At 59.1% G+C, this 56,062-nt stretch carries 55 protein-coding genes, 1 tRNA gene and 1 riboswitch (2 of these 57 running past the window's edge); of the genes, 31 read left to right on the forward strand and 25 right to left on the reverse strand.

Features of this window, described 5'->3' with window-relative positions:
* The 9 genes from ACA063_RS06380 to ACA063_RS06420 form a co-directional block, all read left to right on the forward strand.
* Positions 1-120, forward strand: partial view of an acyl-CoA dehydrogenase middle domain-containing protein gene (locus ACA063_RS06380; RefSeq protein WP_497665189.1) — the end only. Its footprint begins 762 nt before the window's first position; 120 of the gene's 882 nt are visible here — the last part of the coding sequence; the start codon falls outside the window, past its left edge; it ends in the stop codon at positions 118-120.
* 146 nt (positions 121-266) lie between these two features.
* The gene (locus tag ACA063_RS06385; protein ID WP_497665190.1) at positions 267-1,361 is read left to right on the forward strand and encodes a serine hydrolase domain-containing protein; all 1,095 of its coding nucleotides are present in this window, start codon (positions 267-269) and stop codon (positions 1,359-1,361) included.
* Positions 1,358-1,681 carry an amidase gene (locus ACA063_RS06390; RefSeq protein WP_497665191.1) on the forward strand — a complete coding sequence of 108 codons (324 nt, stop codon included), beginning with the start codon at positions 1,358-1,360 and terminating at the stop codon, positions 1,679-1,681. Before ACA063_RS06385 ends, ACA063_RS06390 begins: the two co-directional genes overlap by 4 nt.
* A gap of 329 nt (positions 1,682-2,010) precedes the next feature.
* Positions 2,011-3,186: a M20 aminoacylase family protein gene (locus ACA063_RS06395; protein WP_497665192.1), complete on the forward strand. Its 1,176-nt coding sequence runs from the start codon at positions 2,011-2,013 to the stop codon at positions 3,184-3,186.
* An 81-nt stretch (positions 3,187-3,267) separates the two neighbouring features.
* On the forward strand, positions 3,268-4,578 hold the full coding sequence (locus ACA063_RS06400; protein WP_497665193.1) for a citrate-proton symporter: 1,311 nt from the start codon (positions 3,268-3,270) through the stop codon (positions 4,576-4,578).
* On the forward strand, positions 4,575-6,023 hold the full coding sequence (locus ACA063_RS06405) for an amidase (protein ID WP_497665194.1): 1,449 nt from the start codon (positions 4,575-4,577) through the stop codon (positions 6,021-6,023). The genes ACA063_RS06400 and ACA063_RS06405 overlap by 4 nt, the downstream gene beginning before the upstream one ends.
* Before the next feature lie 72 nt (positions 6,024-6,095).
* Positions 6,096-6,866, forward strand: coding sequence for an IclR family transcriptional regulator (locus tag ACA063_RS06410; protein ID WP_497665195.1), 771 nt, complete (start codon positions 6,096-6,098; stop codon positions 6,864-6,866).
* A 109-nt stretch (positions 6,867-6,975) separates the two neighbouring features.
* Positions 6,976-7,566 (forward strand): YceI family protein, encoded by a 591-nt coding sequence (locus ACA063_RS06415; RefSeq protein ID WP_497665196.1) that lies wholly within the window; start codon positions 6,976-6,978, stop codon positions 7,564-7,566.
* A 1-nt stretch (position 7,567) separates the two neighbouring features.
* A complete protein-coding gene (locus ACA063_RS06420; RefSeq protein ID WP_162438619.1) occupies positions 7,568-8,725 on the forward strand; it encodes a phospholipase D-like domain-containing protein in 1,158 nt (385 codons plus the stop codon).
* 112 nt (positions 8,726-8,837) lie between these two features.
* Here the strand turns inward: ACA063_RS06420 and bglX are convergent, their stop codons facing one another.
* Positions 8,838-11,129 carry a beta-glucosidase BglX gene (gene bglX, locus ACA063_RS06425; RefSeq protein WP_497665197.1) on the reverse strand — a complete coding sequence of 764 codons (2,292 nt, stop codon included), beginning with the start codon at positions 11,127-11,129 and terminating at the stop codon, positions 8,838-8,840.
* A 237-nt stretch (positions 11,130-11,366) separates the two neighbouring features.
* Between bglX and ACA063_RS06430 the strand changes: the two genes are divergently transcribed.
* The 5 genes from ACA063_RS06430 (at position 11,367) to ACA063_RS06450 (ending at position 14,306) form a co-directional block, all read left to right on the forward strand.
* Positions 11,367-11,975, forward strand: a complete 609-nt coding sequence (locus ACA063_RS06430; protein ID WP_497665198.1) for a LemA family protein — start codon at positions 11,367-11,369, stop codon at positions 11,973-11,975.
* Positions 11,976-12,136: 161 nt separating this feature from the next.
* Positions 12,137-12,886, forward strand: coding sequence for a TPM domain-containing protein (locus ACA063_RS06435; RefSeq protein ID WP_497665199.1), 750 nt, complete (start codon positions 12,137-12,139; stop codon positions 12,884-12,886).
* Positions 12,887-12,913: 27 nt separating this feature from the next.
* Positions 12,914-13,531, forward strand: coding sequence for a TPM domain-containing protein (locus ACA063_RS06440; protein WP_497665200.1), 618 nt, complete (start codon positions 12,914-12,916; stop codon positions 13,529-13,531).
* A gap of 132 nt (positions 13,532-13,663) precedes the next feature.
* Positions 13,664-13,963, forward strand: a complete 300-nt coding sequence (locus tag ACA063_RS06445) for a helix-turn-helix transcriptional regulator (protein WP_497665201.1) — start codon at positions 13,664-13,666, stop codon at positions 13,961-13,963.
* Positions 13,950-14,306 carry a putative holin gene (locus ACA063_RS06450; protein WP_162438625.1) on the forward strand — a complete coding sequence of 119 codons (357 nt, stop codon included), beginning with the start codon at positions 13,950-13,952 and terminating at the stop codon, positions 14,304-14,306. Before ACA063_RS06445 ends, ACA063_RS06450 begins: the two co-directional genes overlap by 14 nt.
* Before the next feature lie 300 nt (positions 14,307-14,606).
* On the opposite strand, the gene ACA063_RS06455 is transcribed toward ACA063_RS06450, so the two are convergent.
* Positions 14,607-15,032: a helix-turn-helix domain-containing protein gene (locus ACA063_RS06455; protein WP_497665202.1), complete on the reverse strand. Its 426-nt coding sequence runs from the start codon at positions 15,030-15,032 to the stop codon at positions 14,607-14,609.
* A gap of 300 nt (positions 15,033-15,332) precedes the next feature.
* Between ACA063_RS06455 and ACA063_RS06460 the strand changes: the two genes are divergently transcribed.
* From ACA063_RS06460 to ACA063_RS06470, 3 genes are all read left to right on the forward strand, one after another.
* A complete protein-coding gene (locus ACA063_RS06460; protein ID WP_497665203.1) occupies positions 15,333-15,611 on the forward strand; it encodes an Ogr/Delta-like zinc finger protein in 279 nt (92 codons plus the stop codon).
* Between the two features lie 2 nt (positions 15,612-15,613).
* The gene (locus ACA063_RS06465; RefSeq protein ID WP_497665204.1) at positions 15,614-15,976 is read left to right on the forward strand and encodes a hypothetical protein; all 363 of its coding nucleotides are present in this window, start codon (positions 15,614-15,616) and stop codon (positions 15,974-15,976) included.
* A gap of 132 nt (positions 15,977-16,108) precedes the next feature.
* Entirely contained in the window at positions 16,109-17,323 is a 1,215-nt protein-coding gene (locus tag ACA063_RS06470; protein ID WP_497665205.1) for a class I SAM-dependent methyltransferase, read from the forward strand.
* 47 nt (positions 17,324-17,370) lie between these two features.
* On the opposite strand, the gene ACA063_RS06475 is transcribed toward ACA063_RS06470, so the two are convergent.
* Positions 17,371-18,288 carry a DMT family transporter gene (locus tag ACA063_RS06475; RefSeq protein WP_497665206.1) on the reverse strand — a complete coding sequence of 306 codons (918 nt, stop codon included), beginning with the start codon at positions 18,286-18,288 and terminating at the stop codon, positions 17,371-17,373.
* Between the two features lie 325 nt (positions 18,289-18,613).
* Here ACA063_RS06475 and ACA063_RS06480 point away from each other — a divergent pair, with 325 nt between their 5' ends.
* The 3 genes from ACA063_RS06480 (at position 18,614) to ACA063_RS06490 (ending at position 20,019) form a co-directional block, all read left to right on the forward strand.
* Positions 18,614-19,195 (forward strand): DJ-1/PfpI family protein, encoded by a 582-nt coding sequence (locus ACA063_RS06480; protein ID WP_497665207.1) that lies wholly within the window; start codon positions 18,614-18,616, stop codon positions 19,193-19,195.
* Positions 19,196-19,209: 14 nt separating this feature from the next.
* Positions 19,210-19,515 carry a ribbon-helix-helix domain-containing protein gene (locus ACA063_RS06485; protein WP_497665208.1) on the forward strand — a complete coding sequence of 102 codons (306 nt, stop codon included), beginning with the start codon at positions 19,210-19,212 and terminating at the stop codon, positions 19,513-19,515.
* A 159-nt stretch (positions 19,516-19,674) separates the two neighbouring features.
* Positions 19,675-20,019 carry a YegP family protein gene (locus ACA063_RS06490; RefSeq protein WP_497665209.1) on the forward strand — a complete coding sequence of 115 codons (345 nt, stop codon included), beginning with the start codon at positions 19,675-19,677 and terminating at the stop codon, positions 20,017-20,019.
* A gap of 131 nt (positions 20,020-20,150) precedes the next feature.
* Here the strand turns inward: ACA063_RS06490 and ACA063_RS06495 are convergent, their stop codons facing one another.
* Positions 20,151-21,038 carry a dihydrodipicolinate synthase family protein gene (locus ACA063_RS06495; RefSeq protein WP_497665210.1) on the reverse strand — a complete coding sequence of 296 codons (888 nt, stop codon included), beginning with the start codon at positions 21,036-21,038 and terminating at the stop codon, positions 20,151-20,153.
* A 29-nt stretch (positions 21,039-21,067) separates the two neighbouring features.
* Positions 21,068-21,850 carry an aldolase gene (locus tag ACA063_RS06500; protein ID WP_497665211.1) on the reverse strand — a complete coding sequence of 261 codons (783 nt, stop codon included), beginning with the start codon at positions 21,848-21,850 and terminating at the stop codon, positions 21,068-21,070.
* 109 nt (positions 21,851-21,959) lie between these two features.
* Here ACA063_RS06500 and ACA063_RS06505 point away from each other — a divergent pair, with 109 nt between their 5' ends.
* Entirely contained in the window at positions 21,960-22,502 is a 543-nt protein-coding gene (locus ACA063_RS06505) for a helix-turn-helix domain-containing protein (RefSeq protein WP_497665212.1), read from the forward strand.
* Positions 22,503-22,676: 174 nt separating this feature from the next.
* On the opposite strand, the gene ACA063_RS06510 is transcribed toward ACA063_RS06505, so the two are convergent.
* A complete protein-coding gene (locus ACA063_RS06510) occupies positions 22,677-23,696 on the reverse strand; it encodes a DUF4917 family protein (RefSeq protein WP_497665213.1) in 1,020 nt (339 codons plus the stop codon).
* Between the two features lie 157 nt (positions 23,697-23,853).
* On the opposite strand from ACA063_RS06510, the gene yiaY reads away from it, so the two are divergent.
* A complete protein-coding gene (gene yiaY / locus ACA063_RS06515; RefSeq protein WP_497665214.1) occupies positions 23,854-25,002 on the forward strand; it encodes an L-threonine dehydrogenase in 1,149 nt (382 codons plus the stop codon).
* Here yiaY and ACA063_RS06520 read toward each other — a convergent pair.
* Positions 24,999-26,165: a multidrug effflux MFS transporter gene (locus tag ACA063_RS06520; RefSeq protein WP_497665215.1), complete on the reverse strand. Its 1,167-nt coding sequence runs from the start codon at positions 26,163-26,165 to the stop codon at positions 24,999-25,001. The two genes, yiaY and ACA063_RS06520, sit on opposite strands and share 4 nt — an antisense overlap.
* Before the next feature lie 164 nt (positions 26,166-26,329).
* Positions 26,330-26,818 (reverse strand): DMT family transporter, encoded by a 489-nt coding sequence (locus ACA063_RS06525; RefSeq protein ID WP_497665216.1) that lies wholly within the window; start codon positions 26,816-26,818, stop codon positions 26,330-26,332.
* Positions 26,819-26,895: 77 nt separating this feature from the next.
* On the opposite strand from ACA063_RS06525, the gene ACA063_RS06530 reads away from it, so the two are divergent.
* From ACA063_RS06530 to ACA063_RS06550, 5 genes are all read left to right on the forward strand, one after another.
* A complete protein-coding gene (locus ACA063_RS06530) occupies positions 26,896-27,825 on the forward strand; it encodes a LysR family transcriptional regulator (protein WP_497665217.1) in 930 nt (309 codons plus the stop codon).
* A 55-nt stretch (positions 27,826-27,880) separates the two neighbouring features.
* On the forward strand, positions 27,881-28,519 hold the full coding sequence (locus ACA063_RS06535) for a LysE family translocator (RefSeq protein ID WP_497665218.1): 639 nt from the start codon (positions 27,881-27,883) through the stop codon (positions 28,517-28,519).
* Between the two features lie 18 nt (positions 28,520-28,537).
* Complete coding sequence (locus tag ACA063_RS06540; RefSeq protein WP_497665219.1) at positions 28,538-29,887, forward strand: sensor domain-containing protein; 1,350 nt, start codon at positions 28,538-28,540, stop codon at positions 29,885-29,887.
* A gap of 116 nt (positions 29,888-30,003) precedes the next feature.
* Positions 30,004-30,162 (forward strand): KGG domain-containing protein, encoded by a 159-nt coding sequence (locus ACA063_RS06545; protein ID WP_010462447.1) that lies wholly within the window; start codon positions 30,004-30,006, stop codon positions 30,160-30,162.
* A 76-nt stretch (positions 30,163-30,238) separates the two neighbouring features.
* The gene (locus ACA063_RS06550; RefSeq protein ID WP_497665220.1) at positions 30,239-30,742 is read left to right on the forward strand and encodes a DUF4142 domain-containing protein; all 504 of its coding nucleotides are present in this window, start codon (positions 30,239-30,241) and stop codon (positions 30,740-30,742) included.
* A gap of 48 nt (positions 30,743-30,790) precedes the next feature.
* Here the strand turns inward: ACA063_RS06550 and ACA063_RS06555 are convergent, their stop codons facing one another.
* Positions 30,791-31,201, reverse strand: a complete 411-nt coding sequence (locus ACA063_RS06555) for a low affinity iron permease family protein (protein WP_162440506.1) — start codon at positions 31,199-31,201, stop codon at positions 30,791-30,793.
* A 148-nt stretch (positions 31,202-31,349) separates the two neighbouring features.
* On the opposite strand from ACA063_RS06555, the gene ACA063_RS06560 reads away from it, so the two are divergent.
* From ACA063_RS06560 to tam, 3 genes are all read left to right on the forward strand, one after another.
* A complete protein-coding gene (locus ACA063_RS06560) occupies positions 31,350-31,490 on the forward strand; it encodes a hypothetical protein (protein WP_497665221.1) in 141 nt (46 codons plus the stop codon).
* A 173-nt stretch (positions 31,491-31,663) separates the two neighbouring features.
* Positions 31,664-32,749: a type I restriction endonuclease gene (locus ACA063_RS06565; protein ID WP_497665222.1), complete on the forward strand. Its 1,086-nt coding sequence runs from the start codon at positions 31,664-31,666 to the stop codon at positions 32,747-32,749.
* A gap of 159 nt (positions 32,750-32,908) precedes the next feature.
* Positions 32,909-33,679 (forward strand): trans-aconitate 2-methyltransferase, encoded by a 771-nt coding sequence (tam, locus tag ACA063_RS06570; protein ID WP_497665223.1) that lies wholly within the window; start codon positions 32,909-32,911, stop codon positions 33,677-33,679.
* A gap of 746 nt (positions 33,680-34,425) precedes the next feature.
* On the opposite strand, the gene ACA063_RS06575 is transcribed toward tam, so the two are convergent.
* The 15 genes from ACA063_RS06575 to ACA063_RS06645 all read right to left on the reverse strand — a co-directional run bounded on the left by ACA063_RS06575 (position 34,426) and on the right by ACA063_RS06645 (position 54,530).
* Positions 34,426-34,499 (reverse strand) — tRNA-Gly (locus ACA063_RS06575).
* Positions 34,500-34,678: 179 nt separating this feature from the next.
* Positions 34,679-35,563, reverse strand: coding sequence for an alpha/beta fold hydrolase (locus ACA063_RS06580; protein ID WP_497665224.1), 885 nt, complete (start codon positions 35,561-35,563; stop codon positions 34,679-34,681).
* Between the two features lie 313 nt (positions 35,564-35,876).
* Entirely contained in the window at positions 35,877-36,569 is a 693-nt protein-coding gene (locus ACA063_RS06585; protein ID WP_497665225.1) for a 16S rRNA pseudouridine(516) synthase, read from the reverse strand.
* A 33-nt stretch (positions 36,570-36,602) separates the two neighbouring features.
* Positions 36,603-36,821 carry a cysteine-rich CWC family protein gene (locus tag ACA063_RS06590; RefSeq protein WP_497665226.1) on the reverse strand — a complete coding sequence of 73 codons (219 nt, stop codon included), beginning with the start codon at positions 36,819-36,821 and terminating at the stop codon, positions 36,603-36,605.
* The gene (locus ACA063_RS06595; RefSeq protein ID WP_497665227.1) at positions 36,814-38,301 is read right to left on the reverse strand and encodes a sensor domain-containing diguanylate cyclase; all 1,488 of its coding nucleotides are present in this window, start codon (positions 38,299-38,301) and stop codon (positions 36,814-36,816) included. Before ACA063_RS06595 ends, ACA063_RS06590 begins: the two co-directional genes overlap by 8 nt.
* Before the next feature lie 144 nt (positions 38,302-38,445).
* Positions 38,446-38,775 carry a hypothetical protein gene (locus ACA063_RS06600; RefSeq protein ID WP_497665228.1) on the reverse strand — a complete coding sequence of 110 codons (330 nt, stop codon included), beginning with the start codon at positions 38,773-38,775 and terminating at the stop codon, positions 38,446-38,448.
* Between the two features lie 363 nt (positions 38,776-39,138).
* Positions 39,139-39,549 carry a hypothetical protein gene (locus ACA063_RS06605; protein WP_497665229.1) on the reverse strand — a complete coding sequence of 137 codons (411 nt, stop codon included), beginning with the start codon at positions 39,547-39,549 and terminating at the stop codon, positions 39,139-39,141.
* A 7-nt stretch (positions 39,550-39,556) separates the two neighbouring features.
* Positions 39,557-44,308: an RHS repeat-associated core domain-containing protein gene (locus ACA063_RS06610; RefSeq protein WP_497666480.1), complete on the reverse strand. Its 4,752-nt coding sequence runs from the start codon at positions 44,306-44,308 to the stop codon at positions 39,557-39,559.
* Between the two features lie 256 nt (positions 44,309-44,564).
* On the reverse strand, positions 44,565-46,343 hold the full coding sequence (atzF, locus tag ACA063_RS06615) for an allophanate hydrolase (RefSeq protein ID WP_497665230.1): 1,779 nt from the start codon (positions 46,341-46,343) through the stop codon (positions 44,565-44,567).
* Between the two features lie 25 nt (positions 46,344-46,368).
* On the reverse strand, positions 46,369-50,058 hold the full coding sequence (gene uca, locus ACA063_RS06620; RefSeq protein ID WP_497665231.1) for an urea carboxylase: 3,690 nt from the start codon (positions 50,056-50,058) through the stop codon (positions 46,369-46,371).
* A 361-nt stretch (positions 50,059-50,419) separates the two neighbouring features.
* Positions 50,420-51,073 carry an urea amidolyase associated protein UAAP2 gene (locus ACA063_RS06625; protein ID WP_497665232.1) on the reverse strand — a complete coding sequence of 218 codons (654 nt, stop codon included), beginning with the start codon at positions 51,071-51,073 and terminating at the stop codon, positions 50,420-50,422.
* Between the two features lie 11 nt (positions 51,074-51,084).
* Positions 51,085-51,810, reverse strand: coding sequence for an urea amidolyase associated protein UAAP1 (locus ACA063_RS06630; RefSeq protein ID WP_497665233.1), 726 nt, complete (start codon positions 51,808-51,810; stop codon positions 51,085-51,087).
* Positions 51,811-51,822: 12 nt separating this feature from the next.
* Complete coding sequence (locus tag ACA063_RS06635; RefSeq protein ID WP_497665234.1) at positions 51,823-52,611, reverse strand: ABC transporter ATP-binding protein; 789 nt, start codon at positions 52,609-52,611, stop codon at positions 51,823-51,825.
* Positions 52,612-52,630: 19 nt separating this feature from the next.
* Positions 52,631-53,446 carry an ABC transporter permease gene (locus ACA063_RS06640; protein WP_497665235.1) on the reverse strand — a complete coding sequence of 272 codons (816 nt, stop codon included), beginning with the start codon at positions 53,444-53,446 and terminating at the stop codon, positions 52,631-52,633.
* A 16-nt stretch (positions 53,447-53,462) separates the two neighbouring features.
* Positions 53,463-54,530, reverse strand: a complete 1,068-nt coding sequence (locus ACA063_RS06645; RefSeq protein ID WP_497665236.1) for a putative urea ABC transporter substrate-binding protein — start codon at positions 54,528-54,530, stop codon at positions 53,463-53,465.
* Between the two features lie 61 nt (positions 54,531-54,591).
* Positions 54,592-54,692, reverse strand: a riboswitch (guanidine-I (ykkC/yxkD leader).
* Positions 54,693-55,112: 420 nt separating this feature from the next.
* On the opposite strand from ACA063_RS06645, the gene ACA063_RS06650 reads away from it, so the two are divergent.
* On the forward strand, positions 55,113-55,565 hold the full coding sequence (locus ACA063_RS06650; RefSeq protein ID WP_497665237.1) for a hypothetical protein: 453 nt from the start codon (positions 55,113-55,115) through the stop codon (positions 55,563-55,565).
* A 114-nt stretch (positions 55,566-55,679) separates the two neighbouring features.
* On the opposite strand, the gene dspII is transcribed toward ACA063_RS06650, so the two are convergent.
* A protein-coding gene (gene dspII, locus ACA063_RS06655) for an enoyl-CoA hydratase/isomerase DspII (protein ID WP_497665238.1) crosses the window boundary here: on the reverse strand, positions 55,680-56,062 show its 3' portion. It continues 730 nt past the right edge of the window; the window shows 383 of its 1,113 coding nt (coding positions 731-1,113); its start codon lies off the right edge, out of view; the stop codon is at positions 55,680-55,682.

A 56,062-nucleotide genomic window follows, 5' to 3' on the forward strand; every position in this document is an offset into this window, starting at 1 on the left:
GCCCTGAAAGGTGGTCCGCAGCACTGGGCGGCGATGTGGCAGAGGGATCAGGCGGTGATGGACTTGGCGGCGGGGGCTCGGGAGAGGCGGTTGGCCAAAGCCCTGAACACCGCCCTGTAGGAGCTGCCGCAGGCTGCGATCTTTTGATCTTGATTGTTTGAAGTTCAAGATCAAAAGATCGCAGCCTGCGGCAGCTCCTACAAGGACCGAGTGAATGTCATGAAGCTCGACTAGGCTCTCCAGGCCTTCCTGTCGAGCCCCTAATTATGTTCAAAGGCTTGTTCCTGTTTTTCATATTCTTGTTTAGCTTCTCGGCCCACGCAGAAAACTGGCCCGCCGAGCAATGGTCGACCGGCCCGACCATCACCGGCCCGGCACTTCAAGCCTTGGAGGCCTACGCCTTCCCATCGCGCGATGACGTCACTCGAAAAGGTATCCGCACCGACGCCTTGCTGGTGATCCGCGACGGTCAATTGATCTACGAGCGCTACGCTGCGCCGACTACCGCCGAGACCCCGCACCTGACCTGGTCCATCAGCAAAAGCCTGATGGCCACGGTCTTTGGTGTGGCCTATGGCGAGGGCCTGTTCCGGCTCCAGGACCCGGCGCTGAAATTCTATCCCGCGCTGAACAAGCACCCGGACCTGACCCTGGCCGACCTGCTGCACTGGGCTTCAGGCCTGGACTGGCAGGAAGACTATGAATATGCGCCGCTGAAGTCTTCGGTGGTGGCGATGCTCTATACACGTGGTCACGCTGACATGGCCGCGTTCACCGCCAACCATGACCCGTATGCCAGACCCGGTCAGGCGTTTCGTTACTCCAGCGGCGACAGCAACCTGTTGTCTGCCGCACTGAAAAACATCGTCAGTCCGGCACGCTACCCGGACTATCCATGGACAGCCTTGTTCGAGCCGCTTGGCATTCGTCACGCCGTGTGGGAAACCGATGCTGCCGGCACCTTCGTCGCCTCCTCCTATGCCTATCTCACGGCTCGGGACCTGGCGCGAGTGGGCCTGTTGATGGCCCGCAACGGTCGTTGGGGCGAGCGGCAACTGCTGCCCAAGGACTGGGTCGCCTTCAACCGCGAACCATTCGCCCGCTATCACGCCCATCAGGACGAGGCTGTGCCCGGTGGTCATTGGTGGCTCAATCGCGGGGTGGAGGGCGCCGCACAACCCTGGCCCGATGCACCCGCCGATACCTTCGCCGCACTGGGCCATTGGGGCCAGGCGATGTACGTGATTCCCAGTGAAAACCTAGTGATCGTGCGTTACGGCGATGATCGTGATGGCAGTTATCAACACAACGAATTGCTCAAGCTCGCGCTCAAGGCCTTTGCCGAGAAGGTGCAGCCATGAACAACTTCATTCGCCGCCGACCATTCAGCGCGTTCTTTCTGGTCCTGCTGCTCGCCTTGCTCGGCTGGATCTGGCAGGAGCGTGTAGCGCTGTGGGCGTTCCCGGACATCATCAGCGCTTACACCGCCAAGGAATATTGCTCGTGCCGCTACGTTATCAACAACGACGCCGAGTATTGCCACAGTTATGTGAAGCAGTGGCTGCCCACCAGTGGCTTTATCGATGACACCGCCAGGAAGCGCGTGACCATCAGCGGCATGGGGCGCAGCAACAGTGCGGCGTGGATCAGCGACCGCCAAGGTTGCCAACTCAACCCCTGAACACCGCCATCTCTGTAGCAGCTGGCGAAGCCTGCGTTCGGCGGCGAAGCCGTCGCCAATCCGGCCACATAGGTCTACCTGAAACTCCGCAGCGCCTGGTTTTACGACGGCTTCGCCGCCGAACGCAGGCTTCGCCAGCTGCTACAGGGTTGCTGCGCCAGGTGTGACACAGGGGTTTTGCTAATCAGGTTCCACGCAGTGGAACCACATTCGATTGTCCTCACGCGCGACTCGCGGTTATCTGGCGGTGAGCGCGACCTGCCTTGATGTGTCGCGAAATTGCAGCGAACAAAAAGAACGGGAATACACCCGGCCCGAGGAAGATTTTCATGACCCGACATCAGCACATCTTTGCCTGGCTTAGCGACGTCGCCAGCGACCTGCACGCCACCCGCCAAGACATCCACGCGCACCCCGAACTCGGTTTCGAAGAAAATCGTACCTCGGCGCTGGTGGCAAAATCCCTCACCGAATGGGGTTACGAGGTGCATACCGGCGTCGGCAAGACCGGTGTAGTCGGCGTCCTGCGCAACGGCAGCAGTTCACGCAAACTGGGGTTGCGGGCCGACATGGACGCCTTGCCGATCGTCGAGAATACCGGCGCGGCTTACAGCAGCCGCCATCAGGGTTGCATGCACGCTTGTGGTCATGACGGCCACACCACGATGCTGTTGGGTGCGGCGCGTTACCTGGCGGCGACCCGTCAGTTCGACGGCACTTTGACCTTGATTTTCCAGCCCGCCGAAGAAGGCCAGGGCGGCGCCGAAGCGATGCTCGCCGATGGCCTTTTGGAACGCTTTCCTTGCGATGCGCTGTTTGGCATGCACAACATGCCGGGGCTGTCGGCCGGTCACTTGGGTTTTCGCGAAGGACCGATGATGGCCTCGCAGGATTTGCTGACCGTCATCATCGAAGGTGTCGGCGGGCACGGTTCCATGCCGCATCTGTCGGTCGACCCGCTGGTGGCAGCGGCCAGTGTGGTCATGGCCCTGCAAACCGTGGTTGCGCGCAATATCGATGCGCAGCAAGCGGCGGTGGTGACGGTCGGTGCATTGCAGGCCGGTGAGGCGGCCAACGTCATACCGCAGCAGGCAATCCTGCGCTTGAGCCTGCGCGCGCTGAACGCAGAGGTGCGTGAGCTGACGCTTGAAAGAGTGTGCGCGATCATCGAATCCCAGGCCCGCAGTTTCGGCTGCAGCTCGCACATCGAACATCGCCCGGCCTACCCGGTGTTGGTCAACCACGCCGCCGAAACCGAGTTCGCCCGGCAGGTCGGTGTCGAGCTGCTCGGTGCGGACGCCGTGGACGGCAACACGCCAAAACTCATGGGCAGCGAAGACTTCGCCTGGATGTTGCAACGCTGCCCCGGCGCTTACCTGTTCATCGGTAACGGCGTTTCGCGGCCAATGGTCCACAACCCCCGCTACGACTTCAACGACGACATCCTGCTGACCGGCGCGGCGTATTGGGGCGCGCTGACCGAGAGCTGGCTCAAGTCCGCCTGACGATCTGACTTTCTACTGCCGCTGGATCAGGTGCGCCTGGTTGCGCCCGCTATCACCCAAAAGGTTTTTGGAGAGTTCCCCATGCAGACTTCGAGCACAGGCGTTTCGCGCACCCGTCAGGTGGTCGCGGCCGTTATCGGCAATGCCCTGGAATGGTATGACTTCATTGTTTACGGCTTTCTGGCGAGCATTATTGCGCGGCAGTTTTTTCCGTCGGAGGACGAATACGCGTCCCTGCTGATGGCACTGGCGACGTTTGGCGTCGGGTTTTTCATGCGCCCCGTGGGCGGGATTTTGTTGGGCATGTATTCCGACCGCAAAGGACGCAAAGCGGCGATGCAAATGATCATCCGCCTGATGACGGTGTCCATCGCGCTGATCGCCTTCGCGCCGAATTACGCCGCCATCGGTATGGGCGCGCCGCTGTTGATCGTGGTTGCCCGGATGCTGCAAGGCTTCGCCACGGGCGGTGAATACGCCAGTGCCACGGCGTTCCTGGTGGAGAGTGCGCCGGCACACAGGAAGGGCTTGTACGGTTCATGGCAATTGGTCGGGCAATGTCTGGCGGTGTTTTCCGGGGCGGGGATGGTGGCATTGTTCACGCACCTTTTGTCCCCCGAGGCGCTGGACAGTTGGGGCTGGCGGATACCGTTCATGATCGGTTTGCTGATCGGCCCGGTGGGCTTGTGGATTCGCAAGCACATGGAGGAACCGGAAGAGTTTCTTGAAGCGCGTAAACAGGCCAAAGGCGCGAGCCCGAGTTTGCTGCAAGTGCTCCGCGAGCATCGGCGCAGCATTCTGGTGTCGATGGGTCTGGCCTGCGGCGCAACGGTGTCGTTTTACGTGGTGCTGGTCAACATGCCGACCTTCGCCCACAAGAGCCTCGGCCTGCCGTTGGATCAGGTGCTGTTGGTGCAGATGCTTGCCGTCGCGGTGATGACTGTGGTCATTCCTTTGTCCGGTGCGCTGTCGGACCGGCTCGGTCGACGCCCGGTGTTGATGGCGTTTACGTTGGCGTTTTTTCTGATGGTTTATCCACTGTATGTCTGGGTGGCGGCGGCGCCGTCGGTGGAGCGTCTGCTGGTGATGCAACTCTTGTTATGCAGCGCGATCGGCGGCTTCTATGGTCCGGCGCCGACGGCGCTGGCCGAGCAGTTTCCCATCGAAGTGCGCTCCACCGGGGTGTCGGTGGCCTACAACGTCGCGGTCATGGTTTTCGGCGGGTTCGCCCCACTGATCGTCACCTGGCTCAGCAAGGTTCTGGCGACACCCGTGGCGCCAGCCTTCTACGTACTGTTCGCTTGTGTGCTGACGCTGTTGGGCACTTACTGCATGCATGAAGCACCACGCACCCTTAGATCCGCTGCGCTTAACCTTGAGGTGAAACCTTGAGCATCAACCCGATTGCTGAAATGGACGCCGATGCGTTGTCCCAAGCGATTCACGCCCGGCAGGTGTCCTGTCGGGAAGTGATGCAGGCATACCTGGCGCAGATCGAGCGTTTCAATCCACAGGTCAATGCGCTGGTCTCGCTGCGCCCGGCCGAGGCATTGCTGGCCGAAGCCGACGGCTGCGACCACGAGCTGGACCGGGGCCAGTCCCGTGGCTGGATGCACGGCATGCCGCAAGCGGTCAAGGACCTGGCGGCCACCGCGGGTGTGCGCACGACCATGGGCTCGCCGCTGTTTGCCGAGCACGTCCCGCAGAACGACGCCATCAGCGTGGCGCGGGTTCGCGACTGTGGGGCGATCATCATAGGCAAGACCAACGTCCCGGAATTCGGTCTCGGCTCGCAGACTTACAACAGCGTGTTCGGCACCACTACAAACGCCTACGACCCGACGCTGATTGCTGGCGGTAGCAGCGGTGGGGCGGCGGTGGCGCTGGCATTGCGCATGCTGCCGGTAGCCGACGGCAGCGACATGATGGGTTCGCTGCGCAACCCGGCGGCGTTCAATAACGTTTTTGGTTTCCGACCATCCCAGGGCCGCGTGCCCCATGGTCCGGCGCCGGACGTGTTCGTCCAGCAACTGGCCACCGAAGGGCCGATGGGCCGCAGCGTCACCGATGTTGCCCGTTTGTTGAGTACGCAGGCCGGTTACGACACGCGCGTGCCGTTGTCGCTCACGCAGAACCCGCAGATTTTTGCCGAACCCTTGGCGAAAGATTTCGGCGACGTGAGGATTGGCTGGTTGGGTGACTACAACGGTTATCTGCCGATGGAAAATGGCGTATTGACCCTGTGCGAATCGGCGCTGGAGGATTTCACTGCACTGGGTTGCAAGGTTGAAGCCTGTCTGCCGGATTTCTCCATGGAGCGCTTGTGGCAAACCTGGCTGGTGCATCGGCACTGGTTGGTACAAGGCAGCCTCGGCGCGTTGTACGCCGACCCGCAAAAACGCGACCTGCTCAAACCCGAGGCGCAATGGGAAATCGAAGGCGGGTTGCGGCTGACGGCGGCGGATGTTTACCAGGCATCGGCCAGTCGCAGCGACTGGTACCGGGCGTTGAACTCATTGTTCGAACGTTACGACTTTCTGCTGTTGCCCACCGCCCAAGTGTTCCCTTTTGATGCGCAAACCCCTTGGCCGCGCGTCGTCGGTGGGCAGACCATGGACACTTATCATCGCTGGATGGAGGTGGTGATCGGCCCGACCCTGGCCGGGTTACCCAGCATGAACGTGCCGGTCGGTTTCAATCCGTCAGGGTTGCCCATGGGCCTGCAAATCATTGGCCCGGCCCAGGCTGACCTGGCGGTGTTGCAACTGGCGTATGCCCATGAGCAACTGACCCAATGGGTCATGCGCCGGCCGCCGGACTGTTTGAAAAATGCCTGAACGCGCCAAGCGGGCCCGCATCTTGCTGCATAAAGCGATCATCCATCCGGACTATTCCAGGAGGTCGAATACATGGACAGCAAGGCAGAAACCGGCAGCGTACGTTCCGTCGAGCGCGCCTTGGCGATTGTCGAGTTGCTGGGCGAGCATCAGGCATTGGGGCTGGAGGAGTTGCATTATCTGACGTCGCTGCCCAAGGCCACGGTGTCGCGCATGTTGCTCACCTTGCAGGAGCAAGGCTGGCTCTATCGCGGCTTGAGCGACCGGCGTTATCGGCTGTGCGCCAAGCGCCTGTTTGGCGACAGCCAGCAGCGGTTCAAGCGGCGCCTGGTGGAAAGCGCTGCGCCGCTGTTGCTCGAGTTGAGCGAGCGCACCGGGTTGGTGGCCGACTTGTCGAGCTTCGACGGCGACCGCGTGGAGGTCATGGAAAGCGCCATCCCCTCGGTGCTGCGCAAGCGCTATCCGAATAACTGCCAGATCGTCGGTCAGCATGCCAGCCTGTTTCATTCGGCCATGGGGCGGGCGTGCCTGGGTGAGCTGGAAACCCATGAAGTGGAACGCCTGGCCGGTCGTGAGCAGTTAACCGACGAGACCCTGTTCAGAGCCAGTGAGCAGGTGTTGCACCAAGGCTTTGGACAGCGCACCGAAGGTTACTGGGAATACCCGGTGCGCCTGCCGTTCCTGATTCGGGCGGTGGCACTGCCGATCCATGCCGATGGCCGACTGGTCGGCAGCATGGCGCTGCACTGGCCGATGGATCAGGCCCCCGTAGAGCGAGTGCTAAGCCTGCACCTCAGCAGCCTGGCGGCCACCATCGGCGATGTACAATACGCATTAGCCTGAAATACACACCCCCTGTAGGAGCCAACGCAGGCTTCGGCAGCGGCTACAAGTTTGCATTTGTTTCGTGGGCGGTTAAGGTTCGTTCAGGTTTATCTGCCCACGAGTCCCTATGTTCACGCGGTCCCTCTCTAAACACCTCGCTTTTGTCCTGCTGGCCGGCACCACGCTGTCGGCCCAGGCCAACTGGTACCTCGATGGCGAGTCCTCGCGGTTGTCGTTCATCAGCACCAAAAATGCCCACATTTCCGAAGTGCAGCGCTTTCTGGTGCTGCACGGCAAGGTTGATCCCAAAGGCCTGGCCGAGGTGGAAGTCGAGCTGGAGTCGGTGAACAGCGGCATACCGTTGCGCGACGAGCGCATGCGCAAGGACCTGTTCGAGATTCAGACGTTTCCCGAAGCGTTGATCACCGCGCAAATCGATCTGCGCCCGATCAACGATCTCGCGCCTGGTGCACAACTTGAATTGCGCTTGCCAGTGACGGTCAATCTTCACGGTAAAACCCACCAGTACAACGCCGAGCTGCTGGCGACCCGTCTCGATGATCGACGTTTCCAGGTGGTGACGCTCGAGCCTTTGGTGATCAATGCCGAAGACTTCGACCTGGCACCCGGTCTGGAACGGTTGCGCAACGTCGCCGGATTGTCGGCGATCAGTCTGTCGGTGCCGGTGGGTGCGGTACTGATTTTCACGGCGCGCTGACATGGCCGGCGCGATCTTTCCCTGGCGTGAAGGCAACAGCTTCGAACTGCTGATCGACGGCCCGCAGTTCTTTCCGCGAATGCTGGTGGCAATTGCCCGCGCCGAGGAGCAGGTCGAACTCGAGCTGTACCTGGTCGAGGCGGGCGCGTGCGCCGAGGCCATGGTGCAAGCGTTGATCCAGGCCGCCGAGCGTGGCGTGCGCGTGCGTTGTCTGTTCGATGATTACGGCAGCCTTGCCTTCACCCTGACCCTGCGGCAGCGATTGATGGCGGCGGGCGTAGAGCTGCGTTTCTACAACCGTTTGAGCTGGCGGCGCTGGGTGGGCAATTTCTATCGCGATCACCGCAAGCTGTTGCTGGTGGACCAGAGCCTGGCGGTAGTCGGGGGCACGGGGGTCACCGATGAGTTCTGGACGCCGGGCGAAGATGTCAGCGAGTGGCACGAAGTGATGGTGGAAATCACCGGCCCCCTGGTAATCGACTGGCAACTGCTGTTCGACCGCCAGTGGATCGCCAACCGCCATCGTCGTGCCTGGAAGCCCGCCTCGCATTTCGGTTTGCCGCGACTGCCGCGCATACCGTCCACGGGCGAGGGCATGGGCCGGGTGGCGTACGCCGACGCCCGCCAGCACCGCGATATCCTGCAGTCGCTGGTTCGCGCGCTGAACAGCGGGCAGAAACGGATCTGGCTGGCCACGCCGTATTTCCTGCCGACCTGGAAAGTCCGTCGCTCACTGCGCCGCGCCGCATCACGAGGGATTGATGTGCGCCTGTTGCTCACCGGGCCGCGTACCGATCATCCATCGGTCCGTTACGCCGGCCATCGTTATTACCCGCGCCTGCTCAAGGCGGGGGTGAAAATCTTCGAATATCAGCCGTGTTTCCTGCACCTGAAAATGGTCTTGATCGACGATTGGGTCAGCATCGGCTCGTGCAATTTCGATCACTGGAACCTGCGTTTCAATCTGGAAGCCAACCTTGAGGCGCTTGATCCTGGCCTGACCCGGGCAGTGGCGGCGAGCTTCGAGAAGGATTTTGCGTTGAGCCAGGAGGTGAGCCTGGAGGCATGGCAACGCCGGCCGCTGTGGCGGCGGGTCAAGCAAAGGATCTGGGGATGGGTGGATCGGCTGGTGGTGAATCTGCTGGATCGGCGGGGATAGGCAAGATCAAAAGATCGCAGCCTCGTTTCACTCGACAGCTCCTACAGGGGAATGTGTACATCTGTAGGAGCTGTCGAGTGAAACGAGGCTGCGATCTTTTGCTTTTCGCTTCTTACAGCAACTCAAAACTCTGCTGCGTCACGTCCTGTGAATCCAGGCCGATCTGCACGTTGAACTTGCCAGGCTCCGCCACGTACTTGAGCTGTGCGTTGAAGAACTTCAGGTCATCCTCGGTGATGGTGAAGTGCACGACTTTCTGTTCGCCGGCCTTGAGCATGATTTTCTGGAAGTTCTTCAGCTCCTTCACGGGGCGAATCATCGAGCCGGTAACGTCCTGCAGGTACAACTGCACCACGGTTTCGCCATCACGCTTGCCCGTGTTTTTCACCATGACGCTGGCATCGAGCTTCCCGGTCTTGTTCAGCGTGGTCGACGACAACGCCATGTCGGTCAGGCTGAAATCGGTGTAGCTCAAGCCGAAACCGAACGGGAACAGGGGGCCGGTGGTGTCATCGAAATACTGCGAGGTGTAGTTGCCCGGTTTGCCCGGCGTAAACGGCCGGCCAATGCTCAGGTGGTTGTAGTAAGTCGGAATCTGACCCACCGAGCGAGGGAAGGTGATCGGCAGTTTGCCCGACGGGTTGTAGTCGCCGAACAGCACGTCGGCGATGGCGTTGCCGCCCTCGGTACCGCTGAACCAGGTTTCCAGAATCGCGTCGGCCTGGTCTCTCTCTTCGAGAATCGACAGCGGACGGCCGTTCATCAACACCAGCACCAGCGGTTTGCCCGTGGCTTTCAGGGCCTTGATCAGCTCGCGCTGGTTAGCCGGGATGTCCAGGTCGGTGCGGCTGGAGGATTCGTGGGACATGCCACGGGATTCACCCACGGCGGCGACAACCACGTCAGCGTCCTTGGCAGCTTTGACAGCCTCATCGATCAGCACTTGAGCCGAGCGTGGATCGTCTACCACTTCCGGTGCATCAAAGTTGAGGAAGTTCAGGTAATCGAGGACCTTCTTGTCGCTGGTGATGTTGGCGCCACGGGCATAAATCAGCTTCGATTGCCCGCCCAGCGCGGTGGTCATGCCATCGAACAGGGTGACGGATTGCGCAGGTTTACCGGCGGCTGCCCAGCTGCCCATCATGTCGATCGGCGCCTTGGCCAACGGACCGACCAGAGCGATCTTCGCGGTTTTCTTCAGCGGCAGGGTTTCACCCTGGTTCTTCAACAGCACCAGGCTACGGCGCGCAACATCACGCGCCTCGGCGCGGTGCAGGCGGCTTTCGGCGTAGGTGTCGGCCGGGTCATCCTCGGCCTTGCCGATGCGCAGGTACGGGTCCTTGAACAGGCCCATGTCGTACTTGGCAGCGAGGACTTCACGCACGGCGTTGTCGATGTCGCTCTGCTCGATCTCGCCGGCTTTCAACAGTCCCGGCAGCTCCTTGCCATAGAGGGTGTCGTTCATGCTCATGTCGATGCCGGCCTTGATCGCCAGCTTCGCGGCTTCGCGGCCATCAGCGGCAACGCCGTGCTTGATCAGCTCGAAAATCGCCCCGTGGTCGCTGACCGTCAGGCCCTTGAAGCCCCACTCCTTGCGCAGCAGGTCGTTCATCAGCCAGGTGTTGGCAGTGGCCGGCACGCCATTGATCGAGTTCAGCGCGACCATGACTCCGCCAGCACCGGCGTCGATGGCGGCGCGGTAGGGCGGCAGGTAGTCCTGGTACATTTTGACCGGGCTCATGTCGACGACGTTGTAGTCGCGACCACCCTCGACGGCGCCGTACAAGGCAAAGTGTTTGACGCTGGCCATGATGCTGTCGGCGGCGTTCGCGCCAGTACCCTGGAAGGCCCTGACCATGACCCCGGCAATGCGCGACACCAGGTAGGTGTCTTCGCCGAAACCTTCGGAAGTACGGCCCCAGCGCGGATCGCGGGAGACGTCGACCATCGGTGCGAACGTGATGTCGAGGCTGTCGGCGGCGGCTTCCTTGGCGGCGATGCGCCCGGACAGGCCGATGGCGTCCATGTCCCAGCTCGACGCCAGGGCGATGGGGATCGGGAAAATGGTGCGGTGGCCGTGGATCACGTCATAGGCGAAAAACATAGGGATCTTCAACCGGCTGCGCATGGCCGCGTCCTGCATCGGACGGTTTTCCGGGCGGGTGATCGAGTTGAACGTGCCGCCGATGTTGCCGGCGGCGATTTCCTTGCGGATCATCTCGCGTGGCATTTCCGGGCCTATGCTGATCAGGCGTAGCTGGCCGATTTTTTCATCGAGGGTCATCTGCTTCATCAGGTTATTGATGAAGGCGTCCTTGTTTTCCAGAGGTGCGGGCGTCGTGGCGGCCAGTACGGTATGACTGGCCAGACTGACGAACAGGCCCAGCAAACACAGCTTCTTCATGAATAGTTTTCTCGAAAGCCTAAACGGCAGTGACGACGCGCCGGTCAGCCAAAATTTAGGGAGCGACTATTGTTGTTCAGGTAAATGCAGCAAACTTCTGAACTGTTTTAATCCTGGAGCATCTTTTAGCCCATCGGCTGGATGCAATCCAGTGGCGGCGCCGATTATGCCCCAAGAGCCGTGTTCAAAGTTCGCAGGTTGTTTTTTCAACGGAATGTGCAAGGGAGCGTCAACCGAATGAACGTACGACACCATTATCGATCGAGCCTGCAAGTGGCAGCGATGCTGTTGCTGACCACGCTGCTGGCGGGTTGCGGCATCAACAACATTCCCACCCTCGATGAGCAGGCCAAAGCCGCCTGGGGCCAGGTGCAGAACCAGTACCAGCGTCGCGCCGACCTGATCCCCAATCTGGTGGAGACCGTGAAGGGCTATGCCAGGCATGAGGAAGAAACCCTGACCGCGGTGATCGAAGCCCGGGCCAAGGCCACGTCTATTCAGGTAGATGCCAGCACCCTCGATAATCCGGAAAAGCTCAAGCAGTTCCAGCAGGCGCAGGATCAGCTGACCGGTGCACTGAGCCGGCTGATGGTGGTGTCGGAGCGTTATCCGGACCTCAAGGCCAATCAGAATTTCCTGGCGTTGCAATCGCAGCTCGAAGGCACCGAGAACCGTATCGCGGTCGCTCGTCGTGATTTCATTCTGGCGGTGCAGAAGTACAACACCGAGATTCGAACCTTCCCGGGTCGCCTCTGGCATAGCGTGATGTACAGCGATTTGCCGATCCGCGAAACCTTCGAGGCAACCAGCCCCGATGCGGACAAAGCACCTCAAGTGAAATTCTGACCGGGTGTATGCATGGCACCCTGTAGGAGCTGCCGCAGGCTGCGATCTTTTGATCTTGTTTTTGAAGATCAAGATCAAAAGATCGCAGCCTGCGGCAGCTCCTACGCAGGGCAGACTGACTTTAGGGTTGTTTTGATGCTGGTGCACAAATGAGGTTGCCAATGCGCGTGTTGAAAGTTGGCCTGGTGCTGCTGCTTTGGGTGTTCGCCCTGACGGCACAGGCCGAGTTGAAATTTCCCCAGCTGACCGGGCGGGTGGTCGATAACGCCGGGATGATTGATCCCTCCGTGCGCGACCAGCTGACCCAGCAGCTCCAGGCCCATGAGAAAGCCACTGGCGAGCAATTGGTGGTGGTCACGGTGCCGGATCTGCAGGGCACTGATATCGCGGACTTCGGTTATCAGCTAGGTCGCTACTGGGGCATTGGCCAGAAGGACAAGAACAACGGCGCGCTGTTGATCGTTGCGCGGGATGATCGCAAGCTGCGCATCGAAGTCGGTTATGGGCTGGAAGATCGCCTGACTGACGCGCAGAGCTCGGTGATCATCAATCAGGTGATCACGCCATCGTTCAAGACCGGCAACTTCAGCAAAGGCATCAGCGACGGTGTCGCCGCCATGCTGGTGGTGCTGGGTGGCAATCCGCTCGATGAACCGTCCACGGTGTATGAATCCAAAGGCGATCCGGGTGCTGACTTCGTGTCGCGGCATCCCGGGGTGTTCGTGTTTCTGGTGATGCTGTTCATCCTGGTGGTGTTCGTCTGCCAAATGCTCGGCATCATGCCCAGCGGTGGTGGTCGAGGCGGTTCGGGAGGCGGATTCGGCGGTGGCGGATTTGGTGGCGGTGGAGGCGGGGGCTTCAGCGGTGGCGGGGGCAGTTTCGGGGGCGGCGGTTCGTCGGGCGGCTGGTGAGAAAAATAATGAGCGAGCGTCTTTGAAATGGCATTACTGAATGAACACGAACAACGCAAAGTCGCCGAAGCGATTGCCCGTGTCGAGCGCGATACGGACGCCGAGCTGGTGACCGTGCTCGCCGCCCGCGCCGACGACTACGCGTATATCCCTTTGTTATGGGCCAGCCTGCTGGCGCTGGTGGTGCCGGGTGTCGTGCACTACCTGACCGGCTGGCTGACCCTGCACAGTCTGCTGTTGGTGCAATGGGCCAGTTTTATCGTGCTGTGCCTGGTGTTCCGCATCCCCAAAATCACCACCCGCCTGATCCCGCGTTCAGTGCGTCATTGGCGGGCCTCGAACCTGGCGCGTCGGCAGTTCCTCGAGCAGAACCTGCATCACACAGTGGGAGGCACCGGCATGCTGATCTTTGTTTGCGAAGCCGAGCGTTATGTCGAGATTCTGGTGGATGAAGGCATCTCCAGCCGGCTCGACAACCAGAGCTGGGATGACATTGTGTCGGCGTTCACGTTGCAGGTTAAGCAGGGGCAGACGCTGCAGGGTTTCGTAACGTGCGTCGAAGCCTGCGGCGAGTTGCTGAAAGTGCATGTGCCGGTGACGCACGTTAGGAACGAATTGCCGAATCGGCTGGTGGTGTTGGGCTGAATATCACCGCTCAGTTGTACACCTGCGCGCTACAAACCCATCCCGTTGTTTGAGCTCTGGCTTGTCTTCAACATCTCTTTCCATTAACGAACGCCCTGCATCGGGCGTTCTGACCTGGAGGGAGGTTTTGTCATGTCAACGAATCAACCGCTCGACCCTTTTTTATGTGCCTCGCTCAATGGTGAAGAGCGTTTTCCCGCACAACTGACGGCAAAAGAAACCGAAACCTTGCTGTGGTGCTTTCAAGGTAAAACGTCATGGGAGATAGCCAGAATCCAGAACTGCTCGGAGTCGACGGTCAACTTTCACTTCACCAATATCCGTCGCAAGTTCGCCGTCAGTTCACGCAGTGCGGCCCTGCTCAAGGCGATTGAGTTGGGCTTCATCAACGTGGATAAGAGTGAACCGGGAGGCTCTGATGAGCGTCACTGATTCAGCCTATAACAGTGTCGGCGGACTGCTGTTGGGGCTGGGTATCGGCACACTGCCCTCTATCGACGGTGAGGCGCTCTTCGGTGCCGCACTCGGCGCATGGCTCGTCACCACGACTCGCAGTAACTTCAAGGCCTGGCAACGTATCGGCTCGTTATTGTTATCGGCGGGGGTGGGCTACCTGTTCACCCCTGTCGCGTTGCCGCTGGCCCCTTTTCTGACCGGGGGCGTGACGGCGTTTCTCTGTGCACTGATCGTCATTCCCCTCAGCATCAAGGTCATGCAATGGATTGATGGCGTCGGTATTGGTGAAATCATCCGGCACCTGAGAGGGCGAGGGTGATGAGTGGTGCAATGACGCTCCTGGTGTTCATTACGGGTATTGCTCATTTGCTGAGCGCATTCAGGCTGGCCTGTTATCGGCGAGACGAAGCACGTCGTTGTTGGCGAGACGGACTGATGATCAGTTTGTGTGGAAGCCTGTTTTGCCTGGCGGGCATGGACGTACTGCTAACGTTTACGCCCGTCAGCCCATGGCATGCAGGAATCAGTGTCCTGGCGTGCGCGCTGATTTTCCGTAGCGGCGGAAACATCATGGTGTTGTGGTATGCATTGAAATAAAGAGTGCGGGGACTCTACTGCGTTAAGTGTCATTAACGGGTTGAAGCGCCGACAGGATAGAGGACATTTCCGCCAGCTTGAGTTCCAGATCGCGCAAGCGCGTCTTTTCTTCAAGTGCGCGTTGTATGACACAGCGATCATCGTCGTCGAGCAGTCGCCACAGTGCGAGCATTGTATTTTCGCGCAGGGTGCTTTCCTGGTTGGTTTCGAGGGTGTCGACGTGCGGTTGCCGCAGCATCGGCCCTTCGCCCAGCAATAACCAGTCGAGAGAGATGCCCCGCGCTTGCGCCAAATCTATGCATAATGAGTACGGTGTGCTGTCGCGACCCTTCCAGCTGCTAAGGGTCTGTGGGCTTATTTGTAGCGCTGAAGACAGCGAGGCATCGGTGGTTGTGCCAGTAATTTGCTTCAGGCGAGCCAAGACAGCTTGTGATTTTTTGCTACGCAATTTGAGCCTCTTCCTTTTGACATATGCTTTTTGAGTACCTAACGTATGCGCAATGAGTTTTTTTTATCTTGTGAGTAATCAAACTTCAACTATGAGTCAGAAGAACACGATGTCGAAACTTCCTAATGGTATCAGGGTGATTTCCTACGAGCTTGGCTTGTACCCATTACGTGACTGCCCGATTCACTTCCTTGCGTCTGGCAGACGTTATTCGCATGACCGGACCAGGGCGATCAGTGCTTCAAACAGTATTGCGTTTGATCAAGTTGATTACCACCAGATGACCGCCGGGAGTCAAGCATGAGTACCTACAAAATGGTGTGCCCGCACTGCCTGAGCCGGATGCGCATTCGAACCAGCGAAGGGCGTCACATATTCCTGCGCGTGGCTTATCTGCAATGCACGTCCGAAGCTTGCGGCTGGTCGGTGCGGGCCGAGTTCGAAATGACCCATGAATTGTCTCCCAGTGGTATGCCCAATCCCGCTGTGCGTTTGCCGTTCGCCGGGCCGGACCTTCGCAGCGCCGCCCGGCCCGTTGTGGTCAGCCCCGCGTCGCCAGAATTGCACCCGGAGTCCTGAGCATGACGGAAGTTGATGAGTACTTTGAACTGCATGAGGATTTGCTGGATATAGCCCGCTCGTTCCTGGCTCGACATCAGACCGATGCATTGATCGATGACCAGGTGTTGTTCTGTCGCGCCGTCAAGCACTTGCAGGATCTTGATGTGCCGATGCATTTGGCGGAAAGGCTGGTCAGTCATGCCTATGGCCTCCTCAAATCCAGCAACGACCGCCGCCGCCTGGATATGGATGCCAGCACGGAAACCATCGCAGTAATCACTGATCCGGCCAATGGCCTGACCTGGGCGGTACCGGTGGGGTTGATCGTCAAATACATTATCAATTCGCCGAATAATCGCAAACTTCGCCTGGTTGAACCCTGAAATCAGTGATCGAACATTCAGGTCTTGGGACGGTGCGACCAGGGCCTGAAAAAATAACACCGTGCCCTAAGTCTCCATCCCCCCTAAAATAAAGGCCATTCCCGATCCGCATTGCCCGAGGCCGTTACTTTCATGTCCATCATCGCTACTCCTGCCAGTCTCGCGCCGGATCACCACGCTCAATTCGTTGATCTGCTGCAATCGAGCCTCAATCAGAACGCTTTCATTAAACTGGTGTTGGCCAAGTATGTCGGCCCCGAGGCGGACTTGCAGCGACTCATCGTCAAGCAGCTTACAGTCAAAGATCAGGCTTGCCTGTCCTTCGTTTATCGCTACAAAACCCGCGACATCACCAAAAACCTGCCCCTTGCCGAAGGTGTAGAGGTACTCGCCGCGCTGTTGCCTGACTCGTTTAAAAATGCACATTTGCTGTCATTGACCGATGAAGTCCAGCTCGAATACAGCAAAAAGGGCAAAAGCTCGCTGTTCAAGAGTAAACCTCAGCAATTGCGGGAAGTGCCGTCCGCTGAGCACAACCGCGAGAAAAACCGCTTCCTCGACTTGAATCGGCCGTTCCTCGCCGATCTGGGCGTGACCAACAAGCAACACGAACTCATTCCGGCGATGTCGCGGAAATGGAAGCAGATCAACAAGTTCATCGAAGTGTTCAGCCATGCGCTGACCACCTCGCCGCTGGCATTGGACAAGCCGGTTCAAGTGGCTGATTTCGGCTCGGGCAAGGGCTATCTGACGTTCGCCATCCATGACTACCTGCGCAACACCTTGAAAGCCGAAGGCGTGGTGACCGGCGTCGAATTGCGTGAAGACATGGTCACGCTGTGCAATGCGGCTGCCGAAAAACTCGAACATCCGGGGTTGGTGTTCAAGTGCGGGGATGTGCGCAGCGTCGCGCCGAGCGAGCTGGACGTGATGATCGCGCTGCATGCTTGCGACATTGCCACCGATTACGCGATCCATACCGGTATCCGCTCCGGCGCCTCGATCATCATGTGTTCGCCGTGCTGCCACAAACAGATTCGCCTGCAAATCCAGAGCCCGGCGCTGCTCAAGCCGATGCTTCAATACGGTCTGCATTTGGGCCAGCAGGCCGAGATGGTGACTGACAGTCTGCGGGCGTTGTTTCTTGAGGCTTGTGGATACGAGACCAAGGTGTTCGAGTTCATCTCCCTGGACCACACCAACAAGAACAAAATGATCCTGGCGGTCAAACGTGCCGAGCCGGTGGACCCGGCTCAGTTGCTGGTGAAGATTCAGGAGCTGAAGGATTTCTACCACATCAGCGAGCATTGCCTGGAAACCCTGTTGCGGGCTGACGGGTACCTTTGATCCTGTGGGGGCGAGCCCGCTCGTAAATGGCGGGCTGACTTCAACGGTTATGTTGTGTGCGATGTCCCCTTCGGGATCAGGCTTGCTCCCGCCGTTGACTGGACGGCGGTCTTGCGCCCCAGCATCACCGTCACGATCACCCCGGCGGCAAACAGCCAGGTGATCGGCTCGATGTGTTCGCCGAAGAACAGCGCTGAAAAGGCGATGGTGAAGAAGATCTGCAGCAACTGGATCTGACTGACGCGAGCAATGCCGCCCATCGCCAAGCCGGCGTACCAGGCAAAAAAACCGATGAACTGCGAGAACAGCGAGACGTAGCCAAACGCCCACCAGGTCTTGGCTGATATTGCACCCTGGTGCTGCAACGCCAGGTAAGTCACTGGCCCGATCAGCAGCGGGGTCGACAGCACTAGTGCCCAGCAGATCACCTGCCAGCCCCCCATCTCCTTGGCCAACCGGCCGCCTTCGGCGTAACCCAACCCGCCCACGGCAATCGCGCCGAGCATCAACAAGTCCCCCGCCTGGATACTGCCGGCACCGCTGATCAGCGCATAACCGAGCACCAGCGCACTGCCCAGGGCGGCGCAGGCCCAGAATGCTTTCGAGGGGCGTTCGTGGGACAACCATGCGGCATACAGCGCGACGCACAGAGGCTGTAACCCATTGACCAGCGCGCCGTGGGATGCGGGCAAGGTTTGCATGGCCCAGGCTGACAGGACCGGGAAGCCGAGGATCACGCCGGCGATCACCAGCGTCAGGCCCTTGAACTGTTTCCACGTCGGCCATTTCTCGCGGTACCACAACAACAGCAGCGCCGCCGGAACCGCGGCGACCAGCGCTCGGCCCAGACCGTTAAGCAGCGGATGCATTTCCTGCACGACGATGCGCGTGAAGGGCAGGGTAAGGCTGAAGATCACAACGCCGAGCAGACCGAGGGCCATGCCGGTGTTTTCGCGTGAGGACATGATGGCAACCAGAATCGAAGGTGACGGGAGTCGTCTTATCTAGCCATAAAACAGGAGCTTTGGCGCTTACAGCCAGGCGCAGAAGTATCCGTACAGTTGAGGGTAATCCCTGTGGCGAGGGAGTTCACTCCCGCTCGGCTGCGCAGCAGTCGTAAAACCTGTTGGTGCGGTGTGTCTGAAGAATGTCGGGGGCCGCTTCGCAGCCCAGCGGAAGTGAACTCCCTCGCCACAAAGGCCGCGTCGTCCGTAGTAGGTGGTTATTACCCGTCTCCGCGGATTAGGACTACTTTGAATATTCAATGCATTCCCCAAAGGAGCCCTCCCCATGGCCGCTAAAAAAATTCTGATGCTGGTCGGCGATTACGTCGAGGATTACGAAGTGATGGTGCCGTTCCAGGCGCTGCTGATGGTCGGCCACACGGTGCACGCCGTTTGCCCGGACAAAACTGCAGGCCAGACTGTACGTACCGCGATCCATGACTTCGAAGGCGACCAGACCTACAGCGAAAAACCGGGTCATTTGTTTGCGCTTAACTTCGACTTCGCCAAGGTCGCGGAAGCCGACTACGATGCGCTTCTCATCCCCGGCGGTCGCGCGCCTGAGTACCTGCGCCTGAACGACAAAGTCCTTGAACTGGTGCGAGCGTTCGATAAGGCCGCAAAACCGATCGCCGCCGTATGCCACGGTGCACAACTGCTGGCGGCGGCGGGAGTTCTCGAAGGTCGCGAGTGCAGCGCTTACCCGGCCTGCGCGCCGGAAGTGCGTCTGGCGGGCGGTACGTTCATCGATATCCCGGTGACGCAAGGTCACGTTCAAGGCAATCTGGCGACGGCTCCAGCCTGGCCGGCCCATCCGAACTGGCTGGCCGGCTTCCTCGGATTGCTGGGTACCAAAATCACGCTGTAACGAGGGATATTTTCATGTGCGAGCTCTACGTCAAAGCCGATCCGATTCTCTACGAATCGCGCTCCCGCTCGCTGCGCATCTGCGGGGTGGTCACCACCCTGCGGCTGGAAAACCAGTTCTGGGACATCCTCAGCGAAATTGCCGAGGCGGATGGCATGACCACCAATCACCTGATCGCCAAGCTGTATGAGGAGGTGATGGACTACCGTGGCGAGGTGGTGAATTTCGCTTCGTTTTTGCGGGTGAGTTGTACGCGGTATTTGAGCCAGCGACGGGGGCAGGCGCCGGAGTTGTCGGTGGTGCGGGTGGCGGTGAAGTAGCGCAGACCGTATCGACCCCATCGCGGGCAAGCCCACAGGGATCACATAGAACCTGTGGGAGCGGGCTTGCCCGCGATGGGGCCGGTACAGGCGACAAAAATCTCGGCCTGGTCTTTACTCTGAAGCGCGAACCCTCTCATGTGCCAAGGAGAAAAGAGCATGTCTGGATGGTATGAACTGAGCAAAACCAGCAACGGCCAATACCGGTTTGTGCTGAAGGCGGCCAACGCGGAAACCATTCTTACCAGCGAGCACTACACCAGCCGCAGCGCTGCCGATGGAGGCATTGCTTCGGTCCAGAAGAACAGCCAGATGGATGAGCGTTACGAGAGAAAGACCACCAAGGATGGCCATCCTTATTTCAACCTGAAGGCCGGCAACCACGAGATCATTGGCAGCAGCGAGGCTTACTCCTCCGCCGCCGCGCTGGAGAAAGGCATCGCCAGCGTCAAGGCCAACGGGCCGACGACAGTGATCAAGGACAAGACCCTGCCAGTGCTCTGAACTCAACACACAACCCCATGTGGGAGTGAGCCTGCTCGCGATGACGGTGGGGCATTCAACAGAAATGTTGAATGTTATGGCCTCATCGCGAGCAGGCTCGCTCCCACATGGGTTGTGTATTTGCCTTTGGATCAGCGCAACGCCTTCAACAACTCCTGCAACTGACCACATCCCGCTTCACTCAGCGGAAAAACCGGCAACCGCGGATCGCCCGCGTCCAGCCCAGTCGCGCGCAAACCCGCCTTGATCGTCGCCGGCAACCCACCCTTCAGAATGAAATCCAGCAGCGGCAACTGGCGATAGAACAGTGCTCGCGCCTTGGTCAGATCGTTGGCCAGTACGGCTTCATACAGATCAAGATTGAGCTGCGGGATCAGGTTCGGCGCCGCCGTGCACCAGCCTTTCGCACCCGCCGCAAAAGCCTCCAGTGCCAGTGGATTGCAGCCGTTATAGAAAGGCACCTGACCTTCGCCCAGCAACTGCAGTTTGTGCATGCGCTGAATATCGCCAGTGCTTTCCTTGACCATGGTCACGTTGTCCACGGCGTTGAAAATCCGCAGGATCAAGTCCACTGACATGTCGGTGCCGCTGGTGGCCGGGTTGTTGTAGAGCATGATCGGCAAGTCGATGCTGTCGCCGATGGCGCGATAGTGCGCAAGGATTTCCGCTTCGCTGAGTTTCCAGTAGGAGGCAGGCAGCACCATCACCACGTCGGCGCCGTGGGTTTGCGCATAGCGGGCACGGCGGACGGCTTTCGCGGTCGTCAGGTCGGACACGCTGACGATGGTCGGCACGCGTTTGGCCACGTGCTTGATACTGAACTCGCTGACCTGATCCCACTCCGCGTCGCTCAAGTAAGCGCCTTCTCCGGTACTGCCCAGCGGCGCGATGGCGTGCACGCCACCATCGATCAGACGGTCGATGGAGCGCCCGAGCGCGTCGAGATCGACGCCTTCGCCGTTAGCGGTGAACGGGGTGATGGTGTAACCGATAATGCCGTGAATAGTGGGGGTCGACATGGTGTGTCTCCTGCAGGAAATAGGTGGATTCAGTTCAGGCAATCGGCGTGCTGGCGCAGGTTCTGCCGAGCGTAGTAGTTGAAGGCGGCACCGTGGCGCTTGGGTTTGGAAATCCAGTCGTGGGCTTCGCGTCCCAGTTGCGCAATGATCGGCTTGATCGTTCCCGCGCTCATCGCCAGCAGTTGCAGCCTGGCGGCGCGTTCGATCAATTGTGCAATGACACAGGCCTCTTCAATGGTCGTGCCCGTGGACAACTGACCATGGTGCGATAGCAGGATCGCCCGCTTGTCGCCAAGAGCACCGGCAATCAGCTCGCCTTCTTCATTCCCCACCGGCACACCCGGCCAGCCTTCGAGAAAGGCACAGTCGTCGTAGAGCGGGCAGAGGTCCATGTGGGAAATCTGCAGCGGTACCTCGAGCATCGACAGCGCCGCAACGTGGGTCGGATGGGTGTGAATGATGCAGTTCACATCGGGCCGGGCGCGGTACACCCAACTGTGAAACCGGTTGGCCGGGTTGGGCATGCCGTGGCCTTCCAGTACTTCCAGGTCTTCGTTGACCAGCAGCAGGTTGCTCGCGGTGATCTCGTCGAAACCCAGACCCAGTTGCTGGGTGTAGTAGGTACCTGGCTGTGGGCCGCGGGCAGTGATCTGGCCGGCCAGGCCAGAATCGTGGCCATTTTCGAACAGAATACGGCAGGTCAGTGCCAGCTTTTGCCGGTCGGTCCACGTATTATCCGCCAGGGTATTTTGCATCTGCGTCAGCGCTTGCTTGACCAGTTGGTCTTTGGGTAGTGCTAATGTCCGGGCCATATCGGTGTCCTTCGTTCGGTTCATGCAAATGACACTAAATAGGCTATATGACACAAAGTGTCATTGGCAAGGATAAAACGTCGCTCCCTTGATGGATTAATCGCTCTACATGTCTATCCGTTTGAAATTATTGAGAAAAAAACTTGGTGTAACGCTGGAGGCTTTGGCCGAGAAATCCGGCATGACCAAGAGTTATCTGTCGAAGGTCGAGCGGGGCTTGAACACGCCGTCGATCGCGGCTGCGTTGAAACTGGCCAAGGCGCTGAACGTGAAGGTCGAGGAGCTGTTCTCCGACGACAACGTCAGTCTCGACAGCTACAGCCTGGTGCGCAGCGATGAGCGCCAGTCCCTGGCCGCCAATGACCAGAGTCCCGGTTACGCCGTGCTGGCTCATCAGGTGAGTGAGCGCAGTCTGCTGCCGTTCATCATTTATCCGCCCACCGAATTCGTCGACAAGGCGTTCAAGGAGCACACCGGGGAGGAGTTTTTATTCGTCCACGAAGGGCAGGTGGAAGTGGATTTCATGAATGAGCGGGTGCTGCTCAACCGTGGGGATGCGCTGCACTTCAATGCGCAGAAACCTCACCGGATCCGGTCAGTGGGTGAGGTTCTGGCGCAGTTGCTGGTGGTGGTGCATAGCAGCGAAGAGTGAAGGTGATGCCTGTAGCAGCTGGCGCAGCCTGCGTTCGACTGCGAAGCAGTCGTGATTTATCGGCAGTGTGCCAGATGGACAGCGTCGTACGGATTGGCGACTGCTGCGCAGTCGAACGCAGCCTCGCAAGCTCGACGGCTGCTACGGGTATGAATCGGTGCTACAAGGATCGCTTCATACCTCAACCGGGACCGTCAGCCTGGAACTCCCCAGCGGATGCGTCTTGGAATCAAAAAACCGCAACTCGCTGCCCGTGCCCTCGAACACCTTCGCGTAATGCCGTTTCTGGTGCTGAACGAATGCCTTACTGCGTGGCTTGATCGAGATGGCGACCACCTTCGGTCTTGCCTGGCGCAGTGCATGAATAATGTGACTGTCCTGTTCGCCCAGGGCATGACCGAAGAGGCACAGCCCCTCTTCATGACCGAGTAACTGGTCGTAGCAGAACGACAGATAATCCGAGCTGCGAATGGTCTTGAGCTTGTCCTGCGACGGGCCTTCGTTGACGAACAGCGGTACATCGTCCAGCGTCTTGATCGTATTGTTGATCGCGAAACTGCCCAGCAAGGTGCCCTCGGTCGACATCAGCTTGCGCGCGGTGCCGTCCTGATTGCGCACCAGGTGCAACCCGCCGTGCAGGTACAGCAAACGGGTTTTCTCGGTGGCCGTGCGGCTCAGATCAAAACCCGGTTCGGCGCCCTGGAACAGGTCGGTGATCGAATCCGGCTGATGCTGAATGGCCCAATAGTTGAGCAAGTCGTAATTGGTGGTGAACACCGTCCGGTAACGGGCCAGTTCCTGACTGATGGTCGCCAGGGTCGCCGGCACCACCAGTCGCCAGGGGATATGCACCGCATGCACGGTGTTGATCAGCGCTTCCTTGATCGCGTAGTAGCGATTGCGCGGCGCGGCGGAGCTGACGGCCAGGGCCTTGTTCACGCGACTAGTGGTTTTCAGTGCGCTGAGGACTTGCTCGAAGCTACGCGTCTGCATCGCCTCGAACACGCTGAGCTCGGACTGGCTCAGGGGTTTTTCTTCGACGGTGCGGGCGTTTTCGAACAGCGAGTCGTAGCCGAAATCGTCCCACACCGCGCGGCTGGCGCCGTTGCCCAACAGCAAGCCGCTGAACGTAGCGGTGGTGCGCAAGGCGTTCCAGTCTTCAAGTTGGGCATCAACATCCTGGAAATCGGTCATTGCGTTGGTCGTCTCGAAAGCAAAAGGTCTGATGGGCGGCGACTTTATCACGACCCGACGTTGAGCCAGATCAAGTTACCGCACCCTGGATGAGTTGATCCTGTCGGTATCCGCTGGATTGTCTTTGTCGATTCGGCACCCGTCAGGAGATTCGCTCATGAGCAGCACCTTTTTTATTCCCGCCGTAAACATCATGGGCATCGGCTGCCTCGACGAAGCCATGGTCGCCATTGGCAAATATGGCTTTCGCAAGGCGCTGATCGTCACCGATACCGGGCTGGCCAAGGCTGGCGTGGCGGCAATGATCGCCGGCAAGCTGGCGGAACTGGACATTGACTCGGTTATTTTCGACGGCGCCAAACCTAATCCGAGCATCGCCAATGTCGAGCTTGGCCTTGGTCTGCTCAAGGAAAGTCAGTGTGATTTCGTGGTGTCCCTGGGCGGCGGTTCGCCCCATGACTGCGCTAAAGGCATCGCTCTGTGCGCGACCAACGGCGGGCAGATTCGCGACTATGAAGGCGTCGATCAATCTACCCGGCCGCAACTGCCGCTGATCGCCATCAACACCACCGCCGGCACCGCCAGCGAGATGACCCGCTTCTGCATCATCACCGACGAATCGCGCCACGTGAAAATGGCCATCGTCGACCGCAACGTCACGCCGCTGCTGTCGGTCAACGATCCGGCACTGATGGTTGCCATGCCCAAAAGCCTGACCGCTGCCACCGGTATGGACGCACTGACTCACGCCATCGAAGCCTATGTGTCCACCGCCGCCAACCCGATCACCGATGCCTGTGCGTTGAAGGCCATCACCTTGATCAGCAACAACCTGCGCCTGGCCGTGCGCGACGGCCGCGACCTGGCGGCACGGGAAAACATGGCCTACGCGCAGTTCCTCGCGGGCATGGCGTTCAACAACGCGTCACTGGGTTTCGTCCATGCCATGGCGCACCAGTTGGGCGGGTTCTACGACTTGCCTCACGGCGTATGCAACGCCGTGCTGCTGCCGCACGTGCAGAGCTTTAACGCGCTGGTCTGCGCCGATCGCCTGACCGATGTGGCCCATGCGATGGGTGCCGACACTCGCGGGTGCAGCCCGGAAGAGGGCGCTCAAGCGGCCATTACGGCCATTCGCACTCTGTCCCACGACGTGGAAATTCCCGCCGGTTTGCGTGAACTCGGCGCCAGGCTCAACGACATTCCTGTCCTCGCCACCAACGCTCTCAAGGACGCTTGCGGCCTGACCAATCCCCGGACGGCGGATCAGCGTCAGATCGAGGAGATTTTCCGCAGCGCGTTTTAAGCTGTTTTATGGCTGGGCGCGAGCTTTACGCAGAGCATCGCGCCCAACGCCAGCAAGGTGCAGAGCAATGATAATGGCCAGGCGTGTTCGCTTGCGATCAGGCTGGCAATCGCGCCGATCACAGCGGCCATCAACTGGTGAATGAAGCCGCTGAGCGCCATCGCATAGGCACCGCCGACCGGCGAACCATCGTTGGCCAATGACAGGCTGATCGGGTAGTTCAACGATTGACCGAACACTGCAACGCAGTAGGGCAACCAGAACAGCAGTGCGATTGAAGTACCCAAGAAGCTGCCCAGCAACATTACCGCACTCCCGGCCAATATCAGCCCTACACCGGCCGCCATCATGGGTCGTTGGCCGGTGCGAAGCACGAAGCCATTCACTGCCAAAGCCCCCAAAAAATACGCCGCGCTGATGGGCCAACCCAACAGTCCGTAATCCACCGCCGACCAGTTGAATGGACCTTGCAGAATCAGCGGCGCTGCCGTGTTGAACGCGATGATCACCCCATAACCGAGACCACCGGCGAGGGCCGGCAACACAAAGGCCCGGTCACACACAATTCGCCCGTAACTCCGCCAGGCGGATGACTGGACGCTGTCCTCGTCTCGAATGGGAAACGTGACACGCGCTACACCCATCGCCATCAAAAGACTCACACTGCCCAACAGATAAAAAATGGCGGACCAACCTAACGTCACCTGAATGATTGACCCCAGGTACTGACCTATCCCCAGCGCTACTACGAAAGAGATCGAAATCCAGGACAGCGCTTTAGCCAGCAGGTCACCGCGAAAGCTGTCGCGGATCAGCACCCGGGCCATCACCGAAATGCCGCTCGCGCCAATGCCCTGAACAAGTCTTAACGCTAAGAATGATTCAAGTGTCTGGCCCAGAGGCAGGGCGAGGTTTGCGACCCCGTAGATACCCAGTGCCGCGAGCAATACCGGTTTTCGTCCGATGCGTTGGCTGAGGCTGCCCCAGAACAACATCGGCAGCGCCATACCGATGAGATAAACCGCCAGCCCCCACGAAACCTGCGAGGCATCGGCAGACAGATGCCGGGCCATTTCCGGCAATGCCGGCAGGTAAATACTCATGCCCAACTGGGCGAGGAAAACCGTGCTGCAGGTGACGAGGAGGGTGGTGCTGCTTTTCATGTAAAACCTTGGCACTGATCGGCAGGAATTTTGATTGCGGCAAGACTACACCCGGCGGCCGGGCCAACGACGAATAATCCAATGCTCCTTTTTACCTTTACAAGGAGTCAGGTTTGCTGGCGAAGACGGACTGGCCTCCGCCCTGCCACGCCAGGGTTTTCCCCTCAACCCGCGGTCACCAGCGTTTTACCCGGACTGGCACTGAACTGGATCAGCACCACCCCGGCAATCAACAACGCCGCCCCCAAAACGCGCGGCAAGGTCATTTGCCGTTCCACCAAACCGAACAACCCAAAGTGGTCCAGCACCAGTGATGCAACCACTTGTCCTGCCAGCGCCAGCGCGATAAACCCCGACGCCCCCAACTTGGGCAATAGCATCAGCGCCAACGAAATAAAGCACACGCCAAACGCACCGCCGGCCCACATCCATAACGGCGCCTTGGTAATGAATGCCAACGTTGGCAAGGGCAAGCGCATCGCCACGATCACCGGCAACAACACCGCAATGCTGACCAATAACGAGGCAAGCGTTGCCCATAACGGATGTCCGAGGCCTCTGCCGAGATTGGCATTGATTGCACTCTGAAAGGGCACCACCGCCCCGGCTATCACGGCCAACAGCAGCAGGCCGGCCCAATGCAACGTAGTCATGATGAAACTCCAGCAGGTTTTGCTGGACTCTAGAGTATTCGTCGCGCAGATTTAAATTCCAAATTGCTATGCAGAACATGCATCAGATGAATGACCTTAGGCGCATTGACCTTAACTTGCTGGTGATCCTTGACGCTTTGCTCATGGAGCAACACGTCACCCGCGCAGCCGAGCGCCTGCACCTCAGTCAACCGGCGGTCAGCCATGCGTTGGCGCGGCTGCGTGATCTGCTCGGCGATCCGTTGCTGGTGCGAGCCGGTGCCACGCTGGTGCCAACGCCGCGGGCGCTGGAGTTGGTCACGCCCCTGGCCGAAGTGCTTGCACAGGTGCAATCGCTGCTGGCGCCGAACACGTTCGATCCGGCCACCGCCAAACGCACTTTTCGCCTGGCCATGTCCGATTACGGAGCTGCGATCGTCTTACCGGGGCTGGTTCGAACCTTGCGGCGTGATGCACCGGGGATCGATCTGCAGATCAGCCATGCCAGTCGCGAAGGGATGCTCGATGCCGTGTTGAATGGCGACATCGACATGGCGGCCGGGGTCTTTCCGGAGATACCGAACGAACTGCGCAGCACGGCGTTGTTCGATGAGCATTACGTGTGCCTGGTCGACCGTAACAGCCTGCCAACCGGTGGTGAGCTGGACCTGCCGACATACCTTTCACGACCTCACGTTCTGCTGGAGATGCGCGGCAGTGGCACACCGGAAATCGAACGGACCCTGACGGCACTGCGCGCTCGCCGACGTGTGTCGATCAGCCTGCCGCACTGGAGCGTGGCGCCTGCGTTCATCAGCGCTACGGATCTGATTCTCACGGTGGCCTCTCGCGCGGTGAGCAGCGTTGATGAGCGGTCATTGATCGTGGTGCCGCCGCCGTTCAAGATTCCCGCGTTTACCTTTGTGCTGGCGTGGCATAAACGGCGGAGCGGGGATCAGGCGTTGAATTGGCTAAAGGATGAAATCGAGCGATTAATGGTCTGCGACGCCCCGCCTGTATCCCTCTAGCTCAACAAACGCAGTAGACTCGCGAGCATTCAGCGCACCTCGAACAGGAGTTCCCATGACCGCCTCTTTGCTACTGGCCGTTCTTGCTTCGGGCTTTATCTATGGCATTACTCCGGGCCCCGGCGTGCTGGCAGTGTTAGGCATTGGTGCCGCACGCGGACGGCGGGCCGGGGCGGGGTTTCTCTGCGGGCATTTACTGGGCGATGTGGTCTGGTGCAGCACGGCGCTGATCGCGATTGTCGGCGCGCGGGAAATTGGCAGCACGGCGTTCGACGTGCTGGGCGTGATCAGCGGTCTTTATCTGTTCTGGCTTGGATTGCGCGCCGTACGTGCCAAACGCAGCAGTGCCGAAGTGCCCCAAGGACCAGCGCGGCAGCCGTTCTGGCATGGCATTCTGTTCGGGCTGACCAATCCCAAAGCGTACCCGGTGGCGGTGGCGACGTTCACCGCACTCCTGTCCAGTCGTGCAGAGTTGCTGCACTGGTCGATGTTGCCCTGGTTGATCGCCTTGAGTTTCGTGGGTGGCCTTATTGCCTACGCTATCCTCATTGGCATCGTCGGCGCCCGGCAGGTACGCACCTTGTACCAGCGTCATGAACTGTTGATCACCCGGTTGTGCGGGGTAATGTTTATCGGTTTCGCCATCAATGCTCTGGTGCATGCAGTGCCAGGCCTGGTGGCGAGCAAGACTTGAATCTGATCGCAGGGCACCATGGAAAGCAGAAATTCCGCGCCGCTGGCGAGCTACATTGATCTATTGCTGGACGCCGTGTGTGCGGTCGATAAACAAGGTCGCTTCGTGTTTGTCAGCGCGGCCTGCGAACAGGTTTTTGGCTACACCCCCGATGAGTTGATCGGCCAGGCGATGATCGATCTGGTGCATCCGGCCGATCGACAGCGGACCCTCGACGCTGCGCGGGAGATCATGGGCGGCGAGCCCAAGCTGAATTTCGAAAACCGCTACCTGCGCAAGGACGGTCGGGTGGTGCATATCCTCTGGTCGGCCCGCTGGTCGGAAGTCGATCAGCTGCGCATTGCCGTGGCCCGCGATATCACCGGGCGCAAGCAGGCCGAATCACGGCAGGCGGCGTTGTACGCGATCTCCGAAGCGGCCCATGCCGCAGAAGATTTGCTGGCATTGTTCAAGCGTATCCATTTGCTGATCGGTGAATGGTTGCCGGCGATGAATTTCTCCGTGGCCTTGTATGACGAGCACTGTTCACAGCTGAATTTCCCCTATCACGTCGATGACCTTGAGCCGCAACCCGAGCAGCCGGGGACGGTCACCGGGCGCTTGTGCGCAGAGGTCATTCGCAGCGGTCAACCGATACTGCTGACCCCGGATCAAGGCAACGCTCCTGCGGGGTTCGAGGCGTTGGTGGCGGGCCAGGAATCTCCCTGCTGGTTGGGCGTACCGCTGAACTCGCAAAACGGCACCATTGGTGCCCTGATCGTCAAAAGTGTTGCGGGCGGCGAGCGCTACACCGAGCAGGACAAGGAATTGCTGCAGTTTGTGTGTGCCCAGGTGGCCACCGCGATCGAGCGCAAGCAACTTCATGCCCGCCTCGAACGCATGGCGCAGTACGACGCACTGACTCAACTGCCCAATCGCGCGTTACTCCGTGACCGTCTGAAAAGTTCGCTGACATTGGCTCAAATGGACGGTGGTCGCATGGCGCTGCTGTACGTCGATCTCGACCGCTTCAAGGAGGTCAACGACAACCATGGCCATTCGGTGGGCGATATGTTGCTGCAAGCGGTGGCCAATCGGCTAAAGGGCTGCGTGCGCGAAACCGACACGGTGGCCCGCATCGGGGGCGACGAGTTCGTGGTTTTGCTGCACAGCATTCATGCTGCGGAAGACGCCGACAAAGTCGCGAAGAAAATCCGTCAGGTATTGGCGCAGCCACTGCGCCTGGACGGCCACAGCTTGACCATTCGGACCAGCATTGGCGTCGCGCTGTACCCTGAGCACGGCACTGAAGAGAAGCAGCTGTTCAGACATGCCGATGAAGCGATGTACACCGCCAAGCGCCAGCATCACCTGCGCCTCGACGCCTGAAAAACGGCCACCGTTCGTCGCAGCGTTTGTAGCTTTTCTAAACCTTTTGGGGCTGGGAAATTCTGATCCTATGCGGGCTCCTGCTCGCCGCGATCATTACCAAGAGGTAGAGAATCATGCCTAATTCAAGAAACTCGAACTCGGGAAACTTCGCCAACGATCGAACGAAGGCGTCTGAAGCCGGTCGCAAAGGTGGGAAAACAACCACCACGACTGTCGATAAAGACCCTGCGAAACCCGATATGGGCCGCAAAGGTGGTCAGAAGTCCAAGTAGTCGGTGAAGGTTGTTTTGATTGAGAGGCGGGGGCGAAAGCTCCCGCTTGAATTTTTTGTCAGAGGAGGGCGCGACCATGAGCCGGATGGCCACCCGTATACGCAATGCCAGTTTAGTCACGATATTGGGGCTCTTTGCCAGCAGTGCTTTTGCACAATCGCCCGCTGAATTCATCAACGATGCTTCCGCCAAAGGCATGGCCGACATCGAAGCCAGCCGCCTGGCGCATCAGAAATCCGAATCCAAAGAAGTAAAGGACTACACCATTGTGGTCATCAATGACCGCACCACTGCCAATCAGCATTTGGCGAAGATCGCCAAGCAACTGGATTTGCCAGTGGCCCCGCGCGAAGAAGTGGTGAGTGAAGCTCAAAGCCTGATGCCGGAGTTGCAGGACGGCGCATCCTTTGACAAGGCATACGCAGCCAGTCAGGTGAAAACTACCGAAGAGGCCATCGAGCAACTGCAGCAGCAAGCGCAGACGACCGATGTGCCGGAAATCAAAGCCTTCGCCGAAGAAACCCTGCCCAAACTGCAAAATCATCTGCAGATGGCCAAGGCACTTCAAGCCAGCCGCTAATGGCTCTCATACAAACGGCGCAGGATTACCTGCGCCGTTTTTTTTGCATCAGCAGTCGTTCAGGTCTGTTTTGCGCTTGCTTGAAGCAGCCAGGCCTTCCAGCGCATGAACATCTTTCTCACCCATGGCGCGATAGTGTTTGCGCAGTGCTTCCAGTTGCTTGAGATCGAGCAATTCAAGCCCGAGCATCGCGTTTTGCGCTTCCTTGTTCACCCGCAGTAATTCATCGATCTTCAAGTGCAGGATGTCGGTGTCGCGGTTTTGAGTGTTCTGGATCAGGAAGACCATCAGGAACGTGATGATCGTGGTCGAGGTATTGATGATCAGCTGCCAGGTGTCGTTGTAACTGAAAATCGGCCCGCTTAACCCCCAGAGAAAAATAAGAATCAACGCGCCCATGAACGTCTTTGGACTACCGGCCCACAAAGCGAGCTTCTGCGAGATTTTTGCGAATTTCATTGCCGTCTTCCTTATAGGGATGCGCCTGACATTTGAGACAGCGCCGGCATGCTGAAAATTCTGCTTACAATTGCGAATTATGAAAGAGACGCAACAAAACGGCTTTCGAGACAGTCACTACTCTAGTCACTCGAATTTGGAGAATCACATGAACGTCGCTCGCCTGTTTTGCCTTTCCTGCTGCCTGTTTGTTCTGCAAGGCTGCTTTGATAATTCGGATAACGAAACCAAGGACAATACAGATGGCACCAAATCTTCGGTGCAGATGCAGGAGAAGGGGGATAAATAGCCGTTCCTTTGTGGGGTTTGCTGGCGGATTCTCTCTCGTCATGAGGGTGAATTCGCCATGATCGCCGAATCTTTGGCGGGCATCTTTCTTTTCGACGGTTTGTGACTAGTATCAATGGCAGTCAATTTGCCAGCATGCAAATAGTGCATTGAAACCAGTGGAAGAGGTCACGCATGGAGTTTTTTGAAAAGCTAACAAGCTTAGCGGCCAAAGTTCGTCTACAGAGCGCAGCCATTCAAACCGAAGAAGCGACCAAAAACGCTTTCGTCATGCCCTTTATTAGTACGGTGCTAGGCTACGATGTTTTTGATCCAACGGAGGTGACTCCTGAGTTCGTTTGTGATGTTGGAACGAAGAAGGGTGAGAAGATCGACTATGCAATCATGAAAGGAGGTGAGGTTCAGATACTCATTGAGTGTAAAAAGATAGGTGAGTCGCTGCACATCAATCATGCTTCGCAGCTATTCCGTTATTTCCATGTCACCAGTGCCAGAATTTCTATCCTCACGAATGGCCAGGTCTACAAATTTTTTACTGATCTCGATGCTCCGAATAAAATGGATGAAAAACCATTTTTGGAGCTCGATTTGCTGGATATTGATGAGTATTCCGTTCCCGAGTTGGTCAAGCTCACAAAATCTGCATTCGACGTGGACTCGATCATCAGCGCAGCGGGTGAATTGAAGTACGTTAGCCAAATTAAAAAGGTGATTGCCTCTCAGGTAAGCAAGCCAGATGACGACTTTGTCAAAGTCTTCGCCTCTCGAGTCTACGACGGCGTAATAACGCAAAAAGTACGCGAGCAATTTCATGAACTGACAAGAAAAGCGGTTGCGCAGTTTCTCAACGACCAAATCAACGATCGGCTCAAGTCTGCCATGAGTGGTGCTATTCAGCCTGCTTTGGCTTCTCTGCCAGTGTCTTCCAGCGACTCAGAACGACAAGATATACGGGATGAGTCGGAGGACAAGGTTTTGACAACACTGGAGGAGCTCGAGGGGTATCACATCGTCCGTGCAGTGGTTAGATCTGTAGTCGATGCAAAACGGATTGTTCAACGTGACACCCAGAGTTACTTCGGCATCCTGCTCGACGACAATAACCGCAAGCCGATCTGTCGTTTGCATTTCAATCGCTCGCAAAAGTACATCGGTATATTCGACGAAGAGAAGAATGAAACCCGGCACGCGATTGCATCGATAGATAATATTTATGATTACTCTGATCAACTGAAGAAAACAGTTGGGTATTACGAATAGAGTGATTTCGGAAAAATTAAAACCGGCTACGGAGCCGGTTTTTTTTCTTGAAATTCAGGGAGTTTTTCCCGGGGCGTGATAGAGCGGCATATCGTTCGAGGTATCGTAGCCAATCGATGTCCGCATTTGACTGCTATTTCGCACCGACAGGAGAACGCAATGAGTTGGTCCGCCAAACAATACGTCGCTTTTGAAGATGAACGCACGCGCCCGGCGCGAGACTTGCTCGCCGTCGTTCCGCCCATGGACGCGCGTTCCGCTATCGACATCGGCTGCGGCCCCGGCAATTCGACCGAGTTGCTGGTGGAGCGCTTTGCCAACGCCACAGTGCGTGGCGTCGACAGTTCGACCGACATGATCGAAGCCGCGCGCAAGCGCTTGCCACAAGTGCAATTCGATACCGTTGATATCGGCACCTGGGACGAAAGCGGCCCGTTCGACGTGATTTTTGCCAACGCGGTGCTGCAGTGGCTGCCCGATCATGCAACGTTGCTGCCTGCGTTGGTGAACAAGCTTGCACCGGGTGGCAGCCTGGCGATTCAGATGCCCGACAATCTCAATGAGCCGTCGCACCGTTTGATGCGCGAAGTTGCCGCCGATGGTCCATGGGCCAGCAAGTTGGCGGACGCCGCTGGGCAACGCACGGAAGTGGCCAGTGCCAGCGATTACTACTCAATGCTGCGACCGCATTGCGCACGCGTCGATGTGTGGCGCACCACCTACCATCATCCCCTGGCGGGCGGTGCGTCGGGGGTGGTCGAGTGGTTCAAGGGCAGCGGGTTGCGACCATTTCTCGAACCGCTGGATGAAGCGGAAAAGGCGCAGTACCTCAAGCAGTACCTGGCCGCGATCGAGCAGGTTTACCCGACGCTGAGCGACGGCTCGGTGCTGTTGCCGTTCCCGCGTTTGTTTCTGGTGGCGACTCGCTAATCCTGAGGGACGAATAACGCTGTAGGTTATTTGTCCCTTCGTTTGACGCTCAGGTAATCAAAGAGAAACGAAGCGAAACCGAACAACCCAATCATCGAAATGATCATGATCCCCAACTCTGAATTGTCCATGCTGATCTCTAGTGGAAAGATGAGCTGGCAGGTTAAGGCATCTCCGGTCGCGCTAAATGTCGCGCTACGCTTTCTTTACTGGCTCTCTGCAATCCATACGCAAAAATTACGCGTATGGGGCGGACTGACCCGCCTCCTCATAGCCTCCTCATCCCTGCTGCAGCACCTTGAGTGCCGCAGACTAGGAGGGAGGAGGGAGGCGCGCGGCGGCTGGGTCGGGTTTCTGTATTGCAGGATTTTGCCGGATGCAAAGACCGGCTAATTGCGCTGATGGCTGAGAAATTCGGAAGCGATGCGCGCGCTTTATGTAGCAGCTGGCGAAGCCTGCGTCCGACTGCGAAGCAGTCGTAAACCTGAGTGCGAGGTCTTCCTGAAACACCGTGCCGCATGAATTTACGACTGCTTCGCAGTCGGACGCAGGCTTCGCCAGCTGCTACAAAAAAGCATGTTTCGGCTAGAGCATCCCGTCGTTGGTCATTGTCTGATTGCCGAATTTGATGTCGTTGATCACCAGGCGATCACCAAATCCCAGGCACAAAAAAACCGGCCATCGATACCGGTTTTTTTCTTTGTCTGCATCCCAAGTTAAAAAACAACCTGAGATCAAAATTCGATTGGAGCGGGTGAAGGGAATCGAACCCTCGTTATCAGCTTGGGAAGCTGGAGTAATGCCATTATACGACACCCGCTCAGAGCGGCTGACTTTGTACCAGATGTGCGCCGGGAAATGAAGTTTTTCTTTAGGCGCGATCACTTGAATACGGGTGAGGACAACGCACAAACCAAGTGGCGGTCTATCGCGGGCAAGCCTTGCTCCCACAGAAGCGGTAGCGTCCAGGCAAGCAGGCTTGCTCGCGATGACTCTGTTTCAGATGGCCAGTGCATGTTGGTCCTGGACGTAGTGGTAACGCGTTCGGCTTTCATGTGGCGAAGGCTGCAGGAAACCCAGCAGTGCGTTACGGCTGTCACGGCAGGCGGCTTTGTGTTCCATGTCGAGGAAGTGACCGGTCGCCTCAAGCGTGGTGAAGGTGCTGTGTTGTACGTGATTGGCGAACAACCGTGCGCCATCGGCGGCGGTGTATTCGTCCCATTCGCCGTTCAGGAACAACACCGGCACGTTGATTTTTTCCGATGCTTTGAGGAAGCACTGGCGGTCGCTGTGCAGCAGGTCGTTGATGTGGAAGTGCATCTGCCCGTATTCATGATCGGCCAGGCTGCTGACGTGGCGATAGTTGAAGCGCTTGAACAGCGATGGCAAGTGCTTGCCGATGGTGCTGTTCACCAGGTTGCCGACCCGGTCGCCATCGCGGCTGCCGAGGCAGTCAACGCCGCGCTCGAGGTAGTCGAGCATGTGCGCGTTGATCTCCGGGGAGAACGAGCTGATCACGGCTTTTTCGATGCGTCGTGGCCGTTGGGCGAGGGCGACCAGCGTCGCGGCGCCACCCCAGGAAAACGACAGCACGTGCTCGGCGGCGAAGTGGTCGATCAGCTCCAGGAGGATCTGTCCTTCGACGTCCTTGGTCAGCAGTTTCTCGTGCAGGTTGTGTGCTTTCGACTTGCCCGCGTAGGGCTGGTCGTAGCAGACCACGTTGAATTGCGGATGAAGGTTTTTCACGGTTTGTGCAAACGACGCAGTCGTGGCCATCGAGCCGTTGACCAAAATAATGGTCTTCTCTGCGGCGTCTGCGCGATAGAACTCCGTGTAGACCCGATACTGACCCTGTATATCCAGCACAGCGATTTCTGGCCTCATGTCGTAAGACTCCTGGCAAGCGGGTATGCGCGCAAATGAGATTGCACGAGCTTTGTGACAGGTAGGCATACGCCTGGAACTTGATAGGCCCATGTCGATCCGGTGAAGCAGGTCGACGGGTATTATTATTGGCGGGCAGTCTGCCGGTCTGAGGCGGAACCTGAGGGTTCTCTAACCGGCAAAAAGTTTCTTAGAAGTATGTTGTGACTCGTCAGTCACATTTCGGCTGACGTCCTGATATAAGCAGGGCGGAAAGCTTCGCGCAAGTGCCTTTCGTAAATTGTTCGACAACTTCTGCTCAGCGGTAGGCTGCTTAGATCAATTGGATCTCTTCGTCGCTCAGCGGGCGGTATTCGCCCGGTTTGAGTGACGGGTCGAGCACCAGGGGGCCCATTTTTTCGCGGTGCAGGCGCAGCACTTTGTTGTTGAAGTGTCCGAACATGCGCTTCACCTGGTGGTAACGACCCTCGACGATGCTCAGCCGAGCAGACGTTGGTCCGAGCACGAGCAGATCGGCGGGCAGGGTGGTGAGGTCTTCGAAAGCGAAGTACATGCCCTCGGCAAACTTTAGCGCGTACTCCGGGCCAATCACTTGCTCGGTCTCGACGAAGTACACCTTGGGCAGTTTGGTCTGCGGCTGGGTCAGGCGGCGCGACCAGCTGCCATCGTTGGTGATCAGCATCAAACCGGTGGTGTTGAAGTCCAGGCGTCCGGCGATGTGCAGTTCATCCTTGTCCGGTTCGTGGATCAGGTCGAGGACCGTCGGGTGCTGAGGGTCACGGGTGGCGCTGACGCAATCTTGCGGTTTGTGCAGCATGAAATGGCGCACAGGTTTGCCGACTTGCAAGACCTCGTTATCCACCTCGACACGGCTGAACTCCCGGACTTCGGCATGGGGGTCGCTGACGATTTTTCCGTCAAGCCGCACGCGTTTTTCCACCAGCAACAGGCGCACCTGCTTTCGGTTGAAGCACGGCAGGTTGCTGAGGAAACGGTCGACACGCATGACGGGGGATCGGCAGGAAAAGGGCTTTGTATCTTACGGGATCGGCCGGGCGGCTGCTTGCAGTTGCGCCTCGACCTGCGCGCAGCGTGGGCAGAGACAGGACTTGTCGCGCAACTCGGCAGGCAACGCCTGGAGCACGGCCGGATCGATGCTGACGCCGTAGCACCAGCAGGCCCGATCGGCGGTTCGCGGGTCGGCCAGGGTGCAAGCGTTGGAGGCACCGCAGGCCGGGCAGGTATCTGGTTTATTCATAAACGGAGTGAGATTTTTCCACGCAGGTGCGGTTACGGCCGGTTTGCTTGGCCCGGTACATTGCATGATCCGCCCGGGACAGCAGCGCGTGCAAGGTGTCTTCAGGCTGCAAGGTGGTGAGGCCGATGCTGACGGTCAGCTTCAATGCCTGATCGTTGTACGCATACTGCTGTTGCTCGACGTGCTGACGAATTTTCTCGGCAATCATCAGGCCGGTTTCACCATCAGTGTCCTTGAGCAACACGATGAATTCTTCACCGCCCCAGCGGCAGACAATGTCGGAGTGACGCAGGCAACTTTCCAGGTCCCGTGCGAACCCGATCAGCACCTGATCCCCCGCGAGGTGACCGTAGGTGTCGTTCAAGGCTTTGAAGTGGTCCAGGTCGAGCAGCAACGCGGTCAGCGGTTTCGGTTCTCGCTGGGCTTCGTGCATGGCTTGTGCTGCCAGCAAGTCGAAGCCTCGGCGATTGGGTAAATCGGTCAGGCTGTCGAGGGTGGCCTGAGCGTGGATTCGCGCCTGATAGCGCTTGATCACCCGGTTCAACAGGGTCAATACGATCAGCGTGATAAGCAGGCAGATCAGCAAATTGAGGTACAGCGACTGGCGGATTTCATTGAGCGCGCCGTCTTCACGCTTGTCGACAAACAGGTACCAGTTGAGCTCCGGAATAAACCGCACGTTGAGGAAATGACCCTGGCCATGGACGGAATATTCATAGGTGCCGCTGTGGGGTTTGGGCAACTGGCTAACCAGGCTTTTCATGCTGTCGAGTTCGCCAAGGGTCTTGCCGATGTGCGCGCCCTCGGGGCCACCTTCGGCACCGGTCAGTACCAGGCGTCCGAAGGTGTCGACGAAGTACACGCTGCGTTGATAGCGCTGCTGGTATTTGTCGATCAGCTTGATCACTGCATCAACCGTCAAACCGACACCCGCCGCGCCGATGAACCGGTTGTTGTAGTCGTAGACCTTGTAGTTGATGAAGAACGTCAGGTTGTCCTTGTTGGCCAGGTCCGGATCGACATTGATCTCGTAGGGATCGGCCATGTCCCGTACTCTGAAGTACCAGGCGTCCCGGGGCTCGGTGGCTTTGATCTGCTTGAGTACACCCTTGGCCTGGTAGTAGGTCAGGCTGGTGTTGGAGATGAAGAAGGCGGTAAAGGCGCCGTAGTGCGTCATGACCTCGTTGAGGTAACGGGTCATCTGCTCTGGATTCTGCTCACCGTTGACGACCCAGTCGCGCATGAACGTGTCCCGCGACATCATCGAGGAGATGAGAATGGGGCGGACGAGGTCTTTCTGGATTTCCGAGTAGACCGTGTCAGATGTCAGCGGCAGTTCGGTGTTGACGATGCTGTCGCGGATCGACGCTCGCGAGGCGTAATAGCTGAGAAAGGACGTCGCCAGAAAGCCTGCACCCAGCAGCGCAATCAGTGTAAGAACCAACGAACGTTGCGAATACAGCGGCGAGCGAAGCGGCATGACAGTTCCATTGGCAGTGATCCGGGTGGGAGGCATTCTAATGGGACTGCGGGGAAATAACTGCTGGATTTGTGGGGTGAATTGGCTTGGATTAGGAGCAGCGGTACCAACCCAAACACCCCACATCTCAAAATCTACTCGCCATTAAATCCCGCTGGAGGTTCGGGGCCGCAACCGCCGGCCAACCACGTCCAACACATCACACCCATCCCGCAACGGTAGGGCGCAGAGCAACGCAAAATCACTAAGAATGAAAGACTGACACTCGATCGATCCGCGCATGGAAAGGTTTTCCAGCACTTGGGTAACGGCGTGAATTCGGTAATTGGCTGCGTCGACCAGGACGTCGAGGGGTGCTTGGGTATCGATGAAGAGGGTGGGCATATCGTCGCAGTTGCTGGTGAGGGGTTTGAAGCGGTTTTCGGGGTGCGGGGTTGGTTTTATGTAGGGTGGATCGGGATGAAGTGTTTTCATTTGAAAGCCCTAAAGGAAGAATTGGAGCTGCCGTAAGCCTTCCTACAAGCTTGGGTGGCAGCTATGCGCGGGGTAGGAATATCGAGACCTTTAGAGCAAAACTCGACCACACCGAAGCGTGCCCGCGCATAACCGCCGCAACAGATTTTACGGACGCATGTGAATGGCCGCAATTTTTGCTTCGACGACGATGTAGCTCTAACGGTCTTGAAGGGTTCCTACACCCTGCCACTGCAATAGCAGCGACCGCCAAAGATTATCGTTGGAGTTCATGTCGCACCAGTTCATGAACATAGACAGAAATTGAAGGAAACGTCCGACGACCTTGTCCAGAAATTTCGTACGGTCCTACAACCGACTGCTTCACCAAGTGGATTGGTCTTCGTTGCTGGCCTTATACAGATCTTCTCTCCACTCAATAGTCGCCAATCGGAAAATGTCTGCAAAAAAGGCCCTTGTGTCCTTCATTTCGTCCCAACCGTAGGGAAATGACGAATATGCTTCCGGGTCGTATTGAAGTAACGATTGAAAATCATAGTTTTTGTTTTCGAGTGCCTCCATCAAGCACTTATGAAGCAAATATTTGTGGCGGTATGATTTTCGTGAGGGTAAGCAATAGTTCAGTATGATTTTTTCTCTATCGACTGGATCGTTTGGATCAAGCTGTTCCAGGGTGGCTCCTAAAGTTTCTTCGCGGTCATAGATATCTAACCCACCCAGAAAAAATGCAGGAGTTGGGTGGAAGGGTAGTCCATCATCTTTATCAATAAACATTTTTCGTCTACCTGGTTGGAAACAAGGTAAATGGTATGCCGGTTTCTTTGTCGAACTTCATTTCGAATCCGTGCATTTCAATTAATCTTGGGTTCTGTGGTGAGTTTGAATTGGGGACGTAACCTTCGCCGGCACCCGGTAACCTCATGCGCACAATATCGTTTAAATTACCATCTTTGCCCGTAAACTGCGTAAGCCCTCTCTCCGATCTAGTTATTGCAAGGTTGTATGCTGTCAACATTAAGTCATGACTGTAAAATCTGGAGCTTGGATTGCCTCTTCTATGATAAGGAGTAATACCAGTAATCGGATTCGTGCCGTCAATAGCTCTCTGTTTAAAGGCAGTATCTGGAACCTCCGGACCATGCTTCTCCATCATATGCATCCCTTGACTTTTATTCAGTCTGTGTAGCTCTTCTTTGGCTTTTTGTTCCTTAGCGCTTAACTTGGGCTTAGGTAACTTTTGTTCGCCCTCATCAACCTTAACGCCACTTACATCATCTGGAACCGAACACCCCGGCCTCCCCGGCGGCGGACAACTCAACCCCAGCGGATCCACCCACCCCGTCGGATTCGGCGTGTACTGGTACTGGTTCAGCCCACCCGCCAACTTGATCGGGTCGGGCGTCAAATACCGTCCAACATCCGGATTGTAGTAGCGATGCCGGTTGTAGTGCAGGCCGCTTTCGGCGTCGAAGTATTGCCCTTGAAAGCGTAGCGGCTGCTCCAGCTGCTCACCGCCGCCGTGTTGAAGACGACTGACTTTGCCGTAGGCGTTGTACTTCGCCGACCAGACGATTTCGCCGCTGAAATCCGTCAGTTCCTGCGGTGTGCCGAGGTGATCCAGTTGGTAATAGAACGGACAGGCCTTGCGTGGGCCTTTGCCGTCGAGCATGGCCAGCGGGCGGAAGCTGCCGGGTTCGTAGAGGTAGCTGCGGTAGTGGCTTTTGCTGCTTTCGGCGACGAGGTTGTCGCCTTGCCAGAAAAATTCGGTGGTGAGGCCGTCGACGGTTTTGGCGATGCGGCGGCCGAAGGCGTCGTAGCGGTAGCTGGCGGTGCGGCCGTCTGGGCGAGTAAGGCCGATCAGGCGGTGTTGGCAGTCGTAGCGGTATTCGGTGACGAGCTTTTGCGCGGTGCCGCGGCGTTCGCGGATGAGGTTGCCGAAGGCGTCGTAGTCGTAGTGGCGGTCGCCCTGCATCAGCAGGCGGTTGCCTTTGACGGACGGCTTGCCGACGCGGTCCTGCATGAACAGGTTGCCCGCCGGGTCGTGGGCGAAGGTTTCCGGGTCGTCGTCGCGCGCGTGGTTGACGCGGGTCAGGCGGTTTTGCGGGTCGTACTGGTAACTGCGGCGGCCGTGGCGGGTGTCGGAAATCAGTTCGAGGTTGCCGTTGACGCTGTAGGAATAATCGCGGCGATACAGCGGTTGTTGCGGTTTGCCGATGGCGTGGGCGGTCAGGCGACCTTGATCGTCGTAGGCGTAGTCGCTGAGCAGCAGTCCTTGTTGACGTTGCTGTTCGCGGCCACCGACAACGTGATGCGCTGTCAGCCGGGCGCCATTAAGGTCGATGCCGGTGAGCGCGCCACCCGCCGCGTGGTGGTAGTCGAGGACGCTGTTGTCCGGCAGGCGCACGCGGTTGAGCTGGCCGCAGGCGTCGTAGCCATAGCGCAAGGTGCCCCAGCTCTGGTGTTCGGTGATCAGCCGGTCCTGGCGGTCGTACTCGAATTCCAGCGGGTGGTCGTGGCCGTCGTCGACGCTGGTCAGGCGGCCGAGGCTGTCGTAGTGATAGGTAACGCACGTGCCGTCGGCTAGGGTCTTGACCTGCAAGCGTCCGGCCGCATCGCGCTGATACCCGGTGACCAGTTGTGAGCCGTCCTCGCCAAATTCGGTCTTCTCCAGCAGGTGGCCGTTGAGGTCGTAGTTGTAGGCAGTGCGCAGGCCGTCGAAGCCGGTTTCCTGTCGGATCAGTCCGTTGGCGGTGTAGTCCAGGTGGTACTTTTCGCCGGACTCGTTCTCGATTTCCGTCAGCAACAACTGTGCGTTGTCGTAGCGATAGCGCAGCTGCGAACCGTCCGGATTGATCCGGCAGCTGACCAGGTGCAGGTCCTCGACATACTCGTAACGCGTGACCTGGCCCAGTTCATCGGTGGCAGAGGTGAGCGTGCCGTAGGCGTTGTAGCTGAAGGAACGGGTGGCGCCGGAGGGTGAGGTGCTGTGGATCAGTCGGCCAACGGCGTCCCATTGCGAATGCGTGACGGCGCCGTGTTCGTCCTCTTGGGTAATCCGCCGCCCCAGTGCATCGTAGGAAAACTTCCGCGTGCCACCCTCTGGAAGGGTTTCTTCAACGAGCTGACCCAGCGCATTCCAGACCAACAGATGACGGCTGTGATCCGGGTAACGGATCGACAGCAAGCGCCCTTGGGCGTCGTAGCGGTAGTGCGTGGCATGACCGTCCGGGTCGATGGCTTCAGTGACATCGCCCTGGGCATTGCGCAGGTATTTCCATTCGGCCTTGCCACGAAAGCGCGCGTGCAGGAAACCGTTCCGGTACTCGTAGGCCGTTGGCTCGTCTTGCGGCGGAATCAACGCCACCAGCCGTCCGGCCTCGTCGTAGTGATACTCGGTCACCGCGCCCAGCGGGTCCCGCTCCGCCACTAACCGACCCTGATCGTCGTAGGACTTGAAGTGTTCGCCGCCATCCAGTTCGACTTTGCGCACCAGCCGCGCCCGGTCGTCGTGGACGTACACCTCTTCGCTGCCATCGAGGTTCTTGACCGTGACGCTGCCCTGGTCATCCCAGACGTACTGCGCATCCATCTGCGCAAACGAGGCCCAGTGACGGATGCAACGAGCAGCCTTGCCGGACCGTTCCCACGCCCAGAAGAAACTCGCCCCACCGGCCAGTTGCCGCTGCAGGATGACGTGCTCGTCGTCATAGCGATAACGCTCACTCTCCTCAGCGGCGTTGGTCGCTTCGATCAGGTGCTGGTGTTCGTCGTAGCGATAGCGCACCAGCGTCTGCTCGGTCACCCAGCCCTGGGCCACGGTGGGCGCCGGGGTGAGCCGCTGGTAGTCGACGGCGATCAGGTGGCGGCGGTCGTAACGCAACAACAAGGCGCGACCGGCGCCGTTATCCACGCGCTCGAGGCGGCCGTGGTAATCGTGGGTCAGGTGCAGGCGGTTGTCGTAGGCGTCGCTGATCGCGCTCAGCCGACCGTTGATGAAGTGGTAAAAACGCGGTGCGTCGCCGGCCTGGGCAAGGATCAGCTCTTCTGGGGCATCGCCGAGAAAGATCGCCGCCCGCGACAGGCTGTTGTGGATCGCTGGGCGTTCGGTGCTGGGCAAGGGGAAGGGCGTGCGACGGTTTTCGTGGTCGATCCAGATGACCTCGTCGCCGTCGATTTCCAGCCGGTGGGAGAGGCTGTGGCTCCAGCCGAAACCCAGGCCGACATCGAGCTCGGCGGCGCTGGTGCGGTAGAGGCGGGTGAAGTCGAAGGGGAGAAGGCCGTCGAGCGTGCCGTCGGTGAGGGTCAGCAGTTCTTCGCCGGTGACCATCGACACCGGGCAGCCGTTTTTGCAGGTGGACGCCACGCAGGTGGCGGCGTCGTCGTTAGGGTTTTTCGCCTGCTTTGAAGCGTCGTTGCGGTGTTCGTTTTGCTTCAGCGTGGTGTTCTTGCGGGCGTTCCAGTTGAGCAGCAGGCGACCCTGATTCGCGCCGGCGGCAATGCCGCGTGCGGCGACGGCCTTATAGTCGTCGACGTAGGTCATGAACGTTTTGAGGAGGTCGAAGATGGCTTTGACGAAGCCCAGGGCGGCATTGACGATCCGAGCGCCGTAGTGGGCCAGGCGTATGCTCAAGTAAGCGACGCCGGCGCCGGCAAACGTCAGGACCACGCCAATCAGGATATCGATCAGCAGTTGCACCACCCCAGTGGCCATCGCTTCGGCCGTGTTGCCCGCGAGTACGCTGGGCGGCAGCATTTCCCACCACAGACTGGCCGTGCGCAGGAGCAAACACAGCGCCGCTTCGTCACTGACCAGCAGCTGGACCTGGGCCATGGCTTTCGGTGCTGACTGCGCCAACTTGGCCAGTTCATCCGCGCCACTGCCCAAACGTTCAGCGAACTTGCCGGGATTCTGAAGGATCTCCGAGAGCAGACTCAGGCTGTCCCACACCCCAATGACCGCCGCCCAACTCCCCGCAAGAACGCCATTCCCCGCCGCCGCAAACACCGACTGCGACCACTGCGGCTTGAATCCTTGCCACTCCTTGCGCAGCCAGTCCTCCAGTTGCCGGGTCAGTCCGTCGTAAGACTTAAACAGCGCATTAACCTGATCCTTTGTCACCGCACTCTGCACATGCACCCGGTAAAACTTCCCGGGAACACCTTCGAACAATCCTTTACCGTGCTCATCAAGCGTGACCGGCGTGCGCTGGCCACCCTCGACCGCAATCACATCAACCTGAATGCCCCCCAACGGAATGTCATACACCGACTCGAACTTGCTCTCGATCTGCAGAATCCCGTTCTCGGGGCATTGCGCCACCGTGGAGATATAGTCATCGTCGCGACGACCCACCACCGTGGTTACATCGCCGAGCTTGATCTGCCGATCCATGTCCAGAAGCGAGGGCATGTCCGTCGCGTGACTGACCCTGTCGGCAGCCCGGCTGAACCAGTGATCGAGCTGCTGGCGATACAGCGTCAGGGTGTTGGGGAAGTCGTCGAGTGCCTGCTCGATGCGCGCAATGTGCTCCATCAGCGCACCGCAACGAACGAAGGCGAACACACAATCGGGTCGAACATGAGCAGTCCCTCGCGCAGGAAAATTGGCGCGGGAGACTGTGCGGGGGATCAGAGAGGAAAGAAGTCAGGCGGGGTAGGTGTGGTCGGTAGGAAGATTCGCTGAATAGCGTGTTTCAGAAGCTACCAGGTGCTGCGAATGTTTGATCTTGTTCGTGAGAAGCAAGATCAAAAGATCGCAGCCTGCGGCAGCTCCTACAGTGGGTGTTGTGTCAGGCGAGGGTTTTAAGGTAGGCGCGCCATCCGCCTAAAGGGCTGATATCAACTGCGCCCTCCAACCCGTAATTCTCACAAATGAACCCGCTCTCCCAGCGCCCATCCGCGAGTTGCACTTTGCCCAACCCCAACGGCGCTGGAATCCCGGTCAGGAATGAACCCAGCTCACTGCTCGGCAATTCCCAGACCTCCACCGCGATCGCCACGCCGCCGTTCTTCACCCGAACCATGCCGGGGCGCAATGGCGGCCCGCCGGCCAGGGCATACAACTGATAGTCCGGCGAACTGAACGTCGTCTCGACCAATGTCGCCCCGCGCCGTTTCAGTTGCCAGTTCAACGCCAGGCCATCCAGGTGCGCCCCGCACACCACCAGTCGTGCGCGGTCGTTGCGAGCGACCGTCGTTGGTGCTGATAGCGTTGAACCTTGATGACGCTGCAACGCATCCGCCACGCTCAACAAGTACTGGTCGGTGAACACCCGCCCGAACAGCGTTACACCCCACGGCAAACCATTGCCCATGACGCCGCTCGGCACGGCGACGGCCGCGTAGTCGAGCAGGTTCATGAAGTTGGTGTAGTAACCCAATTGGGCGTTGCGCAATACGGGTTCGGCTTCCAGTTCGGCCAGCGTCACCGGGCGGCCGATGGTTGGCGTGATGACGCAGTCGAGGTCCTCCAGTGCCTTGTCGCACAGCGCCTTGAGGGCTTGCAGGCGATACTGGGCGCGGAACGTTTGTACGCCGGTCACCGCCGGCGCCTTGGCAAGCACGGCACGAATCACCGGCAGCACGGCTTCGGGATTGGTCTCCATCAGCTCCCCGGTGACGCTGTAGCGTTCGGCTACCCAAGGCCCTTCATAGAGCAGGCGGGCAGCTTCGAGGAACGGCGACAAATCCAGCTCCACTGCTTCACCACCCAAGGCCTTGAGCTGGTCGATGGCATCACCGAACAACAGCGGGCCTTCGGGGCAGCCGAAGAATTGCAGGTCCTGCGCACGGGGTACTCCGAAACGAAATGGACGGGGCGCACCGAACGCCGAGCCGTCATTCCAAAGCGGGTTGCTGCGGCTGTACTCGTCCCGAGGATCAAGCTGCGCGGTCAGCGCCAATAGCTGGCTGGCTTCCCGAGCAGTCGCCGTGAAAGTGGTCACGCAATCGAGCGTGCGGCAGGCCGGAACGACACCCGCGGTGGAGATCAGGCCTTTGCTGGCTTTCAATCCGACCAGATTGTTCAGCGCCGCCGGTACCCGTCCGGAGCCCGCCGTGTCGGTGCCCAGGGAAAAGCTCGCCACACCGAGTGCGACGGCCAGCGAAGAACCGGCGCTGGAACCCCCCGATGGATACTCCGGCAACACGCTGTTGGGGCACGCGCCGTAGGGGGATCGACTGCCATTGAGGCCGGTAGCGAACTGGTCGAGATTGGTCTTGCCCAACGGGATCGCCCCCAGCGCGAGCAACTGCTCGATGATGGTCGCCGAGCGCTCTGGCACATAGGCAAATGCCGGGCACGCGGCAGTGGTGGGGATGCCCGCCAAATCGATGTTGTCCTTGATCGCGAAGGGCACGCCGAACAACGGCAGGCTGTCGATGGTTTGATCATCGAGGGCGGCCAGATAGGGCTCCAGTTCCTCGACGCTGAGCAAGTGGATGAACAGGTGATAGTCCGGGTTCAGCGCTGCCGCTTTGTCGCGCAGGCTCAGCAGCAGTTGCCGAGGCGTGATACTGCCGTCGCGGTAGGCATTACGCAGGGCGTCGAGTTGCAGATTGATGTTCATGGCGTTGATCCTTTTAGAAATGGTTTCAGTCGAGTTCCAGCACCACGACACGCTGCCCGGCGCGCACCGCCGAACCCGGTTGCACGCGAATCTCGCGCACCACCCCAGCCATGGGTGCCAATAGCGGAATTTCCATCTTCATCGACTCCAGAATCACCAGCACGTCGCCGGCCTGAACCCGGCTGCCGGTTTCAACCTGAACCTGCCAGAGGTTGCCGGCGATGTGGCTGTCGACGCTCTGTTGACCACTGGCCAGTGGTGCATCTTCGGTCACTTCAGGGGCGAGTTCTTCACTGTCGAAATGCGCCTGGCCACTGGCGATCCAGCGCTCGCGCTCGGCGTTGAAGGCGCCTTTTTGCTGATCGCGAAACGCGGCGATGGTCTCCGTTTCCTTCGCCAGGAACGTCTGGTAATCCGCCAGGTTCAGCTGGCTGTGTTCGATGTTCAAATCGAAACGCCCGAGCGGAAAGTCCCGGCGGATGCGCAGCAGTTCATCGGCGCTGACCGGGTAAAAACGGATCTGGTCGAAGAAGCGCAGCAACCATGGTTTGCCATCGAATGCGGCGACTTCGCGATAACGGTTCCACATCTGCAAAGTGCGACCGACGAACTGATATCCCCCGGGACCTTCCATGCCGTACACGCACATATAGGCCCCTCCGATACCCACCGAATTCTCGGCGGTCCAGGTTCGCGCGGGGTTGTATTTGGTGGTCACCAGGCGGTGCCGCGGGTCGAGCGGCGTAGCGACCGGGGCGCCGAGGTAGACGTCGCCCAGGCCCATGACCAGGTAGCTGGCGTCGAACACCGTGCGCTGCACTTCGTCGAGATTGGGCAGGTCGTTGATGCGGCGGATGAACTCCAGGTTGCTCGGGCACCACGGTGCGTCCTTGCGCACGGTGGTCATGTATTTTTCGATCGCCAGCTGACAGGCAGGATCATCCCATGACAGGGGCAGATGGACGATGCGCGACGGGACTTGCAGATCCCTGGCGGCACACACGGCGTCCCATTCACCGGCGACGATGCCGAGCAAATCCGCCAGCGGCAGTTGTTCGGGTTGGTAGTGCACCTGCAGTGAGCGGATGCCGGGCGTCAGATCAATCACGCTGTGCAGGTGTTTGCTTTCCAGTGCCTGCATGAGGGCGTGGGCGCGAAAGCGCAGCACGAGATCGAGCTCGGGGGCGCCGATTTCCAGCAGTAGATGCGTGTCGCCGGAGAGGCGTGCAACCAGCCGGGTATCGTCCTGGCCAATGTCCAGAACCACCGGAGACACGACCCCCTGGGGAAGCACAGACCCTGTGGCGAGCGAGCTTGCTCGCGCTGGGTCGCGAAGCGGCCCCGAGTCCTGATCCCCCATTGTTTCTGATAGACCTGGCGACTGCTTCGCACTCGAGCGGGAGTAAACTCCCTCGCCACAAAAGCGCTGCGTTGCAAGTGCTCGAGCGGTCCTTAGATCGACGGGGAGGAACTGCACTTTGTCGCCGGCCTTGAGTTGCCCCAGTTGCCAGAGGTCCGCTTCGATCACCGTCACAGGGCAGACAAAACCGCCGAGGCTCGGGCCGTCCGGGCCGAGGATCACCGGCATGTCACCGGTGAAATCCACCGCGCCGATGGCATACGGATTGTCATGAATATTCGACGGATGCAGCCCGGCTTCGCCGCCATCAGCCCGCACCCATTGCGGCTTCGGTCCGATCAGGCGCACACCGGTTCGGCTGGAGTTGAAATGCACCTCCCACTGAGTGGCAAAGAAGGTGCCGATGTAGTCTTCGGTGAAGTATTCCGGCGCGCCGTGCGGGCCGTAAATCACCCGGATTTGCCGTACGCCTGGCAGCTCGGTGACCTGTTCTTCGGGCAATAGATCGCCATGATTACGGTCACCTAAGGCAGGGATATGCAACACATCCCCCGCCCGTAAAGCCCGCCCGCCGTGCCCACCAAACTGGCCAAGGGTGAAGGTGCTTTTGCTGCCCAGGTAATCCGGAACCTGAAGGCCCCCACGCACGCACAAATAGCTGCGGGCGCCCGCGCCGGCGATCGTGCCGAGGCTTAACGTGGCGCCCGCCGGAATCAGCAACGTCGTGTTCATCGCCACCGTTTCGCCGTTCAACGCTAGCGGAATCACGGCCCCGGTGACCGCCACCACCGCCTCGCAATTGAAGCGCAGCAACGGCCCGCTCATGGTGATTTCGAGCGCCGCGGCACCTTCGTCGTTACCCAGCAGACGATTACCCAAGCGCAGCGCGCGACTGTCCATCGGCCCCGACGGCGGCACGCCCACGGCCCAATAACCAAGACGGCCGGGATAGTCCTGCACGCTGGTTTGGGTCCCCGCGCTGAGCACCTCGAACGTGTTGGCCTGATAGACCAGATCTTCCAGGCAGCGAGTCCACGGCTGGCCGCTGGCAAAGGGCGCGTCGAGCAGGATTTGCCGCAGATAATCGCGGTTGGTTTCCACGCCATACAACACGCTGTCGCCCAATGCCTGATGCAGATCGGCGCCTGCTTCTGCACGGGTCGGCGCCCAGCAGATGACCTTGGCGATCATCGGATCGAAGTACGGCGGGATCTCGCAACCTGCCTCGACCCAGGTGTCGATGCGCAACTGTTTACCATCGGCGGCAGGGAAATGAACGGCCGTCAGCAAGCCTGGGCTTGGCTGGAAATCCCGCCCTGGATCTTCGGCGTAGAGGCGTGCCTGGATGGCATGGCCGTCGGGTTTCAAACCTTGGCTCAATTCGCTCAGGGGCGGCAGATCACCGGCCGCCAGCGCCACCATCCACCGCACCAGATCCACGCCCCACACTTGTTCGGTGACACCGTGTTCGACCTGCAAACGGGTATTCACTTCAAGGAAGTAGAAACGCCGGGCTTCGCTGTCGAACACAAACTCCACGGTGCCGGCGCTGCGGTAGTTGACCGCTTTGGCCAGCTTGATCGCTGCGGCACACAGCTCATCGGCCATGCCATCGGGCAGGTTGGGCGCAGGGGTCTCTTCAAGCACTTTCTGATTGCGACGCTGGACGGAGCAATCGCGCACCCCGAGGGCAATGACTTCGCCTTGACCGTCGCCGAACACCTGAACCTCAAGGTGCCTGGCGCGCTGAATGTACTTCTCGATAAACACGCCAGCGTCGCTGAAGTTGTTCTGGCCAAGACGCTTGACCGTTTCAAAGGATTCGCTCAATTCGGCCGCGCTGCGGCAGACGCGCATACCGATGCCGCCACCGCCGGCGGTGCTTTTGAGCATCACCGGATAGCCGACGTGTTCGCCGGCAATCAATGCCGCGTCGAGGCTGTCGAGCAGCTCGGTGCCTTCGAGCATTGGCACGCCATGCTGTTTGGCCAGGGCGCGTGCGGTGTGCTTGAGGCCGAACACGCGCAGTTGCTCTGGCGTCGGGCCGATGAACGCGATGTTGGCCGCTTCGCAGGCTTCGGCGAACGCAGTGTTTTCCGAGAGGAAGCCGTAGCCGGGATGGATCGCCGTGGCGCCGGTTGCCCGGGCGATGGCGAGAATCTTGTCGACGGCCAGGTACGTGCCAGCGGCAGCGCCTTCGCCGAGGCTGTGAGCTTCATCGGCCTGCAGGATGTGCAAGCTGGCGACATCAGCTTCGGAATACACGGCGACGCCTTTGACCTGCAGTTCACGCAGGGTGCGCAGAATGCGGCAGGCAATGGCGCCACGGTTGGCAATCAGGACTTTTTCGAACATGGCATAACCCCCGGAGGCGATTGCGCATCAGCCTCGACCTGGGATGCGGGCCGTCCCGCAGTTTTTCGAAGTGCACCCGGGCCGTCCCGGATGAAAGAAATCCACGCTTTTTGTGGCGAGGGAGCTTGTCGAATCGTCGCACCGTCCCGTGCGGCTGCGCAGCAGTCGTAAACCAATCAATGCGGTGTATCAGATACAGCCGAGAAGCCGGGTTTGGGGCCGCTTCGCGACCCAGCGGGACGGTGCGACGATTCGACAAGCTCCCTCGCCACAGGGGGTTAGTGGTGGTCTCTAGGTTTCAGGCACTGCCCGGAGCGGGCCTGGCACAGGGTGAACAGCCATTTACGCAACCGCGTCAATTTCAGTTCCATACCAGAATCTCCGCAGGGGTCGGGTTGTAGGCGTTGCACGGGTTGTTCAGTTGCGGGCAGTTGGAAATCAGCACAATCACGTCCATCTCGGCGCGCAGGTCGACGTATTTGCCTGGCGCTGAAATCCCGTCTTCGAAGGTCAGTCCGCCGTCCGCCGTGACCGGTACGTTCATGAAGAAATTGATGTTCGGCCCGATGTCGCCCTTGCCCAGTCGCCCATCGTGGACGCAGGCGCGCAGGTAGTTGTCGCGGCAGCTGTGCATGTAGCGTTTTTCCAGGGCGTAGCGCACGGTGTTGCTTTCTTGTGCGCAGGCACCGCCGAGGGTGTCGTGGCGTCCGCAGGTGTCGGCGACGATGGTCAGCATTGGTTTGCCGAGGTTGGAATAGAGCACGCTGCCAGTGCTCAGGTAGACGCTGTTCTGCCGGCGCAACGTGCGCTGTACGTCGTAGCGTTCTTTCGGATTGGCCACGCTGTAGAACAGGGTGTCGACGGCTTGATTGCCTTCCAGATCGAGGATGCGCAGGGTCTGGCCAGCTTTGACCTCTGTCAGGAAGGGTTCGCCAGCCGGCACAGTGGCGCGATACACGGCGGTTTCTGGCAGCCTGTTTGGGGTGGCGGCAGCGGTTGCAATAGCGAGTGACATGGCAGCGATCCTCAGGCGAACAGACGGTCGGTGTTGATGAACCCGCGCTCGTTTTCCGGGCGCGAAGTGCGGCAGTGTTCGGCGACGCTGGCGTCAGCGTTCATCCAGCTGAGCTTCAGTGGTTTCGGTGCGTAGTCAGGGGAAGGATCCATCGGGTGTTGCAAGGCGGTGAGCACCACCAGCGTGTCCATCGGTGCGTACAACTCGATGTAGTCACCGGCCTTGGCGTTGCCCTCGACAAAGTGAAAACGACCGTCTTCATCGACGTTCACCCGGCTGAAAAGATTGAGCGTCATCAGCAAGTCGGACAGGCCCAACCCCCATTTGCCCAGCTCCACCAACAGGTTGTCGGTGCCGTTGCGAAAGAAGCCGTTGCGCAGTTCCTGATAGCGCCCGGCGCCGTATTTTTGCGCGACTTCTTCAGCGCAGAGCACGCCGCCGAGGCTGTCGCTCCAGCCACAGGTATCGGCGGTAATGGCGGCCAGCACGCGGCCCATGTCCGAGTACAGGCAATGGCCGGTGGTGAGCTTGGCGGTGTGTTGGCACTTGAGGCTGTCGGGCAGGTTCAGGCGCTCGGTTTTTTCTTTCGCGTTAAGCAACGTCAGGCTGACATTCGCACCGCCGCGCAGGTCGGTCAGGCGCAGCAGTTGGCCGCGCTTCATGATGAAAGAACGATGGCCGCCGCCAGGGAGTATTTCTTCGGCGAAGACCGGGAACAGCTGGGTCGAATCAGTCATGTGCAAATTCCTCTAAGCGGTACGAAGCAGGCCTGCCAACGGTGTCGGCAAGGCGTCGACGGCGGCGCGATGGACGCGGCGGTCGCTGTTCAACGGGATGTCGTAGGTGATGCGCGCGCCATAGGCGCCGGGGGCGTGCGGGTCGACGCGGACCTTGTCGAACACCAGCAAACGCGTGCCCAGGCTGAAGCCTTCGGTCAGGTCATGGGTGACCATGAACACCGTCAATTGCGTCTCGCGCCAAAGCTCCAGCAGCAGGCTGTGCATGTCTTTGCGGATGCCCGGATCAAGGGCGCCGAAGGGCTCGTCGAGCAGCAAGACGCGCGGCTTCATGATCAGCGCCTGAGCGATGGCCAGTCGTTGTTGCATGCCGCCGGACAGCTGCGCCGGATACCTGTCCAGCGCATGACCGAGGCCGACTTTGCGCAGCAGAACCGAGGCCTGTTCGCGGGCGTCTTTTTTGGCGCTGCCGAACAAGCGACCGAGCAACGGCGAGCGGGGCAGTTCCAGGCCGACGGCGACGTTGTCCAGCACTGTCAGGTGCGGGAACACCGAATAGCGCTGGAACACCACGCCCCGGCTCGAATCCGGTTCGCTGGCCAAAGCCTGGCCGTCGAGCAGGATCTCTCCGCGGCTGGCGCGTTCCTGGCCGAGCAACAGGCGCAGGAAGGTCGACTTGCCGCAACCGGATGCGCCGACCAAGGTGCAGAACTCGCCTTCGTTGACGTTCAGGTTCAAGCCTTCGAGCACCACCTGATCGGCGTATTGCTGCCAGACGTTTTTCACCGTGATAAAGCTCATGCGCGGGCTCCTTTGGAACTCATTTGGAGGCACCTTCATGCCAAGGGAACGCACGCCGGGTCAGGCGCTTGAGGCCCCAATCCATCAGCCAGGCGAGCAGGGTGATCCACGCCACGTACGGCAGGATCACGTCCATCGCCAGGTAACGGCGCACCAGGAAAATCCGGTAACCGAGACCGTCGGTGGAGGCAATGGCTTCTGCGGCGATGAGGAACAACCACGCCGAGCCCAGCATCAGGCGCAACGAGATCAACAGGCGCGGCAGCAATTGCGGCAGCACCACGCGCAACATCAAGGTCCAGGTGGACGCGCCGAGGGTCTGGGCCTTGATCAACAGTTCGACCGGAATTTCCCGGGCGCGCTGTTCCAGGTCACGGGCCAGGCAAGGGGTGATGCCGATCACGATCAACATCACTTTCGACAATTCGCCCAGTCCGAACACGATGAACAGAATCGGCAGGATCGCCAGCGGTGGCACCATCGACAGCACTGTCAGCAAGGGGGACAGCGGTGCCCCAAACAGCGGTAGCGTGCCGGCGGCGATGCCCAGGCAAAGCCCGGCAATCGCGCTGATGCCCAGGCCGATGGCCAGGCGCCGCAGGCTGGACGCGGTGTCCTGCCACAGCAGGTAGTCCCCGGTGCGGGTATCCGCAGTGAACGCCAGGCGTTTGACCGCGTCGGTCATTTGCACGGCGCTGGGCAGCAGCTTGTCGTTGGGGTTGTCCATCAGCCGCTCTGCCGAGCCCATGAAGTAGGCGAACAGCACCAGGGCGAAGGGCAGGATCACCAGTAACAGGCGACTCGGGCGATCCGGGTGGCGATTGATCAGGCGCATGGCCATGTCCTCCTGATTACAGCTTGGCGTCGGCCGCCATCTGCACGTAGCTCGGGTCGAAGCGCAGCTTGAGGTTGGCTTTGTCGCCACTGGTCACGCCGTTGGCGAAGGCCATGCCGACGGCGCTGGTGTCTTTCGCGCCTTCACCCAGCAAGCCGTGCTGGAACGAGAATTCGGCGACCTTGCGCATGGTGTCCGGCAATTGTTTGCTGGTGGTGAAGGCGAGGGCCTCCTGCGGTGTGGCGAACAATTTGGTGGTGTCGAGTTGAGACTGGAAGCCGGCCAAATCTGTGCCTGATGCTTTGGCCATGTGTTCAAGCGCAGCTTTGCTGGCGGCATTTTTCGCGTTCATCAACTCGACCACTTCGAACCACGCACCGGTCAACGCTTTGCCCAGGGCCGGGTTGTCTTTGAGCGTGGCGCTGTTGACCACCATCATGTCCATGATTTCGCCGGGGATCTGGCTGGAATTGAAGACTTCGGTCACACCGGGCTTGGCCTTGATGTCCGAGAGCATCGGGTTCCAGGTGGTGACGGCGTTGACTTGATCCGTGTTAAAAGCCGCCGAGATGTCGGCGTCGGAGGTGTTCACCACTTTCAAATCTTTCTCGGCGAGATCGACGGAATCCAGCGCCCGGGCGAGCAGATAGTGGGACACCGACAGTTCGACCAGATTGACGTCCATCCCTTTTAGGTCGGTGACTTTTTTGCCCTCGCCTTTAAGTACGATGCCGTCATTGCCATTGGAGAAGTCGCTGACGATCAGCGCGGTGCTGTCGACGCCGCCGGCCGCGGGGATGGTCAGCGCGTCCATGTTAGTCATGGTGCAACCGTCGAACTGGCCGGCGGTGTATTGATTGATGGATTCGACGTAGTCATTGAGCTGCACCACATCGATCTTGATGCCGTACTTCTTCGCCCATTTGTCGACGATGCCTTGGCTACCCGCGTATTCCCAGGGCATCCAGCCGGCGTAGATAGTCCAGCAGACGCTGAAGTGGTCTTTTTGCGCGGCTTGGGATGAGAGGCTCACGAAGGCTGCGAATGCAGCGGCGAGCAGGGTGGGTAAACGATGCTGGGACATGGTGGTTCTCCAGTTGATCAAGGGCGGACAGGAGGCAACGCGGCACCGCTAGCGGTGGCTTGTCTCCCGGGCTTTTGTCCCGCCGTGTAACCTCAACTGGAGGTCGCCAACTCTCGGACCAGTCACTCGCCTTAGCGAGCCGGAACCCTAGTCAGCCATTGCAAATTGTGGTGCCGCGAACCTGTAGTGACTCCTGCACGGGGATTGTTAAAGCGAGAGACGTGCCAAGTCCGTCTGAAGGCTCTAGCGTGGGCGTTCAGATGCGTGGTCGATAGAGGATGCAGGGGGGATTGCCTTGGGATGGTGCAGAGGTGCACCGCAATGGAACGTCCACACTGCTGATACGAGGGGCGGTGTCATGTAGCCAATCCACATTGATCATTTCGGCGGTGGATACATCCGCCTGCACCATGAATCAGCGAGTGAATGGATGAAAAACCTTTCATCGGCTAGATGTTTCAACTTGTTGCTGGGGCGCACCAGATTCTGAAATCGATGTCTTATCTTTCGACAGTCACCGAATAATTGACTGTCGCCTGCCAGCGTCGCTGGTATGGCTCACTCGCGGTCCAGGAGGCCGCCATGCTCTGTCGAAAACAGCTCCGCCGAATTCTTCTTATTGCAGTAGTGGGATTGTCCTTAGGGGCGTGCGTGCCTTATTCCGATGGAGGATCCAGCTACTACAGTTCCGAGGTCTACACCTCGCCAGCACCTGCCTATTATTCAAGTGGCGCCACCTACTATTCGGGCGGCGGAGGCTATTACACCCAGCCTCGCCGGTACTACGCCCCACCGGCGCGGTACTACCAGCCAACCCCTCGGCATTACTACCAGCCGCGGGTTTATCAACCGGCACCGCGCTATTACCAGTCGGCGCCACGAGCGGACTATCGAGCTCATCAGAATCATGGGTGGGACGGCCGCAATCGCGGTGGGAACAATGACTATCGTGGGGGAGGGCGTAACAATAATCACGGTGGACGAGGCGATCACAACGGCCGTGGCGACAATGGTGGACGGGGTGGTCATCGCTGATTCAACGTTGTAAGAAAATTGTGGGAGCGAGCCTGCTGGCGATTGCGATGTATCAGTTGTCTTAAAGATGGCTGATACGCCGCTATCGCGAGCAGGGTCGCTCCCACACTTCGTTTAGTATTCCCCCAGATCCGCCAACGGATGCCGGCCTTCCCACGCCTTGTGGAAGTGCGCTTCGACCACAGCATCCGGCACGGTGTTGATGTCCGGCCAATGCCAGTGCGGCTTCTGATCCTTGTCGATCAACCGTGCCCGCACACCTTCGCTGAACTCGGGGTGTCGGCAGCAGTTGAGGCTCAGGGTGTATTCCATCTGGAAAACCTGCGCGAGCGACAGGTGTCGGGCGCGGATGATCTGCTCCCACACCAGGTGCGCGGTCAGCGGTGAACCTTCGCTCATGGTTCGGGCGGCACGACTGAGCAACAGGTCCGTTTGATCGCGCTGTTGGCTGATGGCCTTCCAGGCGCAACGTACGTCGCTGACATCCAGAAGCTCGT

Source organism: Pseudomonas sp. LBUM1643 (assembly GCF_059716215.1).

Excerpts from the sequence above, each read along its gene's own strand:
- ACA063_RS06385 (WP_497665190.1), top strand. The coding sequence starts at position 267 with ATGTTCAAAGGCTTGTTCCTGTTTTTCATATTCTTGTTTAGCTTCTCG.
- ACA063_RS06390 (WP_497665191.1), top strand. The coding sequence starts at position 1,358 with ATGAACAACTTCATTCGCCGCCGACCATTCAGCGCGTTCTTTCTGGTC.
- ACA063_RS06395 (WP_497665192.1), top strand. The coding sequence starts at position 2,011 with ATGACCCGACATCAGCACATCTTTGCCTGGCTTAGCGACGTCGCCAGC.
- ACA063_RS06400 (WP_497665193.1), top strand. The coding sequence starts at position 3,268 with ATGCAGACTTCGAGCACAGGCGTTTCGCGCACCCGTCAGGTGGTCGCG.
- ACA063_RS06410 (WP_497665195.1), top strand. The coding sequence starts at position 6,096 with ATGGACAGCAAGGCAGAAACCGGCAGCGTACGTTCCGTCGAGCGCGCC.
- ACA063_RS06415 (WP_497665196.1), top strand. The coding sequence starts at position 6,976 with ATGTTCACGCGGTCCCTCTCTAAACACCTCGCTTTTGTCCTGCTGGCC.
- ACA063_RS06420 (WP_162438619.1), top strand. The coding sequence starts at position 7,568 with ATGGCCGGCGCGATCTTTCCCTGGCGTGAAGGCAACAGCTTCGAACTG.
- bglX (WP_497665197.1), bottom strand. The coding sequence starts at position 11,129 with ATGAAGAAGCTGTGTTTGCTGGGCCTGTTCGTCAGTCTGGCCAGTCAT.
- ACA063_RS06430 (WP_497665198.1), top strand. The coding sequence starts at position 11,367 with ATGAACGTACGACACCATTATCGATCGAGCCTGCAAGTGGCAGCGATG.
- ACA063_RS06435 (WP_497665199.1), top strand. The coding sequence starts at position 12,137 with ATGCGCGTGTTGAAAGTTGGCCTGGTGCTGCTGCTTTGGGTGTTCGCC.
- ACA063_RS06440 (WP_497665200.1), top strand. The coding sequence starts at position 12,914 with ATGGCATTACTGAATGAACACGAACAACGCAAAGTCGCCGAAGCGATT.
- ACA063_RS06445 (WP_497665201.1), top strand. The coding sequence starts at position 13,664 with ATGTCAACGAATCAACCGCTCGACCCTTTTTTATGTGCCTCGCTCAAT.
- ACA063_RS06450 (WP_162438625.1), top strand. The coding sequence starts at position 13,950 with ATGAGCGTCACTGATTCAGCCTATAACAGTGTCGGCGGACTGCTGTTG.
- ACA063_RS06460 (WP_497665203.1), top strand. The coding sequence starts at position 15,333 with ATGAGTACCTACAAAATGGTGTGCCCGCACTGCCTGAGCCGGATGCGC.
- ACA063_RS06465 (WP_497665204.1), top strand. The coding sequence starts at position 15,614 with ATGACGGAAGTTGATGAGTACTTTGAACTGCATGAGGATTTGCTGGAT.
- ACA063_RS06470 (WP_497665205.1), top strand. The coding sequence starts at position 16,109 with ATGTCCATCATCGCTACTCCTGCCAGTCTCGCGCCGGATCACCACGCT.
- ACA063_RS06475 (WP_497665206.1), bottom strand. The coding sequence starts at position 18,288 with ATGTCCTCACGCGAAAACACCGGCATGGCCCTCGGTCTGCTCGGCGTT.
- ACA063_RS06480 (WP_497665207.1), top strand. The coding sequence starts at position 18,614 with ATGGCCGCTAAAAAAATTCTGATGCTGGTCGGCGATTACGTCGAGGAT.
- ACA063_RS06485 (WP_497665208.1), top strand. The coding sequence starts at position 19,210 with ATGTGCGAGCTCTACGTCAAAGCCGATCCGATTCTCTACGAATCGCGC.
- ACA063_RS06490 (WP_497665209.1), top strand. The coding sequence starts at position 19,675 with ATGTCTGGATGGTATGAACTGAGCAAAACCAGCAACGGCCAATACCGG.
- ACA063_RS06495 (WP_497665210.1), bottom strand. The coding sequence starts at position 21,038 with ATGTCGACCCCCACTATTCACGGCATTATCGGTTACACCATCACCCCG.
- ACA063_RS06500 (WP_497665211.1), bottom strand. The coding sequence starts at position 21,850 with ATGGCCCGGACATTAGCACTACCCAAAGACCAACTGGTCAAGCAAGCG.
- ACA063_RS06505 (WP_497665212.1), top strand. The coding sequence starts at position 21,960 with ATGTCTATCCGTTTGAAATTATTGAGAAAAAAACTTGGTGTAACGCTG.
- ACA063_RS06510 (WP_497665213.1), bottom strand. The coding sequence starts at position 23,696 with ATGACCGATTTCCAGGATGTTGATGCCCAACTTGAAGACTGGAACGCC.
- yiaY (WP_497665214.1), top strand. The coding sequence starts at position 23,854 with ATGAGCAGCACCTTTTTTATTCCCGCCGTAAACATCATGGGCATCGGC.
- ACA063_RS06520 (WP_497665215.1), bottom strand. The coding sequence starts at position 26,165 with ATGAAAAGCAGCACCACCCTCCTCGTCACCTGCAGCACGGTTTTCCTC.
- ACA063_RS06525 (WP_497665216.1), bottom strand. The coding sequence starts at position 26,818 with ATGACTACGTTGCATTGGGCCGGCCTGCTGCTGTTGGCCGTGATAGCC.
- ACA063_RS06530 (WP_497665217.1), top strand. The coding sequence starts at position 26,896 with ATGCATCAGATGAATGACCTTAGGCGCATTGACCTTAACTTGCTGGTG.
- ACA063_RS06535 (WP_497665218.1), top strand. The coding sequence starts at position 27,881 with ATGACCGCCTCTTTGCTACTGGCCGTTCTTGCTTCGGGCTTTATCTAT.
- ACA063_RS06540 (WP_497665219.1), top strand. The coding sequence starts at position 28,538 with ATGGAAAGCAGAAATTCCGCGCCGCTGGCGAGCTACATTGATCTATTG.
- ACA063_RS06545 (WP_010462447.1), top strand. The coding sequence starts at position 30,004 with ATGCCTAATTCAAGAAACTCGAACTCGGGAAACTTCGCCAACGATCGA.
- ACA063_RS06550 (WP_497665220.1), top strand. The coding sequence starts at position 30,239 with ATGAGCCGGATGGCCACCCGTATACGCAATGCCAGTTTAGTCACGATA.
- ACA063_RS06555 (WP_162440506.1), bottom strand. The coding sequence starts at position 31,201 with ATGAAATTCGCAAAAATCTCGCAGAAGCTCGCTTTGTGGGCCGGTAGT.
- ACA063_RS06560 (WP_497665221.1), top strand. The coding sequence starts at position 31,350 with ATGAACGTCGCTCGCCTGTTTTGCCTTTCCTGCTGCCTGTTTGTTCTG.
- ACA063_RS06565 (WP_497665222.1), top strand. The coding sequence starts at position 31,664 with ATGGAGTTTTTTGAAAAGCTAACAAGCTTAGCGGCCAAAGTTCGTCTA.
- tam (WP_497665223.1), top strand. The coding sequence starts at position 32,909 with ATGAGTTGGTCCGCCAAACAATACGTCGCTTTTGAAGATGAACGCACG.
- ACA063_RS06580 (WP_497665224.1), bottom strand. The coding sequence starts at position 35,563 with ATGAGGCCAGAAATCGCTGTGCTGGATATACAGGGTCAGTATCGGGTC.
- ACA063_RS06585 (WP_497665225.1), bottom strand. The coding sequence starts at position 36,569 with ATGCGTGTCGACCGTTTCCTCAGCAACCTGCCGTGCTTCAACCGAAAG.
- ACA063_RS06590 (WP_497665226.1), bottom strand. The coding sequence starts at position 36,821 with ATGAATAAACCAGATACCTGCCCGGCCTGCGGTGCCTCCAACGCTTGC.
- ACA063_RS06595 (WP_497665227.1), bottom strand. The coding sequence starts at position 38,301 with ATGCCGCTTCGCTCGCCGCTGTATTCGCAACGTTCGTTGGTTCTTACA.
- ACA063_RS06600 (WP_497665228.1), bottom strand. The coding sequence starts at position 38,775 with ATGAAAACACTTCATCCCGATCCACCCTACATAAAACCAACCCCGCAC.
- ACA063_RS06605 (WP_497665229.1), bottom strand. The coding sequence starts at position 39,549 with ATGTTTATTGATAAAGATGATGGACTACCCTTCCACCCAACTCCTGCA.
- ACA063_RS06610 (WP_497666480.1), bottom strand. The coding sequence starts at position 44,308 with ATGGAGCACATTGCGCGCATCGAGCAGGCACTCGACGACTTCCCCAAC.
- atzF (WP_497665230.1), bottom strand. The coding sequence starts at position 46,343 with ATGAACATCAATCTGCAACTCGACGCCCTGCGTAATGCCTACCGCGAC.
- uca (WP_497665231.1), bottom strand. The coding sequence starts at position 50,058 with ATGTTCGAAAAAGTCCTGATTGCCAACCGTGGCGCCATTGCCTGCCGC.
- ACA063_RS06625 (WP_497665232.1), bottom strand. The coding sequence starts at position 51,073 with ATGTCACTCGCTATTGCAACCGCTGCCGCCACCCCAAACAGGCTGCCA.
- ACA063_RS06630 (WP_497665233.1), bottom strand. The coding sequence starts at position 51,810 with ATGACTGATTCGACCCAGCTGTTCCCGGTCTTCGCCGAAGAAATACTC.
- ACA063_RS06635 (WP_497665234.1), bottom strand. The coding sequence starts at position 52,611 with ATGAGCTTTATCACGGTGAAAAACGTCTGGCAGCAATACGCCGATCAG.
- ACA063_RS06640 (WP_497665235.1), bottom strand. The coding sequence starts at position 53,446 with ATGCGCCTGATCAATCGCCACCCGGATCGCCCGAGTCGCCTGTTACTG.
- ACA063_RS06645 (WP_497665236.1), bottom strand. The coding sequence starts at position 54,530 with ATGTCCCAGCATCGTTTACCCACCCTGCTCGCCGCTGCATTCGCAGCC.
- ACA063_RS06650 (WP_497665237.1), top strand. The coding sequence starts at position 55,113 with ATGCTCTGTCGAAAACAGCTCCGCCGAATTCTTCTTATTGCAGTAGTG.